Here is a 57,671-nt window from a genome sequence, read left to right as displayed (position 1 = left end):
TAGGTCAAAATATGAAATTATCAACAATTTATACGATTCAGAGAGGTACGAATTAAAAGCTCCCCCTGTCAAGGTGGGCTCTCCCTGTGAGCTACGGGATAAGTGTTGATTTAAAGCCATTTTAATCAGTGTATGAAAATCAAAAATTTCTTAGGATCACATAGTTTTTTGTAAGTCATATGACCATTAGTGACTACAAAATTATGTTTTAAATGGCCTATATAATGCTGAAATGATAATTTATTTTGCGTAAAAGAGTATGGAAGAAACGATTTAGGTGTTACATTTTTTGCTTTAGGGTATATTTTTAGATTGGTTATGCACAATTCAATGAGTTACATCATATATTTAAAAATAACGAGTGATTTGTAAGTATATTTCGTTAATTATTTTGGGTTTTCCTAAATTTTAAGTTAATGGAGAATTAGCATGCATCATATCTTTCAAAAAATGCTTAAATAAGGTATGATAAAGGTAGAGGAAGACTATAAGTTTTTCCTACTTAATAAGGGGGTGTATTATAATGGCTAGAGCTTTGGATGTAGCTAGGTATATGATTCACCTTAATAATCTTGGAAATGCACCTGAAACAAGTTTGACTAATTTAAAAATTCAAAAATTGTTGTATTATACATTCGGTATGCACAGGGTTATGCATGGTGAAAACCTATTTAATGAAAATATGTCTGCATGGAAATATGGTCCAGTAGTTAAAGAGGTTTATGATGCTTTTAAAAAATATGGTTATTCTAACATTGAAGATGATTATTGGTATGAAGATTATAATTTAACAGAGAACGAAGAAAATACTATAGTAAATACTTGGGAACAACTTGGACAGTTACCAGCTAATATTTTAGTAGAAATGACACATAATGAAACGCCATGGTTAAATGCCTGGGGGAACGATTACAATAAAGTAATTGAACCCAGAGTAATAGAAGAGTACTTCCGACAAAATTATGTGGCAACAGCCTAAAAAGATGTTATTAGCTCTTAAAACTAAATGGAGTTTTATGAGGCAACAGTCTAAAAAGATGTTATTAGCCCTTAAAACTAAATGGAGTTTTATGAGGCAACAGTTTAAAAAAAAATTATTAGTCATTAAAACTAACTGTTATTTTCTATTGAGTACGGCTATGTTCCGTAAAGTATTTCTTTTTGTTATCTGTGGAGTTGTAGCCATTTTTTATATGATAGCGTATATGCTCCCAGAAAGTTCTGAGGATGTTTCGAAATTAATTGATTCATATGTATTTCGATATATTATCTTTTTAATTCCTGCGTCAGTTACTCTATATGTATTTACTTATAGAGAGAGAAAAGAAGCCTTTTATAATAGTACTAAAGCCAATTTTGTTACTGATTTATTTTATTGTCAATTAATTGTTGCGCTTTGTAATTTTGTTACAATTATAGTGTATGCTTTTTCTCCATGGGAATTTTTAAAGAGTAATAATCAAGGAATATTTATTATTATACTTTCGTTTATTACATTAGGTTTAGTTTTGTATTATGGAGTAAAGCTCTTTTCTTCTATTAATTTTACAGCATTTAGGACCGAACTTAATAAAAAGAGTAAAGGTAAAACCGAACTGTTGATAAATTCTTTAGAAATATCATATCCAAAGAGAAAATATGAATGTGATACGGATAGAGAAAAAGAAGAGATATTTATAGATGAGTATGTAGAAAAAGGTTATCACTATAAATCTTACATAAAGATAGATCCATCTGATTTTATTGGAGAATTATGTACTATTCTCGAATCTCAATATCAGCTGTTACATTCTAATCTTAAAAAATCAAGTCAAACTTCTATCTCTGATTCTTATGAATCAATTCACAAGAATGCAGAAGAGATTTTTCAAAATATAATTAATTTTAGTTCTAATGATAAGACTAATGAATTAATAGGTCTTATTATGAACTCAGAAAAAAAGTTTAAATCAATTGTTGATCTGTATCAAACATTGATTTTTCGAAACAAAGAATTAATTAATGAAAGTAATAAAGAATCGTTTACTAAATTAAATCAGCAATTTATTCAATCACTATTTAGTTTTACACCTACATATCTTAAATCGGATAGTAAGAAGTGTTTTAAGGAAAATGTAAATGAGACACTTGAAGATTATGAAGAAAAGCTAATGAATATATTTTTTGGTGCACTATTTGATTTATTTATCTCATCAATAAAAAATGATAACTTGGAATTTTCATATATTTTAGAAGAATATTATGATGTAGTGAAATCAAAAATAGATATTGAAGTTGCTGTAGGGGAAGACTCGATAGAGAAATTCACCCGCAAACTACATGATTTAGAAATATCTTTGGCAGCTTGGGCTACTACTCATAATGAACTTAAGGTATTAACAGAAACATTTATTGTAATTCTTCGACATACTAAGGATGAATCAAGTGAGCTAAAAGAGCCGATTGAGTCAAAAGAATTGAATAAATTCAAAAATAATAATGTAAATAAACCAACTACAAAAGAAGTAGATTTTACTAAGGCGTTTAAAAGATTGCCAGAAAAGAATGGATCTGAGGTAAATAAGCACAAAGAATCATATCTAAGAAATTTAATATACCTCATGATTAAGGGGCATGAATTGGGCTACTATGAAATTGTAGGGTATTTAGTAAAAGTTACATGTAGTAATTTTAGTAGTAAGGATATTTTGGATCAGTTGGATGAAATCTGTAAAGCCGAGATGCCGAAGGCAAAAGCGAATGCGGGAAAAATCACGAAAAATCATGGTTTTTATCATTATATATTACATGAATTTTCATTTGAGCATTGTTTTAAGAAAACATTTATTCTTCTCAAAGTCCATTTAGAAGATGAGGATACAAAAGGTGAGTTTGAATTGGATGTAAATCATTACTTCAAAGATAAAAAAGAACTAAAGTACTTTGAAGATAAGGTATTAGTGGCTGGAGAAGATTATGGAATGTTATCAGTTAACAGATTTGTTGAAATAAGAAAGGCTTCTAAAGAAGTTGTTAGTGTTTGATATACTAAGTAAAATCCCCCTTTATTGGGGGATTTTTTGTATATAATCAAGAAATGAATTGAATTATGTAATTAGTTTTAATGATGAGAATACAGAAAATTTATAGTGTTAGTGGGAGAACCTGGTATATTTCTTCTTAAGTTGATATTTTCAATTTCTTTAGAAATGAACTATTATAATGTGTTTTTTAAATACTATGAAACTCAAAAAGGAGAAGGATTAAGTGTTCTTTTCTAAAGGAATACAATCTATGTAAAGTAAATATATGGTTTCTTTATTAACTCAAGCGTGCACAAAGTGTTTATACCGATAATTTCCAAATTGACTTTGATTCATGAATTTATGGTTTATCATTACATAGTTTTAATAAGTAACTTAAGTGGGTATTATTTGTATACACGATGATTAGTTTTAAAAGGTTTGATATTAAAACTATATATGCATTTGAGCACATTTTTTGGACTGTTAACTGTACGTTAGAGAAGATATAGAAGGAAAACGAATAAATAGAGTGATATATTTGCTAGAGTGAAAACTAAAGAGAGGATGAATATCTTTGAGTGGTTCAGATGATATGTGTCTACTTTGCATATTTTTCATTAATTTTTCAAATTATTTTTGTGTGGGTGAGAAACATTATAATAATCCTCGGTTGCTATCAACCATTCTTTGTCTATAAAACACTATAGGTGTTTCAGAACAACTATTGTTACCAATAATTCTAAAAGGTAAGGTCAGATAATACCTTCCTAAAAAGATATAATAGATAATATCCTCAGGTGAACAAGAACTCCAATGTATTGCTGCTTCTTCAGCTGCACACAATTAGATATAACATTCATCTTAGCTCAATGTAGCTGTAAACGTGATTGTAACTTCATTTTAAAGTGTTCAAGAAATCAAATCTTGAACAACTTCAGCAATTGTTACCTCTTCTTATCTTCCTCTTACAAAGTTTAATTGCACTTTCTGTAGCACTTCTTCTCTATATACTGTTAATCTATGGTTTTATCTTAAATAAGCAAATTTTTCTCAATTGGAAATTCCTTTTATAAAGTTGATTTATTAATTTCGTTGATCGCTTTTAGCTTCTGAACGATAGTAGATACTTTCTATTGTACAATCTCCTTAACGTGCTTAGTGGTAATACCTATAGGAACAATGAGTTGAATACCTTCTATTCACTTAACAATAATTGATACGTCTTTTATATTGTTTACTACAGAATGAAATATTACATTTCTAACAATTGATTTGGAGAAATAATATATGTCTGACATCACTAAATACTATAGTCGAAATGGTATGTTAATAATGCACTGATAAATTATAGAAAATGGTAGTGTTTTGATTTCATTTAGATTATTTTAATTATTCTGGTTATTTTTCTTTAAAGTGTAGTTGTTTCTCTTTTTTTAATGCTATAATTTAGATATTGGATATATATACCTAACATATTTAAAAGATAATATTTAAGGTGGTAAATTTATGGGAAATGGTATAGAGATATTGGTATCAGATAAGGCTACAAATACTGAAAAGGGAAGAATACTAGAGGAACTAGGTAAGGAACTGTTATCTATTCTTCAGTATGATGTAGTTGATGAAATAAGAATTACAGCTATGGAGGTAGACTTATTAGCGAAACATCGTATCAATGGTGAAATCATTTTTGTAGAATGTAAAGCCCATCAAAATAATTTATCGGCAGATGTATTTACAAAGCTATTAGGGAATGTAGTTTTTAAGGGTGTTTCAGCTGGATGGCTATTTACAACAGGTCCTTTAGGGAAGGATGCCAAGGGTTTTCAGGAGGAATGGAATCAAAAGCTGCCTGAACAAAGAAGGACACTTAGTATTTATACATCGGATAAACTAGTAGAGTTATTAATAAATTCAGGGAAAATATGTAATCCTATACGATTAAATAGAAATGATAAATATACTTTTTCTGAGGAAAATACACTATTAATAACTGAATACGGCAGGTTTTGGGCTATTAAGGTTATGCACGTTTCTGCAGGAGTACCTTATGGGGTAGTTCTGTATGATGCTGAAACTTCTAGGAATATAAATGATAAAGATGTTATTAATTTAGTATCAAAATTATCATCTTCATTAAGTGACTTGGATTTTTTAACCAGTGACTCAGGTGAGATTTCGGCAACAGAAGAAATTACGGAAGAACTAAGTAATATTGCCACAGTAACTGGAGGAGACCAATGGGCAGATTATAGGCCTTCTAGACCAAAAGATTTTGTAGGTAGAGAGGATTTACAACGTGATATTTTTAGGTTTTGCAGTTCCGTTGTAGATAATGATTCAAATACTAGACTTTTAGCAATCAAAGCTCCCTCTGGCTGGGGGAAAAGTTCTGTATTATTAAAGCTTGTTTCAAAATCTAAGATAAAGAGATATAAAACTAAATACTTTATTCATGCAGTGGATGTACGTGCAGCAACATCTCGTAGGTATAGTGAGTTTTCTCTGCTTTCTTGTATAAATTCAGCAATTAGTGAAGGGTTTGTAACAAAGCCAGCAAAAGAGATCACTATTAATAGTATAAATAATCCTCTTTCGAGTGAAGGAATTGTTGAGCTTTTACAATCATTAAAAGAGGAAAATAAAGTACTGGTTTTATTTTTTGACCAGTTCGAAGAGATATTCTCAAAAAATGAGCTAGCCGATTTGTTTGATAGTATAAGAAAACTAGCGTTAGCAATAGATTCTGCTAGAGAAAATATAATTCTTGGGTTTGCTTGGAAAACAGATGGAACCACACCAACTGACCATCCAGCATATTATATGTGGCAAAGCTTATCAGATAGAAGACGAGAATTTCAGCTTTCTACATTTACTCCAAAAGAGATAAATAGGGCGCTGAGTTTATTCTCAAAGGAATTAGGAGAGGCACTGAATCCCAACTTGAAAAAGTATCTTATTGACCATTGTCAAGGTTACCCATGGTTATTGAAAAAGTTATGTATCCATGTGTACTCATTAATCAATAATGGTACTGAACAAGGTGAGATTATGGGAAAAGGACTCGATATAGAATCATTATTTGAAAGAGACCTAAATGAATTATCTTCACCAGAGATAGCTTGTTTAAAAAGAATTGCAAGCGAATCTCCAGCAGATTTTTTTAAAGTGGACCAAGATTTTGGAAGTGAAACATTGCATACGTTATTGAATAAGCGTTTAATAATACGTAAAGGTCATAAACTGATACTATACTGGGATATTTTTAGAGATTATGTTTTAACAGGTTCTGTTCCTCAGATAACAATTACTTATATACCTCAAGTGAATTTAAATAAGTATAATGATTTATTACAGTTACTATTAAATGAAAAAGAAATGACATTAATTGATATAGCAAACAATTTGAAAATTGGTATTAAAGCTTCAGATAATCTTGTTCGTGATATGGTTATGTTTGGAAACGTAACGAGGCAAGGCGAAAAAATAACTATAATCCAGGAATCGGAATTTGAAGCGGTAAATAAATTATATGAATTTTTCAATAGTCATATATTGTTAAAGACTTTAATTGAGCAGCATGGAGAAGGATTTAATGTAACTACTCAAGAATTTGAAAAAACATTTATAAATTTGTATAAAGAATCTCAGTATTCAAAAAAAACTCTGAATACTTATATAAAAAAGGTTATGAGTTGGCTTCTTGGACTAGGCATAATAAGGTGGGAAAATGGATATATTGTTCATTTTGCAGAACTTTCTACAAAAAGTATTACAACCAAACAACTTCTGAGTTCAAGAGATAGAATAACTGTTAATGCAAGAATGCATCCTTTTTTAGGAGCAGCCCCTGCAGAAAGAGTTCTAGATTTAATAAAGAATATTAGAGATGGAATTGATAATGAAACTGATTTAAAGGCATTGGGACTTAGAAATGCAATTACTGTATTAAATTCACTGGGATTGGGAATTAAACAGGCTGATAAAATCAAACTTATAAATGTCTCAGATGATTGTAAGTTAATTGTAGCTAACAAGGTTATGGAAACTGAGACAATAAAATTAATTAATAGTTATAGAGAAGAATATGGACGTTTACCAGAATCAAAGGAAGTTGGAACATTAGTCTCGGATTTTTTAAATAAGGAATGGAAAGAAACTTCTAAGACTCGTACAGGATTAGCTCTATTAAAATGGCATAAGTGGGCTACTGAAATAAGTAATGAGGCAGCTAAGGTAAAGGTCTAGGAATGTCACTATATAATTGTGGGTTGAAGTAATCACTAATTTGGCCAGAGGTTCTTAGTGATTTATTGTATTTTTACAATGAAGATAGAAAATATTGTACTAAGAATGAGAAATTATGTAGTTGAGAATGTGAGAGCTGAACTAGATAAGTTATTAAAACAAATATTAATAAGATGGATTTACTAAGACCACAATTTTAAGCTTAATAAGCCATTAGGGTGGACCAGAGACATTGTATGGCGCCCTTAGTGAAGCAGAAAATCATTCCATATCATATGAAGAGCTGAGGAGTATTATAATAGAAATAAGAAACTTTTCTAAAAAGCTCAACGAAGGAAAAGAGGGGAAACAATCGATTATGTAAGAATTAAGGCGCATCAGTCAATGAATTTATAAGAAAGTAAATTTGTAATGGGATATTAAGTTAAAAATGATAAAAATTAAAATCAAGCCATCTTCTTTTATTTTGTAGTTTAATAATAATTAACTCGAAGTTTAAAGTTTAGCGGATATTGTTACATTCACACCTTTAGCTAAAGGTGTGAATGTAACATTGATTTCCGAGCGGTTAGGGCATAGTAACACCAAAATTACTTTGGACACTTACTCACATGTATTACTAACTATGGGGGAAGGTTCAGTTAATAAAATAAGAGAGATTTTGTAGAGAATGTGAACACTGACTTTTTAGGGAGCTTGTGTAAACAAATAAAAACCCCATCAAACGTTAATTTGACATGGTTTCTATCAGTATGACCCCGGAGAGGCTCGAACTCAAGACCTCCACCCTGTCAAGGTGGAGGTTTATTTGATTACTTTTCTTCTTGCATTAAAAATTTCCAAAAACGTTTTAATTCTTCACGCTTTTGGGAAGGTGCAAATTTTATATCTTTTAGCCATTGATCTAGTTCTATTTTGTTCTCGTCCTCTGTAACATTAAAATCTCGCCCTAGAAGAAAATCAGTAGATACATTAAAGTAATCTGCTATACGTATCAAGGTATTGTAATCAGGTTGACGTTCATTACGTTCGTACATACCAATTGTACTTTCACTTAACTGAAGCGAGTGAGCAAGTTCTTTTTGCGTAATTCCTCTTTGTTTTCTTAAATCACGAATTATATTTCCAAACGTTTTCATTCTATCACCTGATAATATATTAACACAATATGTGTTAAATAATTAAAATTTTTAAAAGTTGATAATTAGAATCTATTGACAACACAAAGTGTGCAGTTTATATTTTAAGTAACAACACGAAATGTGGTTTTAGGGGGAGAAGAAATGAATTATGAAAGAGTGGCCAAAAATCTAATTAATTTAAGAAATGAAAAATCTAGAGAAGAAGTGGCAAGGGCTGTGGGAATCAGTGTTAGTACATTGCAAATGTATGAAAATGGTCAGAGAATTCCACGGGATAATATAAAAATAAAATTAGCGAATTTTTATGGTGTTACAGTCCAAACAATTTTTTTGATTCGGAACAACACGAAGTGTGTTGAATAATATTAGATTTTTAAGATTATGTAGTTATTTTTTAGAAATGTAAGTTTGGAAAGTGTTTTAGGAAATTTTACATAAAAAAATAATATTTTTATCATTATATATAAATAATAGGAGTGTATTTGCATGAACATGAAAACATTTGAAATGCGTGAAAAGCGATTAGCAGAACTATTAGGTGCAAAAGTACTATGGGAATTTATAAGTGCTGTCACAGAGGAAATTGAAAAGCAGGAATTAGAGTCGACACCAGGATTATTAGAAGATCTATTCCTACATGTGAAAGAAACCATTCAAATTCAAAATATGAATCAACGTATAACAAAAGCCCCTGTAAAAACAGAGGCTGATTGTATAAATAAAGATACAATATTTATGGAAGCATATGTAGAATTAATCAATCATAAGTTTGTTATTTCTGAATTAGCTGTAGAGCTTTCATCTGTTCTAAAAGAATTAAATTGTTTTGTTCAATCATCTTTGCCACAGCTTCAAAATAAGCTTGACTCTCAAGAACCTCAACCTGCTTCTCTTTAAGGAATTTTATTTCTTTATGCACAAATATGTTATTTCCGGATTGTCGAATTAATTTATTATCTATGCACAACGTATTGTAGAATATGTTTTATTTTAAATTATATATGTGTGATATAATTTATAAATCATTTTTGGGGAGGAATTACTTATGAAGTGCAATAAATATAATTGGGTACATTTAAAGAGGGAAAGCGTATCAATGACCCTATAAACTACGTCTACCCTTATTATTGGAGGGTAAAGTGTGAATTCATCTCATTCACATTCAATATTACGCCATAATCAAATTTTATTATGGCTCTGTGTTCTTTCTTTTTTCAGTGTTTTAAACGAAATGGTTTTGAATGTTACATTACCCGATATCGCTAGTGAATTTAATAAGGAGCCAGCAAGTATAAACTGGATAAACACAGCGTTCATATTAACTTTTTCTATAGGAACAGCTGTATATGGAAAACTATCAGATCAGTTAGGCATCAAAAAGCTACTCTTATTTGGAATTATAGTGAATTGCTTCGGATCAGTTATCGGGTTTGTTGGACATTCGTTCTTTTCTGTACTTATTATGGCTCGGTTTATTCAGGGAGCTGGCGCAGCTGCATTTCCAGCACTTGTAATGGTTGTTGTTGCGCGCTATATTCCAAAAAAAAATAGCGGTAAAGCATTTGGGCTTATTGGGTCCATTGTAGCAATGGGAGAAGGTGTCGGACCATCTGTTGGTGGAGTAATTGCCGAATATGCTCATTGGTCTTATATACTACTTTTGCCTGTTGTAACGATTATCACGGTTCCCTTCCTTGCAAAATTATTGAAACAGGAAGATGTAATAAAAGGAAGTATTGATGTTAAAGGAATAATATTTATGTCCGTCGGTATTGTATTTTTTATAATGTTTACGACATCTTATAGAATTTCCTTTCTAGTCGTTAGCATTATATGTTTCTTGATATTTGTTAAACATATTAGGAAAGTGTCTAATCCTTTTGTTAATCCTTTGCTAGGAAAAAATATATCATTTATGATTGGAATCATTTGTGGAGGACTTATATTGGGAACCGTAGCAGGATTTATTTCTATGGTTCCTTATATGATGAGAGATGTCTACCAATTAAGTACTGCCACAATTGGAAGTGGGATTATTTTTCCTGGAGCAATGAGTGTTATTGTTTTCGGTTATATTGGTGGAGTGCTTGTTGATAAGAAAGGTTCTCTATTTGTATTAACAACTGGAGTTGCATTTCTTTCTATAAGCTTTTTAGTAGCTGCCCTTTTTATAAAAACAACGCCTTGGGTCATAACAATTATAGTAATTTTTGTTTTTGGCGGGCTTTCTTTTACGAAAACAGTTATCTCTACCATTGTTTCAAGTAGTTTGGAACAAAAGGAAACAGGTGCTGGGATGAGTTTGCTTAATTTTACAAGCTTTCTATCAGAAGGAATGGGTATTGCGATTGTAGGTGGATTATTATCGATACATTTGCTAAATCGAAAATTATTACCTATAAATGCTGATCTGTCCACTCATTTGTATAGTAATTTGCTATTAATTTTTGCAGGAATCACAATTATGAGCTGGTTAGTTACAATGAAAATGTATAAACGCTCAAGAAGAAATATATAAAAGAGCCAAAGAAGTCATTTTTAAACGAATTTATTGTTATATTTTTTGGTAGTGAATATCTTACATCAAAAATTAAACGATTTTAAGTATAACCTCGTCCTAATTATAGAACGGGGTTATACTTGTTTTAACTTTTAAACATAAATAACTTCATTGTCGCTTTATTACGTATATTTACATGGGAAATGCTTGGTATTCAATGTGTGGAAGTTCCACAGTATCCAACACATATGAATGAGCCTTTTGATGATTTTGAAATACTATTACTTCAGGAGCGGATGATAACGGACAATCCTTTACTTATTTTTTGTGCAAGCAATGCAAAAGTAATAACTAATATTAATAATTTAAAAACACCATCTAAGCGTAAATCACTGGAGCATATTGATGGTTTCGTGGCTATGTTAATTTGTCATAAAGAAACATTAAATATGATGGAGGATGCTATTCCAGAAGATGATTATGATGATTATTTAGATGAAACTTATAGGTAAAACACGAATGGTATTTTTTGACCAGTTCTATTTTAAAATTAAGCGATGTTAAAGAGTAGTGTTGATTTTTTTATTAAACTGTTATCTAAGTTAAGGATAAACATAGTGTATATTGAGCTTTCAGTTCTTAAACATAGCATTCAAAATATATTTGTAATATGAAGTTTTTACTAATATCTTTTTGAATGGAATGGCACATAAGGAGGAGCTTAAATGGCTAACTTGCATGGCACTTCTAATGATCCAAATGTTGCGGCGGTTTTTGGAGATAGTACTGGTGGACCGGCAGTTTGGGGCAACCACAAATTTAATCATCCAAATGCTTCTGGTGTGTACGGAACTAGTCAATACGGAGTTGGTGTCTGGGGAAAAGGTGGAAGATTAGCAGGTCTGTTTGAAGGTGATGTTGAGATTATCAAGGGTAGGGTCTGGGCAAACAATACAGTTAATCATCCAAATGCTTCTGCTGTGCTGGGAACTAGTCAATACGGAGTTGGTGTCTGGGGAAAAGGCGGAAGATTAGCAGGTTTGTTTGAAGGTAATGTTGACGTTACAGGTGGAGTGAAAACTCGGAGAATTCTAGTTGACAGTCAAGGCGGCCAAGGCATTCCATGTGTGGAAATCTGGCAGGATGGATTAGGAGATATTTTTGCAGCTCTTAACCAAAATCGTAAGGTATTTAGTATTTCAAATAATGGTTCATTTTCTACTACCTCTGGTGGCGATATAAGAGGTGACCTCTTTGTAGGGGGATACCTTACAGTGAAGGGTGACATCTATGGAAAGGGGGTTAAGCTTAACAGCGACAAGAACACTAAGGAAAATTTCTCTGATGTTAACGCTCTCCAGATTCTTGATAAATTGGCAAGCATGCCAATCCATTCTTGGAACTACAAAGATGACACGGCCAGTGAGCGTCACATTGGCCCGACTGCTCAGGATTTCCATGACACCTTCGGGCTCAGTGGAGCTGATAATAAACATATTTCAAGTATAGACATACAGGGGGTAGCTTTGGTAGCTATTCAAGGGTTAATCGAGAAAAATGAAAGACTCATAGCAGAAAATGTTCAGCTACATGCAAATTTAGCTAATCTCGAGGCACGCCTTTCAGTTCTTGAGTCTAAGGGCTAAGTCGAAGGGATTAATTATAAGGACCAAAAATGGTCCTTTTTTTGATGGAATGTCAACATTGTTATTTAACAGAGATTATTCGAAAAAAATCCTGAAATTTTCAACAAACTGTATATGTGAAAATGGAACTTCTAGAGTTGTAACAGAAAAAACTCTAATCGTTATAATAGCGTGTATTTTTAAGTCCTTCATAAGTGCTTGGCACCTAAATCAGGAGAAGAACGTTTTTATGTAAATTTATATATTCGTCAAAATAAGAAACCCAACTTAGATAAGATGGGTTTTTTTATAATGATACAATACCTACCTGATGCCAAAAGCTCTTTGGGGTTCTGGGAATATATGTTAGCACCATCCGCAGTAATAGCAACAATCTAAAGGACTACTTCCACCTTTTGCACATTCTTTCATACAAGGATCATTTGAAGGGGAAGGGGTACTATGCGAATCTACGTACATCGTTCCAGGATAGGAATAGGGAGAAAAAGATGGCTGTGGATTATAAGGTACAGTTTGGTTCATGCCATAAGGTGTATATGCCGTAGGTCTTGTACATTGTAGATACCAAGGTCTTGTTTTATACGGCCAACATATAGGCCGACATTCATATTCGAAACCTGGAGCTCCAGGTGTGCAATCCGCCATACATTGGGCATAGGTATAAGGGACTTTATAACAATACTGACGGTACAAAGACAATCACTCCTTATCTTAATCTTGTTTTCCACAATATTATATTTAGCTATATACTTTTTGGGAAATTGTCCATGCATAATTGTCTAACATGCATAGCAAAGGTTAAATTTAAAATATGAACAAAGCTACTTTAACGGATCCGGAAACGTTCGTTAATTGAAAGGCGATGAGAAATTGGGTTTAAGGGACAGATTTTCAAATTTTTTATTTAAACAAGCTGAAAAGCGAGGTTTGTTCGAAGATATTTTTAATAATACTGTTCGATATGGTGGTAGATATGCAGGCGATGATAATATCTTGGAATCTAGTGTTGTTTATGAATTACTACAAGATATAAGTAATCAAATGATGTTGGCTGAGATTGTTGTGGAAGATAAAGACGGTAAGGAAATTAAAAATGATTCAGTTCTCAAGGTATTAAAGAATCCAAACAATTATCTTACACAGCCTGAATTCATTAAGTTAATGACTAATACCTATTTACTTCAAGGTGAAGTCTTTCCAGGATTGTTGGCTAGATCTTGTCATATTTGAATTACGCGCGTTGCTAATAAACCTAAAACGGTTCCTAATCCTAGTAAAGTAGCCCAAATCCATCCTCATTTATTGTTTTCATTCGCTAAAATCTACAAAGATGTCAGAGTGTTGGGAAACCCCTAAAGGGTTTTCCGACGCTCTGAGAAAAGGACGCTTGTGAGAATGTCCTTTTTTATTCCTTTAGAAGGTAGGTTACCTTGTTTAAAATAGCTTCAATTTGCTGTGCATTTTTACTATACATTTCACTTGCCGTTTTTGATTTCGTTTCTAAAGAAAATAGTTCAAGATCAGCATAGCATTTTTTTAAAGATGCTAGTAATAAAGGTTTGTTTTGAGGAGAAGGTATTTGGAGTTTATCATTATAAATGTCGATAGTAAGTTGTCCGTATGAATCAACTTGACCGAGAAAGACATTTTCAATGACAACACCCATTTTTTCTAGTTCAGAATGTAACCAAGCGCGGTTATGCCCACTAGCTGAAAGAGGTTCATCTAGTACATTTCCATCCATAATAACAGTTTGTGGTTCCTTTTTATTTGGTACTTTCAAGCCAATATCTTTTGCTGTAAGTGGTTGAGATTCTTTCTTTAATAATACATTTAATTCTCCGCTTGGTTCTAAGACGGCAAATTCTACTTCGGATATACTAAAGGCTCCGTTTCCTCTGAGAAGTTCAAGTAATTCATCACTGGTATACTTTTCTTTCTTTAAATTATCCTCAAGTATTTTACCATCCTTTATTAAAACTGTAGACTTACCTTCAAAGAAATTCCTCGCGGCTTTGTTTTTTAAGGAAAGAATTCCTACGAAAAAAGGTACCGAAGCGAAAATAAGTATGGCCAAGACACCATGGAAAATTTTTTGGTCTAGCCCTGTAGATACTTGAGAGGCGATACCACCGATTGTCATTCCAGCTACGTACTCGAAAAAGGAAAGCTGAGAGATTTGCCTTTTTCCTAACCATTTTGTGATAGTAAATAAAACAATTAATATGAATACAGAGCGGAGAATGACAAGTGTCCATTCGGGTAGGTGAGACATGGTGATTTCCTCCAGTTTACTTAAAACTCTTTATATTAAGGTTATTCACGTTCTAATACGGAAACTCTATCCTTTAAATCAGCAGTGACGCTGTTCATTTCTAACATACATGACATACACGTTTTACTTCTTCATCTTTTGAATTTAATGAAAGGGAATTTAAGTTTGCTTGAGCGCTTCATAAACTAGTGAGGCATGTTTTTGCCTTTTTACTGGTGCCGTTGGAGGTCCATTGTTATCACTAATTTAAATAAGTCATTTATGTAGTAAATGCCACTATAATTTTGGTAGTTTTTTGCTGCTTTATTAAAGAGGATTGTAACCACCAATCAAAAATGTTTTTAATCCTTATTAACCTAATTAGCTAGAAGAAAATAGAAAATAAGATTACTCAAACATACAAGCACCACTTACAGTCCTTCACGAACGAGAAAGCCTATCGCCTTTAGGCATGGGATGAAAGTGAGGTTGGATACGGAGTGCTACTAAATAACCGCAAGGTTTGTGGCAATTTAGGTATCCAAAATGTGAGTATCCTTTAATTTTTCACTTTTCTCGTTGTAGTTTTGTAATCGAACTGATACATTGTAAGTATGATAAATGATTATAGAAAAACCAAAACAACCGTTTCCTTAATTAACTACCATTTTGTGTTTTGCCCACGATACAGAAGAAAGATTTTTCTTAACGCAAAAGTAGAAGAACGTTTCAAAGCGTTGGTTCAAGAGCTATGTAACGAACTAGATATTGTTATTATTGCAATGGAATGTGACAAAGACCATGTCCACTTGTTCTTAAATGCACTACCAACACTTAGTCCTGCGGACATTATGGCGAAAGTTAAAGGCTTGACGTCGAAGCGTTTAAGAGAAGAATTTTCTCATCTCGTGCATTTGCCAAGTCTGTGGACACGTTCCTATTTTATTTCTACGGCTGGGAATGTATCAAGTGAAACAATACAACATTATGTTGAAAGTCAAAAAACGAGAGGGTGAAACTTGTGACACAAACCATCACGGTCAAAGTTAAATTGCTTCCGACAAAAGAACAAATTCGGCTATTGGAACAAAGTAGTTCCGATTATATCAAGCTCATTAATACACTGGTATCTGAAATGGTTGAAGCGAAGAAAAGCACGAAGAAAAGTACAAAGGATATTAAAGCCAACCTTCCAAGCGCGGTTAAAAATCAAGCGATTAAAGATGCCAAAAGTGTATTTTCTACAAAAGTGAAAAAGAGTAAATATAAAATTGTTCCGATTCTAAAAAGACCTGTTTGCGTGTGGAATAATCAAAACTATTCATTTGACTTCACACACATTTCAATGCCCTTTATGGTAAATGGAAAGTCAACTCGGTTCAAGATTCGTGCTTTATTAACTGGCAAATACAATCGAAATTTTGAATTATTGAAACATAAGTTAGGTACACTTCGTATCACAAAGAAATCTGCTAAATGGATCGCTCAAATGTCTGTCACAATCCCTACAAATGAAAAAATGGGAACAAAGATTTTAGGAGTGGACTTAGGTCTCAAAGTTCCTGCAGTGGCCATCACAAACGATGATAAGGTTCGTTTCTTCGGAAACGGTAGACAAGATAAATATATGAAACGTAAGTTTCGTAGTATTCGCAAAAAGTTAGGAGAAGCCAAGAAATTGAATGCCCTTCGGCAACTTGATGATAAAGAACAAAGATGGATGCAAGACCAAGACCACAAAGTGAGTCGTGAAATCGTTGATTTCGCAACGAATAATAATATCTCTGTCATTCGATTAGAGCAACTAACGAACATTAGACAGACGGCACGAACAAGCCGTAAAAACGAAAGAAATCTACACACTTGGTCATTCTTTCGTCTAGCGAAATTCATCGAGTACAAAGCGAAATTAGTTGGTATAAAGACCGAATATGTGAACCCTTCTTATACAAGTCAAACATGTCCGAAGTGTTCTGAAAAGAACAAAGCACAAGATAGAAAATATAAGTGCCAATGTGGATTTGAGAAGCACCGTGATATCGTTGGGGCGATGAACATTCGCTACGCAACTGTGATTGATGGTAATAGTCAATCAGCCTAAGAACCTATATGGTCTGTCTTAGGAGGGGTGATGGCACACCCTCATCTTGAAGGCTGTTCAAAACAGAAATGAACTGCGAACGGTTAGTCATTCAAGAATCCCATCCGTTACACCGTAAGGTGTAGGACTTGCGGCTTTAGCCGTGGGAGTGTCAAAATGGTGTTTGTATGTTTGAGTAATTATTTATTGAGGTAACATGTAACCAATTAATGTTCTATTAAGTTGGATAAAGGAATTTCTTGTTCATTCTCTGGTTCATTAATAGGATAAATTCTAGCTGTTTCATTATTTTCAGTCACATTTTGAATATAAATTGGAACCCCATTATACGTTACGTTAGCCATGACTGGTGAAGCGGCAATCTCTTGTGCTCTTTGTTTGTTCATTATAATGACCTCCTTTTGATTTGTAACAGTTATAATATTTACTTCAAACTACTTAAGTATTCTTATTACTCAATAATAAGTAAGCAGGGAGCTAGTTTTAATTACGGTTACTTGACTAATGAAGACAACAGTTAGATTTTGATTTCCTAGTTGGTTGCGGGATTAGTTTATATAGAAAGTAAACTTTTTGTTTTAAAATCAGGATGCTTAGCATGAGTATTTTGAAAAGGCAAGTGGCCTGGTTACAGTGACAATTGTTAGGAAATAAGAAGTAAATGTATAAATTTCTGAAATGTACCCATAAACAGAAAACACCTCTTGTACCATATCTAATAAAATAAGGTATAAGAGGTATTTTTTCTTGTTTTATTCTATTTGATTACCTTATATTGTTCTACTTCAATTAGGTTCTCTTAAATGTAAGAATCCGCTCTAAGCCAATGATAATCTTTACATTAACCTGTTATTGATTATTCTTTTCTTGAATTTCTTCAGAAGGTTCTTCAGTTGGATCTGGCTCATTCTCATCAACGCCATTGCAACCGCACAAAAAACCTACAGATAAAATAGTAGACATGATAGCAAGTAAATATTTTCTTTTCTTCAAGTGATTATTGCTCCTTTCAGAGAAATATTTATGCTATTATCTTCTACTTAAAGAAAAAGAATATGCTAAGATTTTTTAACACTTTTTCCTTTATATCAAATCAGAATCAAATTGAATTATTAAGGGATTCCCTAGATATTTGTGATTTTACGGCAAAATGTATTTCAAAGAAGAGTAACTTTAGTAAAAAATGTGCAAAATTATGTGCTGTGATTTATCAAAAATATCATCAGGAATGATTCAAATCCACAAAAATTAATTTTCTATATACATTTATAATCCAGGTAACAAAAGAATTAAATAAATGTGTATTACCGCCAATAGCTATACTGGTTAAGATTCCTATGAAGGCACTTCCTATGATATCAAATGGATAATGATGCCCTAGCCAGATACGTGAAAAACCTGTCAAAATTGCTAAGAACCACATGATTGAGCCAAATAAACGTTCACGAAGTAAAACGGAGGTCGCTAAGGCAAATGCTAAGACTGTATGTTTACTAGGAAATGAGGAATTATTCTTTGATGGGATAAGTAAACGCACACGATGTATAACAAATGGACGAGGTTTAAAATAAAAGAGCTGGATAAAGCGGTTTATAAATAATGCGAACCCTACTGATACCCCTGCAAATAAAATAATTTTTTTGTAGGAATTGTTTCTAAACCACATTAAGGCTAATAAGAAAATGTACAGGAATCGAGTCTTTTGTGAAATAAGTATCATAAATGTATCCAATGTTGAGTTACGACCAGCTAGACGATTGATAGCCCTAAACATCTTATAATTCATGCAGATGCTCTCCTTTATTTTTGAATTGTTATATACATACCATTCCCTCACGAAAGAGAAATATGTAGTGTGCATGCCCTTTATTATTCTACTCCATTTAAATAGGTAAATAATATATAGTTACAAATTGAACATGTTTAACTTGATAATGCTCTTCCTACTGATTATGTGCATGTTTAGTTTAGTCACAAAAATTTATAGAAAGCACACTCCCTTATATTCTCTTGGCATTATCAACTTGACATTGATATAGAGCTACACCTTTTAGAGCAGTTGCCGAAGGCAGTGAATATGTCTATTTTCATTGTGAATATCTACTAGACAAAAACACTCTCCCCATTAAAAGAGCTGTTCTTAAGTGTAAATTAAGGCAAACAGTGCCAAGTACGTTGTATATGAAACTGTATTTTTTCAAATACTTTAAGCAGAAAGCCTTTCAATAGGAGTGAAAAAAGTGATAAGAGACAAAAGTAAAATGCTTCATCTATTTTTATTATTAATTGTTACTGCAGTTTTTATATGGTCTGTTATTAAGCCTGCAAGATACTCGTCATGGGCAGCGGAAGCTATTCCTGCCGTTCTCGGTCTAATCATTATAATTGCAATATACAATAAGTTTCGCTTTACTACACTCTCATATATCATTATTGCAATACTAGCCATCATAATGTTCATCGGCGGTCATTACACATACTCAAAGGTTCCTCTTTTTAATTGGATAAAAGATGTCTTTGATTTAAATCGAAATCACTATGATCGATTTGGACATTTGTTGAAAGGCTTGTTTACAATTGTGATAAGAGAAATATTATTACGGAAAACTCAACTCACCGAAGGTCCTTGGTTAGTTACGATTTGTATAAGTGTTTCGCTTGCTATTGCTGCACTATACGAAATCATCGAATGGTTAGCTTTTAAAATAGCAAAGGGAGGAACAACAGCAAAAGACTTTTTAGGTATGCAAGGCGATATATGGGATGCACAATGGGATATGTCACTTGCCTTAGTAGGATCGATTCTTGTGTTACTCACCCTTTCGGCATTACATAACCGACAATTGAAAAAGAATTGATAAATTTCCAATCTAATAATACATAACTTTTCAGTTCCTTTTTGATTTTTTTATAAAATTATTTTTTGTATTTCAGTAAAAACCACTTGAGTAATATTAGGAAGTTCTGTTTTAAAAATCAAGAACTATTAGTATAAGTTGGCATCATAAATCCCTATAAAATAGCGCATCATAAAATATGTGAAATTGAAACGAGTGTTTCTTTTTACGATTTTTTTCAGGGGGGACAAAAATGAATATCCTTAATTTTTTGATGTCATCATTCAATTCAAAAAAAATAACTCAACAAATGTTTGAGTTATTGGGAAATAAAAAGAAGAACAATAAAGGATGGATTTGGGTTTCTTTACTAGGGTTAGGAACCGTTTTAGGTGTATTAGCAACACGTAATTCAAGCATGATGAAACCTATAAAACATACGTTTCAAGGTTTTCAAAATAAAACAAGATCATTTATTCCATCCAAAGTAAATTTAGCAAATATGGAATTTGCTGATGAAATTACGCCTAACAACCAAGAGAGACATGGTAACCAAACAAATAATCACCACCATTACAAGACAAAAATCCCATCAAAACAACAGTAAATAGATAGCCGGTTCTTTATCTTACAGGGAACCGGTTAATTTATGTCTAAACGTACGCTCTTGTTTTTGGAAATGGTGATCCAAAATAAATCCTTAAAGTAATTACTGATTTATACAAAAAACTGCAAATTATCATTATATATTTTTATAAAGCTTTTTATGGCTATATATCACGCTATCTCGGCCATAAAATTGCTGGGTTAGTTATCCTAAACGTAGCATCTTTACGGCCTAATTCATCATTTGGATTTATGGAAGAGATATAAAGATGAAAATTTGCGTGACGAATGTACCAGTTAGAAAGATTGGGATTGGTACAACGAAATGATACAAATTCCCAACCATATGGATATGCAAGTCCTGGTTCTATAACAAACGTTGAGTCTGCTTGCATTAGTGGGTCTGCTGGATTCTCTGCATGAAGTTTAATACGGAAATCTTGATGTCGTAAGAAAGAATTCGGATAATTATAGGAACGGAATCTTACTAAATTTCTACTTTCATCTACCCATTCCAAATTAAACGTAGCATCCATTCTATCTAAATTGCTATTCTCCTGGATTGGAGTAAGTTCACCAAGAAAGTTTTGGTGACGAATAAATCTATCTTGAAAGTTAAAAGATTGAAAAGAACGCCAAGCCATAGTATCACTTCCTTATAGTTAAAAATAATCTCAATATCGTATGTAGATATATAACTTTAAGAAAATTGTCCATAAAGAATCAAAACATTAACCTTTCACACCTAGATTCTTAACAACGCAAACAAGGAAATGTTATACGTTATGATACTTAATTTTATAGAAATTGGCTTAGCTAACCTGTTCAAGTGTTTAGTGTGCTGTTAGATCATTCTCACGTTCGGAAATCTCTGTACACTAGCGTAAAAAAGACAATCAGAAACTAAACTTCTCATATTATATTTTTTAAAAATTATAATGGAGGTGCTGAATGTACGGAATGACTGTTATTTAGTTTTGAATGTGAAATATAAATGAGAGGAGCCCTATTGAATTTATTGAAGAGGTAATGGAAGAGCAAAATTTACCTAGCAGCAATTAGGAGCCAACAAAAATAACTTCGGCAAGGCAAGATGGAAAACGACGACATCAACTTTATATAGAAGGAATAAAGCACGTGTGGCCTATACACGTGCTTTTATTGCGTATATTTACATGGAAAATGAGTGGAAAGGACATCTTGTATGGCTTAGTTAGTATAAACGATAATTTTATTGGAAAGTGTACGCAGGTATGATAGCTCATGCGACTTAGTAAGTATGAGTAAAAAATTCATGATTTCTGCGCAAGCTGAGTGAGTCTTGTTTCATATAGGGTGTAGAGGTTAAAGGTCATAAAAAAATTGTGAAAAAGCGAGAGAGTGTCATTTTTGAGAGAGGTAGATAAACAAACCACAGGAAAAATCCAAGTCGAAACAAAATACGAAAAAATGATATGTCATCTAAAGGAAGTGATAGTTAAGTGTACAGTGGGGAGCAAGTAATTGAGGAATCTCTTTATTATTACACCGATCAAGTCCTATAAAAGAATGGTTACGAAGAAAGATGGAAATAACGAGAGATCGGAGTGCAAATCGCTAGTTTCCTTAAAATTATGACGGATGCTTTTCATGATTTGTAATCTGTTTGTGCACTACAGTTGTGGGACTCCACATAATTAAGAGTTGTTGTTAGCACAGTTCGCAATAATAACAACAACTTGCAGCACTTCCGCCACTTCTTATACATTGACGGTAACATTCCCAACGCGTGTCGGTTTGTTGTCCAAAGGCATAAGTCTGATATTGCTGTGAACTATAAGGTGTTACTATAGGTGCTGTATACGATGGTTGTACTGAGTAGGAATAAGTAGGAACCATGTAAATAGGTTCACACCATATACGGCAATAATCGTAATCATGCCCACTATCTAAACAAGCTTGCATACAAGTTGGACGACGAAACATACGTTTCACTCCTTGTTTTGATATTCGTTTCCATACAGTTTATTGAATTTAACAGAAATTAGATGATTGTCTATTCATAAATAGGTAGTTGTCTTAATCGGTGGTACTGATAGTTAAGAAAGGTTTAAAAACACGTGGTTACTAAAATGCTATCTTTCTGAAATTGTTCATCTTTAATGTATCTGATGCATCAGTCTCTTTATCTCATTTTTCCTACGATTCATCCCAGCTTCAGAAACTGTTTAACGGAAAACAAAGAAACATGAAGCTAATTTATATAGTAAAAGAACAATTTGAAAATATGTTGAGATTAAAAAATGGTGCTAAGAAAGGATTGCTCATTTTATGCTTCTACAGTTCATACAATAAATTGATGAATTTCTAAAAACGGAACCATATTCGGAAATTTAGGCTGATGGTGAGTTAAGTGAAGAAGCTTGGTGTTGTGAAAAATTAGGGAGTTTAAAAGGGGACTTTTTATGAAGAATGAACGAGTAGTAACTTGTAATAAAAAAGGAAGTATTGCAGTCGTTACAATTCAAAATCCACCAGTTAACACTTTAAGTTTAGAAGTAGTCCAACAATTAGTAGATGTATTAGAGGAAATAGAAATTAATAATGATATTTCAGTCGTAATTATAACTGGAAGTGGAGAAAAGGCCTTTGTAGCGGGAGGGAATATAAAAGAATTTCCAGATTGGATGGGCAAAGGTGAAAAATATGCCGAGATGAAATCATTAGAATTGCAACAGCCACTTAATCAACTAGAAAATCTGTCTAAACCGACTATAGCTGCTGTTAATGGGTTAGCACTAGGTGGTGGATGTGAATTAGCACTTGCTTGTGACTTAAGGATAATAGAAGAACAAGCTTTAATTGGATTACCAGAAATTACGTTAGGTTTATTTCCTGGGGCTGGAGGAACCCAACGATTACCTAGATTGATTGGAGAAGGGAAAGCAAAAGAGATGATGCTCACAGGGAAACCAATTACAGCAAAAGAAGCAAAAGAAACAGGCTTGGTTAACTACATTACACCTCGAGGAGAGGCGTTAAATAAAGCAAAAGAGATTGCAAGGGATATAAGTAAATTTTCTCTTCCAGCTCTCGCCTATATGAAGTTGGCAATTCGCGAAGGTGCAGCAGTACCTTTACAAAAAGGACTTGAGATTGAAGCTCGTTACTTTGGAAAAGTATTTCAAACAGAAGATGTGAAGGAGGGGGTAAAGGCATTTATTGAAAAAAGAATGCCGCATTTTACAAATAAATAGAATGGGACGAAAAAAGTAATCCAGGTTTATTCTACACTATGACAACATAGATGCTGTTTTTAAAGCTATTTATTTGTTTTTCGCAACACCTTTCAGATCTAGTTCGTCTAATAAATAGATTTGTAGTAGCATGTCTATTTCAAAAGTGAAAATAAATAAAAAGGCGGAGGAATAGAATGGAAAATGGTACAAATGAAAAGGAAATAAATCAAACGCCTTTAGTAAGTGTATTAATTCCTACGTATAATCGTCCACACTACTTTGAAAAAGCTTTATGTAGTGTTTTAGAACAAACGTATCCTAATATAGAAATTATAATAGGAGATGATAGTACAAACGACGAAACAGAGAAAGTGTTACAAAAGTACCTGTATGATCATTCAAATATTATTTATATAAAAAATAGGTCAACTCTTGGACAATTTGAGAATTCACGTATGTTATTTCATAAAGCGAAAGGTCAATATATAAACTTCTTAATGGATGATGATTTATTTCATGTAAATAAAATTGAAAAAATGATGAAATACTTTTTAAATGACCTAGATAATGAAATTAAGCTTGTAACATCCCATCGCCAAGTAATGGATGCAGAAGGAAACCTATTGCCAGATGTTTATGCAACGATGCGTTTATTTTATACAGATACGATTATAGATGGGCCACAATTAGGAAATATGGTGATTATGAATCAAAAGAATTATATAGGAGAACCGACAACGGTTTTATTTCGTAAAAGTGATTTAACAGAACCGTATGGTGTATTTGATAAAAGGCGGTATCTTTGCAACGTAGATGTAGCTTCATGGTTATCCTTACTGAGTAAAGGAAAAGCAGTATATATAGCGGAGACACTCAGTTACTTTCGATTACATTCAAATCAGCAGTTAAATGAATCTAATAAAATGATGGATGGGTTAGAAGATTTTTCTCATAGTATTATTATAGCTGGAGAAAAATATGGTTTCTTATCCTCCGAAGAGGAGTTAGACAGAGCTATTACAAATTTTCTAGACTATGCAAGAAGGATTGTTCCATCATCCATATTATATTCATTGGACTACTATCAACAAATCAAGCTAAAGAAAATAAATATTGAAAAGAAAAAACAGCGTATGAATATCAACTCGCACCTCCCAAAAGTCAGTATACTAATTCCTGCCTACAATAGACCTCATTACTTAGAATTAGCCCTCAAAAGTGCTTTGAATCAAACCTATGAAAATATTGAAATTATTATTTCTGACGATAGTACAAATGATGAAGTAAAAGCAATGATCCAACCATACCTAAAAGAATATGAATATATAACATATGTTAAAAATGAAAATCCATTGGTGGCTGAAAATTTTAATCAATGTATAGAGCTTGCTACTGGTGAATATATAAATTTTTTATTAGATGATGATTTATTTCATCATGAAAAGATTGAGAGAATGATGAAATACTTTTCTGAATTAGAAAACATTGCATTTGTGACGTCGTACCGTGAACTGATTGATGAGAATGGAGAGGTATTACCCCCCTCAACATTGAATATGAAAATTGCCATAGAAACTACAATTTTTGAAGGGGAAACACTAGGGAATTATATGTTGAAAAACTTGAAAAACGTAGTTGGAGAACCGACAACGGTTTTGTTTAATCGCAATTTTTTTGGAGGGAAATTTGGTTATTTTAAGGGGAAAGCGTATTCTTCTATTAATGACATTGCAACTTGGTTAGATATGATGAGGAAAGGAAAAGTAGTTTATATAGAGGAACCTCTTAGCTACTTTAGACAACATAGTGGACAAAATCAAAAACAAATGTACTTTATATTAATGACAATTGAAGAATGGATTGAATTAATTACAGATGCACATAATAGTGGGTTTTTAAATACTGAACAAGATTATAAAGAGAGCTTATCTTATTGTTTGGAGAATGCGGGATTTATACTTAAGGATGCAGTAAGAAGTGGAGAACTAGATCAAATTTATAATGAAAAGATAAAAAGCGGGTTAATTAAACTAGTTACTCATATATTTGAGAAAAATATTTGTTATTGCCAATATTGCAATCAAGAATTTAAAAGTTTTTCTCCTTGGCCAGCACATTATGATTTTCTAAAATATGAATTTGAGATGTGGAATAAAGATACAGGTATCTGTCCAGTTTGCTATTCGATGGATCGTGACAGGTTGTATCGTGCGTACATTGAAACAGAAACGGATTTGTTAAGTAGGAATTATACAATGCTTCATATTGCACCTGAAGTGAAGGTAAGAGGATGGCTTAACCAGTTTAAAAACATTACTTATATATGTGGGGATTTAGAACCAAAGGATTCTTTAATGGAGGAAATTGATATTACGAGAATTGCATACGAAGATAATATCTTTGATGTTATTTTATGTAGTCATGTATTAGAACACGTGCCTGACGATGAAAAAGCAATACGAGAATTATATAGGGTACTAAAGCCAAATGGATGGGGAATTATTCAAGTGCCAATCGCAATGAATGTAGATTTTATTATAGAGGATAAATCTATTGTAACGCCATTATTGAGAAAAATAGCCTTTGGTCAAGAAGATCATGTAAGGATTTTTAATCGATCAGGATTTATTCAACGATTAACTGATGCAGGCTTTAAGGTGGAATTGTATAACATAGCTGAGAAACAAGGAATAGAAATTGCTAGGAAATTTGGATTATCTGAAACGGATATGCTCTATATTGTCCGAAAATGATAGAAAGGAATAGATGCATATGGAGAATATTCCTTTTTTACGTGCGTCAATTGTACCTGCAAACGAGTACTTAGATGAATTAGAGCGAATTGATATATCCCACATATATACAAATTATGGACCTATAAATCAACGTTTTGAAGAAACAATTATGTCGGAATTTTTTCAGAACAGGGGAGCAGTTACAACAGTAGCAAACGCAACACTAGGGTTAATGGCGGCAATTCAATGTAAGAAAAGAAAAAAAGGAAAGTATGCTCTTATGCCTAGTTTTACATTCCCTGCTACTCCATTGGCAGCTATTTGGTGTGGCTTGGAGCCTTATTTTATTGATATTTCATTAGATGATTGGTGTATGGATAAAACGGTACTTTTGGATAAGATTGATGAATTAAAAGAAGAGGTTGCAGTTGTTGTTCCATATGCAACATTCGGATCATGGATGGACTTGAAAGACTATGAAGAATTAGAGAAAAAGGGTGTTCCGGTTGTTGTAGATGCGGCACCAGGGTTTGGATTAATGCATGAGGGTATACATTATGGTCAGAATTTTAGTGGTATGATTGTATATAGCTTTCATGCAACAAAGCCTTTCGGAATTGGTGAAGGTGGTATGATATATAGCCATAATGAGGAAGAGATAAATCAAATTAAAAGAATGGGGAATTTTGGATTTGATCATAATCGTGATTGTACGATGATGGGGTTTAACTGTAAAATGACTGAATATGCAGCAGCTATTGGGATTGCAACGATAAATACATGGAATCAAAAAATGCAAGAACGAAATCGTATCTCTGAATGGTATAAACAGTTATTACAAAGTACGGGATTAATGAAAAAGGGTTGGCAAGTTCAAAAGACAGAAGCAGTTATTCATCAATTTATGCCTATTCTCTGTCCAGAAAAAATTAACAATATGCAAGTAATAGAAGTGTTGAAAAAGCAAAAGATAGAAGCTAGATCATATTTTTCACCATCTTGTCATCAACAAGATTTCTTTAAAAACTACAAGTCTACAGATTTAACAAATACAAATAAGATAGCAAAACGAATAATTAGTCTACCTTTATGGGAAGGAATGACGAAAGAAATCGTGGAGCAAATTATAATGTGTTTAATGCAGAAGGTGGTGTCCACAGATGAATAGTTTTTATAGTCAAGAAGAGTTGAGCGAAATTGGCTTTCTATCTGTCGGGGAAAATGTATTAATAAGTAAAAAAACCAGTATATATAATCCAGGTACTATATCTGTTGGAAATAATGTAAGAATCGATGACTTTTGCATTTTAAGTGGCAAAATTACAATTGGAAGTTATTCGCATATAGCGGCATATACAGCGTTATATGGAGGAGAAATGGGGATTGAAATGCATGATTTTGCAAATATTTCATCAAAAACAATTGTATATGCAGCAATTGATGATTTTAGCGGAAATACATTAATGGGACCGACTGTTCCACATCAATATAAAAATGTGAAAGCTGGAAAAGTTATCTTAAAAAAGCATGCTATTGTTGGTGCGCATTCTATTATCTTTCCAAATGTAGTAATAGGAGAAGGAGCGGCAGTTGGCGCGATGAGTATGGTAAAAGAAAGTTTAGATGATTGGTATGTGTATGTCGGGGTGCCCGTAAGAAAAATAAAAGCTCGTAAAAGAAAGATAGTGGAATTAGAAAATGAATTTTTAAAAAACATTAATTCCTGAGTCTTTAAAAGATTTCGCTGCAAATTATCTCAAAAAAATAAACAAAGACATGTGTGTGTAAGGGGATATTATACGATTACTAGTAGGTTGCAAAAAGTTATAGAATTGAGCGGATAAAATTGTGATTTAAACCATAAATTTGCCGTTTCGGTAAGGTTATGGTTCTTTTTGTTTGTGGAAGAAAACTTATTATTGAGAGCACTACATGTCCATCCCCACTAAGATAGCCTTAAAGTAGACATAATTTCTTAAAAATGATACTACATAATAGTTAAAAAATACCTTTGAATCGCTCCTGCTTTATATAAAAATAGCAACATGCAATTGTTTATAATCTCCATTGCAAAGGAATAGGATAAGCTATAGAATTTAAAAGTATTTAAATGCCGGATATTGTTTAAATCATTTTAACTAATATTTAAGAGGAGAATACAATGAATAAAATAAAAAAGCTACTTAAACATAAAACGACTTGGATAATTTTTATTCTTTTCGTACTTGTTTATGTAAATAACAGTTCTTTTTTTGCGAAGAGGGACGAGGGAAATCCTCTTCTTCTTGCTCATCGAGGACTTTCGCAAACATTTAGCATGGAGGGAATTGAGGGGGATACGTGTACAGCAGAACGTATACATGAACCTGAACATTCTTATTTAGAAAATACAATTCCATCTATGGAAGCGGCATTTAAAGCTGGAGCTGACCTAGTAGAGTTTGATGTTCAACCAACTAAAGATAATAATTTTGTCATTTTTCATGATTGGACTCTTGATTGCCGTACTAATGGTAAAGGTGTTACAAGAGATTTTACAACAAAAGAATTACAAGCACTTGATATTGGTTACGGGTATACAGCTGACGGGGGAAAAACATTCCCGTTTCGTGGAAAAGGGATTAATCTTATGCCAACACTTGATGAAGTACTTAACCATTTTCCAGATCGTTCTTTTCTTATTCATATTAAAAGTGATGATGAAAATGAAGGAATCCAATTGGCTACTTACCTCAAGAAACTACCAGCGAAACGCCTTGCTCAACTAACAGTATATGGTGGTGATAAGCCGATTGCTGCGATAAGAGAGCACATCCCTAGTTTACGAACGATGTCAAAAGCAACCATGAAAAAGGATCTTCTTACTTATATGGCGTTAGGGTGGACTGGTTACATACCTTCAAGCATGAAGCATGGAGAGTTACATATACCAGATAAAGTAGCTCCTTTGCTTTGGGGATGGCCTAATCGTTTTCTTAATCGAATGGATAAAGCAGATACGCGAATTATCATTGTAGGAGGAAATGGACTTGGATTTTCAAGTGGATTTGACTCATCTGAAGATATAAAACGTCTTCCAGATGATTATACAGGTGGAATTTGGACAAATCGAATTGATAAAATAGCACCTCTATTTAGTAAATAAGGGAAGACATTAAAAGCGGAGTTTTTTCATGTATTTGGCCATTTGTATTTAAAAAAAGGACCTATTGAAAATATTGAAGGTTGATCTACCGAAAAAACGCTCTGATTTCATATACATTATGGAAATCAGAGTTTTTTTAATGAATGTGACTTATTTAATTTATATTCAAGTAAAAGTCCGACATAGATTAAAAAATAAACTACTAGATGTACAAAATGAGCTTTATCTACATAAGTAACTAAATGTCGATAAAGTTTGGAGGTACTTTCAAAACATTCAGTTGATAGGCAGTGGTGGTGCTTCTATCTAATTCTAAAAATTTGAGATAGACTATTAGTATTTTTGTACTTGAGGCAAAGCTAGGTTTCCTTTTCGTTTAAATAATCAACGAAATCTTCTTAATAACATGTGATTTCCAGCAAGGTTAGGCTTTAATTTCTGGCAAGTTTATATGTAGTCTTAGAGAGCTATAATGTATTTGCTATCTTCTTAACCATTTCCATTATTACAAAGTAAAAAACGTATTTTTTCTATATAGGCTAAATAGAAAAGGAGGGTGCTTTTTTATAAATTTCTCGATTGTATCATCTTATAACATTTGAGTAACAAAAAATTGTTTGTTACTCGAATTTATTTTGATATGTAAAGAGTTGAAATTTACCTTTGTACAGACGTTCTTTCTAGCGAGATGATATAAATTTCTGTAATATAAGCTTCTATTTTTTAGTTGCAGATAATATCTTATAACGGTGTCTCAAATAACAACAGCCATAAGAAGTAAATTCAATACATACAAATATGTGTATCTAGAAAAAAATCTAATGTAATTTATGTTAAAAGAAGGGTGGTAACTTTAAAAATGGAAAATGAAACAAATTTACTGGAGGATGAGTTGAAAAAACTTTTGATTGCAAATATAAATGATCCTGAGACACTATTAAAGTTAGGTGAGATTTACTACGCTAGTGGTCGACTATATTTAGCAGCAAATTATTTATCCTTTGTCATGAAAATGACTAACAATATTGATTTATCCAACAAAGCAAATCAATTATTGTTTTTAGCAGAACGTGCAATCCAGATTAACAATAACGATAATATGCAGTCTACTTCTGGATTTTTAGATACACTTATAATGGAACTTCTTAATTGCTTAAAGAACCATTATTACTATAATATCGATATAGAGTTATTTGAACTTATGCATGTTCGTCCCACCATTGATTCAATTGTTGTAAATATCCATAATGAAAAAGAAGAAATTATGAAGCACCTTCAAGGACTTGAAGAACTATACTTCAATTTGAGCGACCCCTTTTCCAAAGAGTTATTAATCAAACTCTTGGCATTTCGGTTATTAGGAAATCATAAAGTCAAGTTGCCTTTAAATACTCTTGATTATTGGAATCAGAGAAAATCTATTCAAAACCTCATCCATTCTACAGAAACACTTCAAACTAATTATCATAACTGGACGCTACAATTGTTTGAGTTAACTCCCTTAAAGTATAAGTTGCAATTATTTTATGTTCCGATGGGAATTAGTGCGACTTTTTTAGATAAGCAGTATGAATATAATAAAATTTCACCCGCAATAAAAGTAAAAGAAGGAGACATCGTTATTGACGCAGGTGGATGTTTTGGGGATACTGCGCTTTATTTCGCTCATGAAGTAGGAGAAACGGGCCATGTTTATACAATTGAATTTATCCCAAGCAATTTAGAAATTATGTCTAAAAACCTCAATTTAAATGAAACACTTCAAAAGCAAATTACAATCGTTAAACACCCTCTTTGGAATGATTCAAATACTTCGCTATATTATAAAGATCAAGGTGCTGCGAGTTTTGTTTCAATTTCTGAAGAATCAGGTGTTACAGATAAAGTTAGTACCATCACCATAGATAATTTAGTAATAGAACAAAAACTTCATAAATTGGATTTTATTAAAATGGATATTGAAGGTGCTGAAATGAATGCATTAAAAGGCGCTATCCATTCTATAACTACATTTCGCCCTACGCTTGCTATTGCGATTTATCATCAAATCAGTGATTTTGTTAATGTAATGAAATTTATTAACGATTTAAATTTGGGATATCAATTTTATTTAGGCCACTATACTATCAATGCTCAAGAAACAATTTTATTTGCGGTTGCAAGAGAGAAGATGGAAGTGAGTGGTTAAAAATGAAGAATAAATCTCAAAGACGTCTTGCGGTAATTGATACCAAATTCCCTTGGAAGTTAAGTGGATTTCGTTATTGGGAGAATTACCAAATCTATAAAGAACGACCCGATACTCTTTACTTTGCTACTGAGGTATATACAGATGATTTTCCAACCAAAGTACATGATTTTCAATTATTCAATAAGATAGCGAAAGAAGAAGGAATTACCGATATATATTGTGTTTTTTTAAATTTCGTGTTGAGTTTATTAGGCACTTGTTATCTTCCTGACGGGACACAAATGCCAGGAGCAAATCCCAAACTTGATTTAGCTAATTTTTTAAAGGAAAATCATATTGACCTTCACACTACAGTATATCCAGGAGGGGGATTAGATCCTTATACTTCTGTTGAATTTTTAAATATAGTATCTAAACATTGTAAAACAGTATTCTCTAATGCAAATGAAGTATTAAATACTATCCCAAAAAGTATTTATGTTCCAGGAGTGATTAATACAGATTTTTATCATTATAATCAAAAGGTTATTTCTAAGCCAATACAGATCATATTTGTGGCTCACAATGCAGAAAGAAAAGGATTTCCTTTATTAGCGCAAGCGTTAAATAAACTTGATGATCAATTTCATTTACATATTGTAGGAAACTGGGAAGGTAGTTTACATCTATTAACAAACAAGAATTATACTTTTTGGGGTATATTAGATTTCGAAAAACTAAAACACTTATATGAACAATCTCATATATTTATCAGTTGTAGTACAAAAGATAACTTTGCTATTGATGGATTTCCAACTACTGCTGCAGCTGATGCAACGGCGACAGGGTGTATCTTAGTTTCAACGAATCACCGAAACGATGATCGTATACTTAAACATGGTGAAGACTATCTGAAGATAGAAGAAGATAGCAATTCCATATTAAACAACTTATTATGGATTAAGATGAATTTTGAAAAAGCATTAGAGATTGGAAAAAGTGGTTCATTAAAAATGGATAAATATTTTAACTATAAAACAAATGTAAATTTCAAGCTATCTCACATGTTTTATGTTTAATGACAATAAAGTCATTTAAAAAATAATAAAGTTGTTTAAAAATGAAAAACATTGCCTATGTCACTAACGAGGTAGGTTCGGTTAAGAAGGAATTTTTATAAATTAAGAGAATAAATATTTATAACTATATATTTCTAGGGTGAGGAAATTATTGCTGATTACATAGATAAAATATAGATAATTAAAAAATATTAATTTTGTTTTGTTCTACAATTATTAAATAATACTCTGGGGATGATAGCTTTATGGAAATAATTCAATTACTAAAGAAGGATCACTTATTTAATAAGGCTATAGATGTTTTTTGGAAAGAATGGGGTGAAGAAGGAGGGCGTGCTTTTTATGAAAATTGTATGATTAATGCTTTAAATAATCCAAATGACATACCCAGTTTTTACGTTGCAAAAGTAGATGATAAGATTATCGGGATTTATGCATTAATTCGTAATGATCTAAATAGTCGTCAGGATTTGAGCCCCTGGCTAGCATGTTTGTTTGTAGATGAAAAATTTAGGGGCAACTCTCTAGGAGAAAAAATGTTGAATCATGGACTTCTAGAAGCGGCAAAAAGAGGATACAAATTTCTTTATCTTACTTCAGATCTTAAAGAATATTATGAAAAATATGGATGGGAAAAGATTGGTGTTGCTTATGGACCTAGTGGAGGTTACATACCTTTGTTTAAAAAGTCAACGGCTCTATAATTAAAGCGCCCCTTGTTTAACAAACAGGTGCTTTAGTAAACAACTATATTATTGAACTTTGAGTTTAAATGTATTTAAATGAATAGAAATTAAACAACTTTAAAGAGCCTTACTACAATAAAATGTAGCAAGGCTTTTATATTTTTTATAATGAAATTAAATAATTTTATTATTACTTTACATTTTAATCTGTTATCAATTATTTTTCCCTTTTTGTTTATTTATAGGAATTAGAGAAATAACTGAGATGGATAAGCAATCTTTACAATGCTCCTTCGTATTTATAAATAAAAAAGAGTCGTATACATGCAAATAAAAGTAGTTTTTATCAATTATACTTTGAAAAAAATCAGATTTTATGGAAGAGATAGTTTTGCGAAACGGTGTAAGGCGTTCTTTTCTAGTAGATATTACGCACTAAATGCTCATGTGTATTAATACTCACTAGTTAACACTCTCATGTCTAAAGACAGACTAAACTCCAGTATTATGAAATCTATGATTTACGTTGAATGTATGAAATAGGAGGCTTCCATTTCATAAAGTTTGGCGGCGTAACGCAAATATTTCAGCTAAATCAATGAATAAATTATCGGACAAAAATAAGCGCTCTAACTTTGAATAGAACGCCATTTTACCGTAATATATGGGCCCGGAAAGGGTTCGAACTCAAGACTTCCACACTGTAAAGGTGGGGGGTAATTTATTACTTTTCTTCCTGCATTATAAAATTCCAAAAACGTTTTAATTCTTCACGCTTTTGGGATGGAGCAAGTTTTATATCATTTAACCATTGATCTAGTTCTGAATCATTTCTATTCCTTTCAACATCAAAATCTCTCCCTAGAAGAAAATCAGTAGATACTTTAAAGTAATCTGCTATACGTATCAAGGTATTGTAATCAGGTTGACGTTCATTACGTTCATACATACCAATTGTACTTTCACTAAGTTGAAGGGATTGAGCCAGTTCTTTTTGCGTAATTCCTTTTTGTTTTCTTAAATCACGAATTATATTTCCAAACGTTTTCATTCTATCACCTGATAATATATTAACACAATATGTGTTAATATATTAAAACTTTTAAAAATTGATAATTGAAATCTATTGACAACACAATTTGTGCGGTTTATATTTTAATTAACAACACGAAATGTGGTTTTAGGGGTGAGAATGTATGAATTATGAAAGAGTAGCTGAAAATCTAATTAATTTAAGAAATGGGAGATCTAGAGAAGAGGTGGCAAAAGCAGTCGGAATCAGTATTAGTACATTGCAGATGTATGAAAATGGACAGAGAATCCCACGAGATAATATAAAAATAAAATTAGCGAATTTTTATGGTGTTACAGTTCAAACAATTTTTTTTGATTCAGAACAACACGAAGTGTGTTGAATAATAATATATCTTTAAGATGATGTAGTGATTTTTTAGAAATGTAAGTTTAGAAAGTGTTTTAGGCAATTTTACATAAATATAATGTTTTTATCATTATATATAAATTATAGGAGTGTGTTTGCATGAACATGAAAACATTTGAAATGCGTGAAAAGCGCTTAGCAGAACTACTAGGTGCAAAGGTACTATGGGAATTTATAAGTGCTGTCACAGAGGAAATTGAAAAGCAGGAATTAGAATCGACACCAGGTTTATTAGAAGATCTATTCATACATGTAAAAGAAACTATTCAAATCCAGCATATGAATCAACGTATAATAAAAGCCCCTGTAAAAACAGAGGCTGATGGTATAAATAAAGATACATTATTTATGGAAGCGTATGTAGAATTAATTAATCATAAGTTTGTTATTTCTGAATTAGCTGTAGAGCTTTCATCTGTTCTAAAAGAATTAAATTGTTTTGTTCAATCATCTTTGCCACTGCTTCAAAATGAGCTTGATTCTCCAGAACCTCAATCTGCTTCTCTTTAGGGAGGGATTGAAGTATTTCTTTTATTTCTTTACACTCGTATATATTATTCTCCGAGTCTTCGATTAATTTATTGCGACGATTGGTGTATTCAAGTGCACCTAAAGTCGCTAATGCGCGAGGATCTAATCCTATAATTTCCATGTATTCCTCTCCTTTCCTCTACAATAATTCGATAGGGGAAAGGAGATTCCTTTAATGATTTGCTAGAGTTTTTATATAGTTATATAACATGTTATTTATTAGTGGGAATATTATTTAGCTGGAATACAATAGAATTAGACTTAAAAGAGCTTCAAAAAAGGATGAGAAGAAAAGGGAATCCAGTAAGTCTGACTCCTTTCCCTTAAATAATCTACTTATGGAACGGGTGTTTACTTGTAAAATGAATTTTAAATTGGATTCCTTGAGGGAGATTTGATCGACGGAGGGAATGGATAGATAAACAAAATTACAGAGAATTGTAATGGAAATAACTATAGGAAATATTAAGGAGTTATTAAATAATATGTTTTTTAGTATTTAAGAAGGGCCCGTGTATAAATTATTACATATCAAAATAAACGATTAGTCATTAAATAAAGAGAAGGATACTAGTTATTTGTATAAATGGAATATCGGAGAGTAGGAAATTAATATAAGTAGAGGGGGCAATCCTCCGTATTTCTTGAATGTTAATAAGCATTAAACTTTATATTGCAACACTTACAGGTGATGCTCCAACTGTTACTATTGTATTTACGGTATAGTCAACGGAGTTAAGAATAGTAACTGTGTTTTGTTCTGGCTGTGCAATATAGATGAATTTTCCATCAGGGGTAAACGCAGCGCTTTTTGGGCCATTTATGGAAATAGTGCCTGTGGATTGATGTTGTGCTGTATCAATAATATTGATTTCATCTGTAGTTTCTTCTCCTAGCAATGCTACAGGTTGATTAGGTGAAAGAGCAAGGAACGAGTAGTAATATGCTCCAGTAAGAATATCCCCAATCTCTTGGAAAGTGGACAAGTCAATAACTGTAAGGGTAGTCCCAGACGCCACCAACTCTTCTGTAACATAAGCGAATCCGTCAAGCAAGCTGATTTCTATGAGAGTTGGATAATCGTTTGAAGTAGGACGTTCTGCTACAATTTCTCCTGTGTTTAGATCAACCTTTACAATACTCCAAGTCGTATAATTTACGATGTAGGCGTATTGTCCATTCGGATCAATTGCTATACTTGAAAATCCATATCCTCCAAGCGAGATAGTATTAGAGATGGTTTGAGTTAAGAGGTTAATAACAGTAATGCCCATTGAACCAGTTAAAAAATTTAGTATATACGCAAACTGGTTATCCGGAGAAAATCCAATATCAATTGGATCGTTTATCGAGAAAGTAGAGATAATGGTAAGTGTTTCATTATTAATTGTAGAAACACTATTATCATTTGAGTGCAAAACTAAAGTGTATGTTTTGTTTGGACTAACAGCAACTTTAATTGGCTGATATGGAAGATTGATTACATGCTGGACAGTCTTTGTTGCTATATTAATTACTGAAAGAGTATTATCATCTCTATTTGCTGTAAAAGCATAAATAGGAGGATTTGGTGGCACTGGTAAAACAGAGAGGGTGCCATTTAAGATAAATGTATTTTTATCTTGTGGCATAACTGTTAAACTCTTAAGTTTAAAGCTACTAAAATCAAAGCAGCAATTCGAATCAATTGTATAATAAACAATCTGATTGATAGAGAATTTATGCCATTTAGAAAAAGCTGCATCTCCTTGTCCATATTGATTTTGAACAGGGGAAATACTAACAAGCATTGTAAGTACTCCATATATGCGAACACTGTGTACTGGATAGGAACCATCAGGTAGATCAGTTTGAAGAAGGCAAGGATTCGGTGCTTGCAGCGTACATGGTTCAAATGCACATTTTAATCGGTTTGTATTCCAGGTGACAGCACCGGTATAATTCGAATCATTAATTATATATCCTTCAGGAGCTGTAATTAAAACCTCAAAATCTACATATTGATTGCACGTACCTTGGCAAGGTAACATGTACTTCACTTCCTTTATCAAAAATTATGTGTTATTTCATGTGGTATATAAAGTTGATTACATACCGTATTAAGAAAAATAATTTTAGAACTCATGCCTTTTTATGAAATAATCATGTTTGAAAGGCATTTACTTGTTGATATGACATGCCAATAGGTGGCAATGCTCTATATTATGCTTCCTATTTTCTAATGCTTGTACATATCGTGGTTATTTTAATCGGGATAATATTTGATCCAATAATAGTAAAACACGTTGAGGTAAATATAAAATTGATCTCGATAGGTTAATGCTGATAAAGCGCTATTGAATTCAAAGAAGTCAAAGCATGAAAAGTGACACAGCGCTATGGCAGAAACGGAAATTGCATATGTACCACTAATAAGGATTGTGACGCTTAAGAGTGAGAGGGGAGTAAGTCTAGAAAGCGATTAGAGTTTCCTGGTTTATTTTTCACATTAGAAGATTTTCTAGTTAGCAAGTCATATTGTGATTGAAGTTACTTATGGAATAGATTTTTACGGAAAATAATAAAAATTCATGGACAAACAAGATATCGCCTTTATCTTTTAGTGTATACAAAAAGAAAATCATAATTACCGGAACAGTTCGTTCTTTTTGTTTATATAATAATATAACTGAACTTTATTTATTGATAAGGAGTGGGATAATAGCTGCCTAAAATTATAGTTATTATGACTAGTTATTACAAGCCATTGTTTGTAGAGAAATCGATACGGAGCGTATTAAATTAGAATTGTCAATGTTCCGCAGTTTTAATTAACGAAGCATCTCAGCCAATTAAAGGTGTAAAAAGACCTGCACAAAAGATTACAAACAATGATCCATATATAATGGATCATTGTTCGACATGTATTGGGCTTCTATTTTGCCAATCGTTCAAAAATAGGTTTCTTACTGGGATAAGAAACCGAATTTTATTGCATGAGGTATGCTATTTTTTTGAGATTGAATCATTTTTGGGTTTTTATCCGATAGATAAGATTTTAGATAAAAAATATATTAATTTAAATTCAATATATTTTTAGTTATTCGCGGAAGAAAAAAATGAATTTATACAATTATTAAACCATAAAGAACATGTAAGGAATTAAGAGAAGACTTAAGAAGAAAAAGAGGGTGAGACCTTGAGTGAAGTCTATTTGAAAAATTATTGGTTATTAAATTTAGAGTATATAAAGGTGTTTTCTGAATTAGTACATCACAACATTTCTTTACCTTTATTAAGTAATTTTTATCAATATTTAGAAGAAGATGTTAAAAGTAAGATGAAAAGTAAGGATTTTTATAAATATTTGTCTGTTGCACCAATAGAAGAAAAACAATTGCAGTCAGAATTTGAAAAATGGTTGCCTCTGCTTGAGCAAACGACAAAGAAAAGAGGATCAGATGGAGTCGTATTGCTTAATACTGATTATCTTCGTTTTTCAGCAGGTAATTTTTCGCATTTTAACCCTAAGTATACAAAAATATTAACAAGAGCAAAAAAAAGCGAGCTTTATGGTCTCCCTACGATTTGCACACTGGATTATACAAATAAAGTTCCTAATAGTTCTCATATTTTCATTGAAAAAGCTCAAAAAATTTTTTCAACATGTAAAGAACATCCGTTATTTTCTAATAAATTTTTTCAAACAAAACTACTCAATGATCTTCCTATCATGATTGAAAAAATTAATATGGCATATTTTATTTTTGAAGAACATGATATCTCGAGTGTGATTGTTGGTACAACAGAAGATATAACGAACCGAATACTTACTCTTATCTCTAAAAGTAAGGGGATTCCAAGTTATTGTCTTCAGCATGGGGCCATAATGGGAGAAGAAGCGTTTTTTCCAATTTTCGCTACGAAACAGATTGTATATGGAGAGTATGAACGAGAGTGGTATTTTCGAAGAGGTGGAGCGGATTCTCAAATCGAGATATTGGGACACCCAAGATATGATGATATCTTTGAAAAGAAGCATTTAGAAAAAAAAGTACTTTGTAAGAAACTAAATATAGATACCTCTAAGAAAATAATCTTTATAGCAACGCAACCATTTAAAACCCAAGTTTATGTTGAACTAACAAAACAATTGATGAAAGACAAAAATATTACAGTTATTATAAAGCCTCACCCTTGGGAAAAAGGTCGTAATTTAGTGAGCGAATATATTCATTTAAGTAAGGTATACCCTAATGTCAAGTATATTACAACAGAAGTAAGTATTTATGATGTCATTTCTAATTCAGATCTTGTAGTTATCTCTAATTCAACAGTAGGATTAGAGGCTATGTTATTGGATAAACCAGTAGTCGTTTATAAATCTAAGTCAGAGGAGAGAGATTATAAATATTACGATGAATTAAGCTGGCTTGTAACTCATTCTATTGAAAATATGATACAGACAATTGAAAAGGTTTTATATGATTCTTCCTATTCTACAACTGCTAAACAATTAAGAGATTATTTCATACAGAAAAATTACCCTCAAACTACAGTTACTCAAAAATTACAAGATTTATCTCGAGGTATGTAAAAGTAAAAAAACTTTATAAAACGCAATGAATTCTACAGCTAAACATCTAAATAATCGTATGGAATAAGATCATAGACACGTAAAACGTCGTTTTGCTAGATACTCAAGATTTCAAAATTCTCTTCAAGCCTCAAGTACAATAAAAGGAATTGAAGCCATTCATTCCTTATATAAAAAAACGGAGTCTTCAACCAAACTCCGTTTTTTCGATATACAATGAATTATAGAAATTATTGCTGCCTGTATAAAATTTATTTTCTTCAACCACAGATCTTTTACATTTTAGTTAATTTTGCAACAGAACTAATATTTCCAATCTAGAACTTCGTCTGGATTGAAATTTCACTACAATATGAAATTTCTTGTGGGCCAAGATGTGTGGGAGAAGTTTGTTATTTTGAAATCAGTGCGTTTCCTAATTTTTTTCTGATGGGAATGGCAATACAGTTCGCTCTTCTTTTGGTCTTGAAGTTAAAAGTGCATTAATATTTGTTAAGTAAGTAGTTTTTTGGCTTTGATACAATTAGATAATTATATCAAAATGATTAAATGATTAAGTATTCTTATGAAAAAACAGCAATTTTTTATCGTTATTTTTCTTTTTAGATGGGTTTAACACCTGATTGAATGGTTCCAGTTGAATTTTATAAAAAACTTGCTTTACCAATAGAAGAGATCACAATATAAAAAACCTCGATCTCAGCATTTAGTACTTTGGGATAATAGTAAAATATCTACTTATCTAGAATATCCCATGAGAAATTCCACCATCAATTGGAATAAAAGTACCTGTAATAGCACTTGCAGCATCACTAGCTAAAAAAGCTACAACATTACCAAATTCTATTGGGTCATTATATCTCTTCATTGGTAAATTTTTTGTGATTTCTAATTCGATATCTTCAACATTTCGCTTTTGTGTTTTAGACATTTCATTTAATAATTCTAATGCGCGAGCAGTTTTGAAAGAACCAGGTCCAACAGTATTAACTGTAACTCCATAACTAGCGTATTGATGAGAAAGAGTTTTAGAAAGAGAAGCTAGTCCAGCCCTATATATGTTTGATAAGGTAAGCATTTTTGAAGGCTCTTTTGCAGTAAGAGAAGAATTTATAATAATTCTTCCCCACTTACGAGAAGACATATTAGGAATTAATTGTTTAGTTAAATAAATGACGGGCAATAACAGATCATTGTGTGCTTTACAGAAATCTTCAATAGTTAAATCCTCTATCGTTCCAGCTTTAGGACCAGCCACATTTGTAAATAAAATATCAATATTCCCCAGTTGCTTTTTTCCTTGCATAATAAGTTTATTTAAATCCTCGATGCTAGTTACGTCGGATGGGATTGCTAGAACTTCTCCTTTACTACCAATATCACAAATTTCTTTTTTAGCTTTTTCTAATTTTTCACTTCTACTTGTAATAATTACATTATGTCCATCAAAGTATAATCTTTTAGCAACTGCTAAGCCAAGTCCATCAGAACTAGCTAACACTAATGCGGTACGTCTTTCAATTTTATTCATTAAATCTCCTCCAACATATCTTCATATAATTGATCATCTTTACTTACATCATATTTTAAAGTTCTACCTATAAAATTCTTAGCTTCTGAAGGTTGGGTACCTGTTCCAGGGCGCTTATATGTTAAATCACTCCATTGGATTTTTGTACCTTTAGTCATATCACTACAAGCTACCAAGGACCTACGAGTTAATATAAAATTTGCATCATCCGTATGCCGGCGCTTTATCGGCACACCCATTGCTTTTTTAATATTACGTATATCAGTTACAAATTGATTTAGTTCATGAGGATTAATAGAAACTTCATAGTCAGGTCTTTTTATTGTAGCGTCTAAACTGAAGTGCTTTTCTATAACGTGAGCACCTAACGTCACTGCTGCTAAGGAGATAGCTGTTCCTGCAGTGTGATCACAGAAGCCTACTGGATAATTAAATTTTTTTAGTGTCTCCATTACTCTAAGATCAACTTCATTAGGTGGAGTCGGATATTTAGTATTAGTTTGATATACAACGACATTTTTTCCACCTGATTTTTCAATCACTTCTAAAGCAGCTTCTATTTCAGATAACAATGCACTTCCAGTAGAAAGAAATATAGGTAAACCAGTTTTTGCACATTCAGCCAAAAAGGGATGGCATGTAATATCCCCGCTAACTATTTTAAGAAAGTCAGCACCTGACTTGACAATAAATTCAAGAGACTTAAAATCTACTACACAAGCCGTCGTAGATAATCCCAATCTATGTGCAGTATCAAACAATTCGATAATCTGTTCGTCTGATAATCTCCATTTATCCCAATCTAATTTGGTCTTAGAAGATTTTCTACAATCAATGTCATTATAGGCTATATGCTGAAAAGTAACTGCATCAGCCATACTTGAGTTGGCAACATCGACCATTTTTTTCGCCTCAATAAATGAACCTGCATGATTAATTCCGGCCTCGGCAATTACAAAAACTGATGAATCATCACCAATTAGCTTCCTATTAATATTAAATTTCTGCATCAGCAATCTGTCCTTTCTCAAGGTAACTACAAAATTGCAGCAGTTGTATAGAATGTAATTTCTTAAGTGTATTTGTAAGGAATTGTTAGCAAGATTTTTTATTTAGAAATGTTTAAACAGAAGTGAAGTGTAAATAATCACATGCTATAGCAGCTGCAGTGTTTATTTAGGAGAAGATATACCTACCTCTCTTAAACATCATCTGGACCATTTGGATCATATTTTAAATCTTTCGCTTTTTTATTTTTCAACAACTTTAATAACGTATGAACCAAGAAACGAATTTAGAACGTGAAATAATTATTTTTTAAAATTATTATTGGGAAAATGGGAAATATTTGTTTTGATTTCCATCAGAGAAATATCAAGTAGTAGTTTTCCATTAATGTATTAGAGTGTGCAATCGCATCACCGTAGCATTCTTTAAGTGAGCTTTTAATTATTCGAGATCCAAAATTATTTGTACCAAATAGCAGTCACTTTCATATGCTGGGCAGGATACTATTTACCTGCTTTATCCCGCTATTTGCGGTCAGTAAGGTCTGCCGTGTTGTACGAAGGAGCCTATAGGAACGAATTTGATTTTCGATTTCATAAGGATATAAAAGATAAATCCATTTTTTCTTTGTCGTATCGTACGTATAGAAAATGCCACAGATTCTATATACATTCGGCCCAAAAATTTCAGGCTTTATTCTCTTTACATCAACATTTTTATACGCAATCTTGATAACTAAAAATAAATAAGAAATCTTTATCATGTGAAGGAGAAGAGCTCCTCCTTTAAACGGAGTGAAGGTAGGGGCAGTTCAATGTAAATATATATTGTCATTCCGTTTAAAATATCTAACTAGACTAAGTGGTTATTATGGAGGTGCTCTATGAAATTAGCATTAGGTACTGTTCAGCTGGGTCTTCATTATGGAATAGGAAATATAATGGGTAAACCTGATAGGGAAGAGGCTTTAAATATCATCAAATATGCTATAAATAATGGTATAGATGTGTTAGATACAGCGTCTTCTTATGGAAATAGTGAAGTTATTATAGGTGAATATGTCTCAAGCAAAACAACAGAAAAAAATTTTCAGGTTGTAACTAAAATACCTATGATTGATTCTGAAAATATTGGTATTGAGCATTTAGATAGCTTAATTGATAAATATATTAAACAATCTATGATGAATTTGAAAACAAATATTATAGACTGTTGCCTGTTACATGATTCTAAAAATATGGTTTCACATAATGGATATATCATTCAAAAATTAAATACATTGAAATTAGGGGGAGTAATCAAAAAGATTGGTGTATCCGTTTATACACCTGATGAAGTTAAGCGGTTTTTGGAATTTGATTGTTTTGATATGATTCAAGTTCCTTTAAATATATTTGATCAACGTCTAATTTGTTCAGGCCTACTACAAAAGCTGAAAACAAAAGGAATAGAAATACATGCTAGAAGCCCATATCTTCAAGGGTTGCTATTAATGGATACGGAAAAAATTCCCGATTATTTACAAATCGCTAAAAAACCAATAAAAGAATTTGAGTTTTTAGCTCGGGAATTCAATTTAAGTAGAGCGCAATTGGCTTTATTATTTGTTCGAGAATTGAAAGAAGTTGATAAGATTATTATTGGATGTGAAACAGTAGATCAATTAAAAGAAAATATTCAAATCTGTAATTCACCTTTATTAGAAGAGAAAGTTCTTAATACTGCAAAGAAATTATTTAAGGATATACCTGAGATAATTATTAATCCGAACTTATGGAGGGTGAATAATGAATCAACATGAATTATTTAGTTTAAAAGGCCAGAATGCAATTGTTACTGGTGGATCTGGTTATCTTGGTTCTGCAATTTCTGAAGGGCTGGCTAAGTATGGTGCAAACGTTATGATAGTTAGTAGAAGTAAAGAAAAATGTATGAATTTAGCTGATCAGTTAAATCAAAAATATAATGTGAAATGTCAGGGATATGCTCTAGATGTTTCAGATAGTAAATCAATAAACCATACATTTGAGGAGATTTATAATTCATATAATAAGATAGACATTCTTATTAATAATGCTTACTTTGGAGCAGGAAAGACTATTGAAGAAATGACAGAATCGGAGTGGGAAACAGGAATTGATGGTTCTATAAATAATGTGTTTCGGGTTACTAAAAAGGCATTACAATATATGCTACCGAAGAATAAAGGAAATATTATTAATATCTCTTCAATGTATGGTGTTGTTTCCCCAGACCCTTCTATTTATGGCGATTCAGGCTTTAATAATCCTCCGAATTATGGAGCAGGAAAAGCTGCTATCATACAGTTTACTCGGTATCTTGCGTGTCACTATGGTTTAAAAGGAATTAGAGCTAATTCTATCTCTCCAGGTCCATTTCCTAATACAGAAGTTCAGAAAAATAAAGAATTTATTCGAAATTTAAAGAAAAAAACAGCGCTAGGTCGTATTGGAAATCCCCAGGAATTACAAGGGTTGATTGTTTTTCTTGCATCTAATGCTTCAAGCTATGTAACGGGGCAAAATATTTGCATTGATGGTGGTTGGACATCGTGGTAAAACATCGCTAGAAAGTCAAGGATGTAACAAGAAACCTTTCCACTGAAAAAATCTTCTCATTTTATATAAGATGAGAAGATTTTTTAGTTATAGTGAGAATTTGACAATCTAGAAGTGAAAAGAGCCTTCGTTAATAATGTTATATTATATTGATAAATTTATCGTTACAAATACTTTGTTATTCTGTAAAATTCCCTAATTTTAAGGAAGTATTTGATATAGATAGAAGTCATTTCTCTTTATTGAGACTGACTTTTATTTTTGAGTTAGTGCAACTCATTGAAAACCTTTGTTAATATGATTTAGGTATTTTAAGAAGGTTATTTCCAAAATAGTACCAAAATTTTAATGGAAAATGAAAAAATACAATTTGTATCATGTTTATTTTTTGAAGCAATATCTCTTATTGGTACTATCCTCTTATATCATTCTTCTTGGTATTCTTTAGCTAAGTGAGAGGGGTATGATGAAATAGGAGGACCAATCTTAAAGAAGGATAAACTAGTTTTTGAAATCGGTATACAGTTCTTTAATAAATATAGTTTTTGCAATATGTCTCTATCTATTGGATGAAGCATGTAATCTGTCATTATGAAATAATTGTGATGATAGATAAATACTTTTCCTTCGGGTAGAATCGTGTAATGAGATAAATTCGGATAAATAGGTGGTCCATCTGAAAATTTATCTAAACTACTTTGTGAAACTTTAATAATTTCTTGATTTGAAAATTTTAATTTGCGAAATGCTATGGTGTTAATGAATGGACGTTTTTGATTATTTTCTATATAAAATAATTCTTCTTTTTCGTTTTGCACAACCCGTAGATTTGGGATTGATTCAGTAAGGGTTATGGGAGGACCTTCAGTATATTTGTAGATAAAGGGATCAGGGATTGGGACAATTTCATTTTGATTATATTTGAAGTAGGAAAGCATTTCTTTCGATATAAGCCTACGTTTATAATTATCAATTAAAAATACTTCACCTTGTGAATTGCTAAACAAAATACCATTTAAATCTTTGGAAGGGAGGTTAGCATATAAATTTTGGAAGGAAAATGGTGTTTTAAAAGTAATATCGAGCACTTTGTTAATGGGATAAAAAGGCTGGAATGTATTTAGGCGTTTCCAAAACATCGCATCTCCAACAAACCAATATAAAGGATTTGTATCCCAATATTCACAGTATTTTTCATAAACCTTTAATAATATTCTTCTAGTATGCATAACTGAACAGTGATCCACAACATTTGCAGCTGTATATAAAATTTTTGAAGCTTCTCTTACATATTCATGAATAGGTTGTAGATTATAATCAACATATTTTACGTATTGAGAAGAGTACACTATATCTATTTCAGGTTGTTTTTCTAAGAAAGATAACATTTCAGCTAATCTGTTTGGAACGTACATAGTATCGTCCGTTAAATAGCAAATATACTCCCCACGTGTTAATGGAAGTGCCTTATTGATGAGAGTTGCATATCTTGTGGTTTTATATCTCTCATTATCTTGTATAAAACTATTTTCATAATAAATTCGAGGGTCATCTAAATAATTTTTTATAATATTTATAGTTTCTGGACAAGAGTTATCATCCATAATAAAAAGTTCCCATTCTTTATAAGTTTGCATTAGGACACTTTCAATAACTTGATTAATTAATGATGGCTTATTATAGCTAGTAAGGATAATTGAAATTAGGGGTTGCAAAATCGTCACCTCTTCTGAGAATATTGAATGTTTTTTTCTAGCGAAGTCTAATAGATAATAATAAACCTTTATTGATACATTCTTTTTTGTACTTGGATAGTTTATTACCTTTTCATAGATATGGTATGGACTATAGTGGAGTAAAAAGAGATATATAGATAAATATAAACGCTGCTATAGATTTTAATATATATATAAATTTTTTTGGAAATTATCGGAACGGATTGTCCTTTCTTTTTATATAATAACGTAACTGTTTTTGTATTTGGTTATAAGGAGGAGAGGAATATTTGCCTAAAATTTCAGTTATAATGACAAGTTACAATAAGCCTACGTTTGTTGAAAAATCGATATTAAGTGTATTAAACCAAACTTTTCAAGATTTTGAGCTTTTTATCATGGATGATAATTCTAATGAAATGACCCAGGAGGTAATTCAACCATTTATAAATAAGGAAAATGTACATTTTTATAAAAGTAATGTGGCCCATATTTCTGAACGGACAAAAAAAGTCAGATATGCTGCTTTAATTAATGAGGCTCTTAAGCATGCGAAGGGGGAGTATATTACTTATATTACTGATGATAATCAATATGAAAAAGAACGACTCAAAAAGATGTCTAGTTATCTTGATGAGAATAAAGGTGTTCAAATTATATATTCTGCATCAAAAACGATTCATCTAGATGAATCAGATTTGCCTATTAAAACTGTTGAAAGAGCTGCCAAAAAAATTACTAATAATGCTCCATGTACAATTGATCATTGTTCTATTATGCATAGAGCCTCTGTTTTACCGATTCTTGAAAAAAGGTGGAATTCATACTGGGATGAAGATCCTCAATTTTATCGTATAGGAGATGCACGCTTTTTTTGGAGATTAAATCATTATTGGGATTTTTATCCTTTAGATGAAATTTTAGATATCAATTATATTACTTCACATTCAATACATTCGCAGTTATTTGCAGAAGAAAAAAATGAATTTGTACAATTATTACCGCCACAAAGAACATGTAAAGAATTAAGAGAAGACTTAAAAAGAAAAAGAGGATGAAATGTTGAGTGATATCTATTTAGGAATTACTGAGCGCTAAATCCAGAATATAAAATGTTTTTTCTGAGCTAAACCATTATAATATCCGTTTGCCATTACTGAGTAATTTTTATCAATATTTAGACGATGATGTAAAAAATAATATGAAAATAAATAATTTTTATAAACAACTATCCATTGAGCCAATAGAAGAAACGCAGTTGTAGTTAGAGTTTGAAAAAAATATCTTCATTTCAACCAAAGATAACGCCTTAAACAACCTCATATTTTCAGTTTTCAATGCGCAACCTGTACCAAAAATATAGAACAGCATCGTATGTTTTGCTATTCAAAAAGCTAATTTATCTCCCACCTATTTGTTGGTGCAATAGCATTACATACAAATTGAGAAGGGAGTTTTCTTGACTAAAAATTATTTCAATAAGAGGAGGTATGCATTTATATGTTTTTTAAAGATAAAAACATTTTAATTATTGGTGGAACAGGAACAATTGGAAAGAGCATTCTTTCTAATATTCTAGAAGAAAAGCCCAAAGTTGTAAGGATTTTTAGTAGAAGTGAATATAATCAATTTTTATTACAAGAAGAACTCAGAGGGAGAAATCAAAATATTCGCTATTTAATCGGGGATATTCGAAATTACGATCGATTATATAGTGCAATGGAAAATATTGATTATGTGTTCCATGTGGCAGCGATGAAGCATGTTTCGTTTTGTGAATATAATCCGTTTGAAGCAGTTTTGACCAATATTTTTGGAACCCAAAATGTAATAAAAGCGGCAATTGCTCAGAAAGTAAAAAAGGTAGTTTTTACAAGTTCTGATAAAGCAATTTCACCAACAAATAATTACGGTGCAACAAAATTGACTGCTGAAAGACTGATTACGTCAGCGGAATATTCAAAAGGTTCAAGTGAAACGATATTTGCAAGTGTTCGCTTCGGAAATGTTATGGGGTCAAGAGGCTCTGTCATTCCTTTATTTGAAAATCAAATTAAAGAAAACCAAAAAATAACTGTAACGGATCTTAGTATGAGTAGATTTATGATGACACTGACCCAAGCAACTATGTTAACAATTGAAGCAATGAAAATAGCAAAGGGTGGTGAAACTTTTATATTAAAAATGCCAGTTATTTCATTAAACGATTTAAGTGAAGTGATGATAGAAGAAGTTACAAAGTTATATGGATTGCCCAAGGAGAATATTAAAATTGAAGAAATTGGGTTAAAACCTGGTGAAAAAATGTATGAAGAACTTATGACACATGATGAATCTTTACAGGCTTTTGAATTACCAGATATGTTTATCATTCCTAGCCCATTAAAAAAGGGTGCTCAATATGAAAATGCAAAAAGAGCGAAGGCAGGGTTTTACCGTTCTGATAATCAAAATGCTATTTCAAAAGAAGAGCTTAGAAATTTAATATTAAACCAGCAACTATTAACAGGAGGGGAGAAACTATGAAAATATTAGTAACTGGTGGTGCAGGTTTTATTGGTAGGTGGGTTGTAAAGAGATTATTGCAGGATAAGCATGAAGTATGGATATTAGATAACTTAGCAAATTCAACTACTGCAAATATTACCGATTTTGCACACGATCTAAATTTAAAACAATGCATTCAAGGAGATATTAAAGATAAAAAATTAGTTGCTCAATTATTTGAAAATAATTCATTTGACCTTTGTTATCATTTAGCAGCGAGTATTAATGTTCAAGATAGTATAGACGATGCTAGAACAACTTTTGAAAATGATACAGTAGGTACTTTTAATTTGTTAGAACAATGTCATAAGCATAATGTCAAAATGGTCTTTATGAGTACGTGTATGGTATACGATAAAGCTACTAATATACAAGGAATATCAGAATTAGACCCGATTAAACCAGCTTCTCCATATGCTGGATCAAAAATTGCTGCTGAAAACATGGTTTTATCTTACTATTATGCTTACAAGCTGCCAGTTGTGGTTATTCGTCCATTTAATACGTATGGCCCATTCCAGAAAACTGGTGGTGAAGGTGGGGTTGTTGCTATTTTTATAAATAATAAATTAGATAATGTACCACTAAATATTTATGGAGATGGGAAACAAACGAGAGATCTTTTATATGTTGAAGATTGTGCGGATTTTGTTGTGGCGGCAGGATACTCTTCAAAAGCAAATGGTCATATTATTAACGCAGGAACAGGACAAGATATATCCATTAATAAATTAGCAGAATTGATTTCAGGAAATAAAGTAAGTATTCAACATGTAACTCATATCCATCCACAAAGTGAAATTCAAAAATTATTATGTAACTATGAAAAAGCAAAAACAATATTGAGTTGGGAACCAAAAGTTTCTTTAGAAGATGGAGTTATTAAAACAGAAGAGTGGATTAAATCTTTAAAAAGTAACCCTAAGGAGAAAGAATAATGGTAAGGGAAATTCTCGGTATAAATGGAGGAAAGCCTGTTAGAGAAACAAATTTGCCATATGGTCAACAACAAATTGATGAATATGACATTCAGGCGGTTGTAGATGTATTAAAAGGTGATTTTTTAACGACAGGGCCAACGATTCAACAGTTTGAGGAGGCTATAGCGAAGTATGTGGGAGCAAAATACGCTGTTTCTTTTTCAAATGGTACAGCTGCTCTGCATGCTGCTTGCTATGCAGCTGGCATAACTGAGGGAGATGAGGTAATTACAACTCCAATGACATTTGTAGCAAGTGCAAATTGTATTTTATACCAGGGTGGAAAGCCAGTATTCGCAGATATTGACAATGAAACATATAACATTAGTCCTAAATCTATAGAGGAAAAGATTACAAACAAAACAAAAGCCATCATTCCCGTACATTTTACTGGGCAGCCTGTAGAGTTAGAGGCAATAAAGAAAATCGCAAAAGAAAATAATTTGATTATCATTGAAGATGCAGCCCACGCATTAGGAGCCACATATAAAAATAAAAAGATTGGTTCTATTGGTGATATGACAATGTTTAGTTTCCATCCGGTGAAACATATTACTACCGGAGAGGGCGGAGTAATTACTACAAATAATCCACTGTTTTATGAAAAACTTGTTCAATTCCGTACGCATGGAATTGAAAGGAATCCTCAAAAACTTCTTGAAAATCATGGGCCTTGGTATTATGAAATGCAATTCTTAGGTTACAACTACAGATTAACGGATATACAAGCTGCTCTGGGCTTATCACAGTTAAATAAATTAGAATCTTTTATTAAGATTAGAAAGAAATATGTAGACATCTATAATAAAGAATTTAGTTGTCTATCTGAGATCATCATACCAAAGCAATTGCCCCAAACAGACTCAAGTTGGCATCTTTACATTATTCGTTTAAATACTAAATTATTAAAGGGCAATCGAAAAGAAATTTACGAGGCATTACAAAGAGAAAATATCGGTGTGAATGTGCACTATATACCCGTATATTTACAACCGTTTTATCAAAAATTAGGTTATGAAAAAGGTATTTGTCCACAAGCAGAAAATGTATATGAGGAAATTATTACACTGCCTCTATTTCCGAAAATGACAGAAGCTGATGTATGGGATGTAATAAAAGCGGTGAGAAAAGTTCTTTCGTTTTATAGAGTTGCTAAACATTAAATGAAAGGGGTGTTATTAAGATTGCAAAATCAAAAATTGTTAAGAGCTGTTACAAAAATCGATATTAAAAAAGGAGAGATTATTACAGCTAATAAAATAGCTATGGAACTAGATGTTGTTGAAAATGCACTGAATCAGCTTGAAGCAGAGGAATTATTACCTCAGATAGCTTTATATAATTTGTCTGCAGGTACCCCATTATCAAAAGAGGTTATTGAACCTCCAAAAGTAGTAATAATTGTACTTTGCCGGTTAAAATCTACTAGGTTACCTTTAAAGGCATTATTACCAATACACGGAATCCCTTCCATTGAAAGGTGTCTTATAAATACATTAGCTATTCCAGGAAAACATCAGGTCATACTTGCTACTTCAGATATAGCACAAGATGATCCTTTGGAAAAATTTGATTTAGACGGGAAGGTTAAAATTTTTAGAGGTGATCCAGAAAATACTGCTGATCGCATATTCCAAGCTGCCAAACAAGAAAATGCAAATATTGTAATGCGGATTACAGGAGATTGCCCAGTTGTGTCACCAGAAATCAATACTTTTTTACTAGATGAACATTTGAAAAGCGGTGCAGATTATACACAGGCAGAGTTAAGTACGTTACCTGTTGGAACAGCAGGCGATATTTTTACATTAGAGGCAATCGAACGATTGCTACAAACCCAAAAAACTTTAACCTATGCAGAATACCTTCCGTTGTATTTTGTGAATAATCCTCATTTATTCCAAGTCAATATAGTAAAACTCCCTCCTCCATTTCGTTACCCTACTTGGAGGCTAACATTAGATGAACAACCAGATTTAGATATGTTCAATGAACTTTATAAAAGTCTGAATGTAAAATCTAAACCTTTATTTTTTCATCAAATAAAAGATTACATCCTAGGAAATCCTGAACTTGTTCAAATCAATAGTCATGTGAAACTGAAATATATAAATCAAAAATCGTTAGTAGATGAGTTAAATAGAGAAACAAAATTATAAATTAATAAATTGTAGCGCTTTTAGTGAGGAGGGAGTAACTTGCTTGAGAAAAAAATTGCCTTTCGCGCCGACGCATCTATTGAAATAGGGACCGGCCATATTATGCGTTGTTTAACACTTGCCCATGAGTTACGGAATAAAGGTGCTCAGATTTATTTCATTTGCCGTAAGCTGCAAGGTGATCTGCAGCAATATATTTTAAATAAGGGATTTCATGTGTTTTTATTAGATGCAGATGGTGAAAATACGAATTTTTCAAGTACAGTACACGGGAGTTATTTGAATTGGCTAAAATATCATTGGTTTGTTGATGCACAACAGACCAATGATATTTTGTCGCAACTTCCCAAGTTTGATTGGTTAATTGTTGATCATTATGGATTAGATAATAAGTGGGAGACTGCTTTAAGAAAAACTGTAAGAAAGATTATGGTAATTGATGATCTTGCAAATCGAATGCATGACTGTGATTTATTACTAGACCAAAATTTATATGATAACCTTAATGGTCGCTATAAAGATTTATTACCAGAGCAATCATTAGTGAAATTAGGACCTAAATATGCCATATTACGACCAGAGTTTCATGCTGCTAAAAAATTTTCAAGAAAAAGAACAGGTGAGATTGAACGCATCTTTATATTTTTTGGGGGGCATGATGCAACGAATGAAACATTAAAAACATTAAGAGCTATACAAAATATAAGTAGCGATACTTTAAAAGTAGATGTAGTAGTAGGAAGTCAAAATCCCCATAAAGAAGAGGTTGAATCTTATTGCATGAGTATTTCTAATGCCTCGTTCTATTGTCAAATAGAGAATATGGAAGAGTTTATCGTACGAGCGGATTTAGGGATAGGAGCTGGTGGCACAACCACATGGGAACGCTGCTTTCTTGGATTACCTTCTATAACAATTACAACTGCTCCAAATCAAATTGAAGTAACCCAGGCTGTGTCGAAAGCTGGAGCTACATGGAATATTGGTACGGCTGAAAGTGTTTCGGATGAAACGATTACGAAATGTCTAAGGAAGCTTTTATCAAATTCTAAAATAGTGAAAGAAATGTCTAATAAGGCTCTTTCTATACAGTGTGCCAGTAATTCAGATGAAATAGCAAAAATTATTTTAGGAGGATAGCATGTTAGATATAGGGGATTTTCAATTGAAAAGTTTAGAAAAGAAAGATTTAGAACTTATTTTAAAGTGGAGGAATACAAAAGAAATACGTACGGCTATGTATGAAGATCATGAAATTACAATAGACGAACATTTAAAATGGTATAAAAAACTAGAAATGGATGATACAAAGATTGCAAGATTATTAATATATAAAGAAAAACCAATTGGATTTGTTAATTTTACAAAAATAGACAAAATGAATCGGACTTGTTATTGGGGATTTTATATAGGTGACAAACAAAGCGTAAGGCGTGCTGGAACTGTATTAGGTTTATTAGCATTAGATTTTATTTTTGAAACAAAAGGCATACAAAAAGTGTGTGCAGAAATATTAGAATTAAATCGTATTAGTTTAAACTTTCATCAGAAACTTGGGTTCATAGAAAATGGAAGATATGTGAACCATATTTGCAAGGGTAATGAATATATCGATGTCATTAAAATGACACTGTTTTATGAGCAATGGATGGAAAGGAAAAAAGCTATAAAAAAAGAACTTGAAGGTGAAAAACATGAGTAATGTATATATCGGCGGTAGAGAGATTGGCAATAACTCGCCACCATTTATTATTGCAGAAATGTCAGGGAATCATAATCAATCATTAGGTAGAGCATTGCAAATTGTAGAAGCAGCTGCAGAGGCTGGAGCACAGGGATTTAAAATTCAAACATATACACCTGATACAATGACTTTAAATATAGAAAACGGTGATTTTTTAATTCAGGATACGAACAGCTTATGGAAAGGTAAATCACTTTATCATTTATATAAAGAAGCATATACACCATGGGAGTGGCATAAACCAATTTTTGATCGCTGTACAGAATTAGGAATGATACCATTTAGTACGCCATTTGATGAAACTGCTGTAGATTTTCTAGAGTCATTAAATGTTTCTTGTTATAAAATCGCATCTTTTGAAAATACTGATATTCCCCTCATACGTAAAGTAGCCGCAACAGGAAAACCAATAATTATTTCGACAGGTATGGCTTCAGTTGCTGAATTAGATGAAACAGTAAGGGCTGCAAGAGAAGAGGGATGTAAAGAATTAATTCTATTAAAATGTACAAGTACGTATCCTGCATCACCAAAATCTACAAACATAACTACCATACCTCATATGAAGGAGTTATTTAAATGTGAAATAGGTTTATCTGATCATACACTTGGAGTAGGGGTATCTGTAGCAAGTGTTGCTTTGGGGGCCACAGTAATTGAGAAACATTTAACACTATCGAGGTCTGACGGAGGTGTAGACGCTGAATTTTCAATGGAACCTGCCGAATTTAAATTATTAGTAAGTGAAACTGAAAAAGCATGGGAATCTTTAGGGAGTGTATATTATGGACCAACTAATTTAGAAAAAGACTCTTTAAAGTTTAGAAGGTCATTATATGTTGTAGAAGACATAAAAGCGGGAGAAGTATTCACGAATGAAAATATTAAAGCTATTAGACCAGGTAATGGCTTATTGCCAAAACACTTATCCAAAATTCTCGGTAAGAAAGTGAGTAAGGATATCAAAAAAGGAACACCTATTTCATGGGATTTAATTTGATAGAGTATACTGAAATACTAATAGGAATTCATTTCAAGTATATAGTAGCAAACATGTTAGTTTGTGCTAACCGACATGTACCTCCTATCTATTTGTTGGTGTTAGTACACCTTCAGGAAAATTGAGGAGGGAGTTTTCTGGCGAAAAAAGATAAATTAAAATGCCTTTTCAGAAAATTGAAAAGGCATTTTAATTTATTTAGAATGATTATAAAAATTTTTTTTAATTTAATAAATCAATAAAGTTGTGATTGTAATATAGTCGTTATAAAATTGATTCTCTCATGAAAAGTATGTTGTGTAATAACTTTTGTGTGAATTTTTTCGATCATTAATCTTTTTGAAATCGTATCATTCAAATGAAGGGATATCTTATTTAAACAATCATTAAAGCTGTTATAGGATATAATTTCATCTTTATTGAAGAAAGATGAAAGATCAGATTTTTCTTCAATAATTTGAAAGCCTTGGCAAGCGGCGATATCAAATGTACGATTATTAATGGTATTACTTTTTACTCTATTTTTATTTTTATTCTGTGGAAACATATAACTACGATGAGGATTTAATATAAGACTAGCGTTATTATAATAGAACGCAACTTCTTGAGGTGGAATCCATTCTTCTATAATCTTAATTCTTCGGTGATTTTTCCATTTTTTAATTAACTTATTTCTCCAGTGTTGACCAATAACAGTATAGTGATAAGGAGTTTTTTCCAAAAGAAACTGTATCAATTTCACTCGGGTTGGATAAGGGTATCCAATAAACAATACTTCACTTTTATATTTTGAATTTTTTAGACCAGGTTTAAATACATCTATATTAGTTGCTAATGGTAAGTGATATACATTGGTATATCCTAAACTTGTGTAATATTTAAGTGCTTCACTATCGATAGTAAATATAAAATCAAAGTTATTTAATAGGAGAAGAGAAGTGTCTATATAAAATGGGTCCTCAGTTAACCAGACAGCTAATTTAATGTTCCTTTTTTTAAAATATTGAATGGCTATTTGCGGTAGATGATTACCTAATAAGGTGAAAACAATATCAGGATGAAACGTTGTTGTAATGAAATCTAATTGCTCTATTAATTCACTCGGCTGTACTGCTAACCATTCGAGATTTTGATTGATAAGTGTTCTCTGTATGCTTTGATCTAGATATTGATAGATTTTTGAGTAACCAGAAGTAATGTATAAGAGTTTCATATTTCAATCCCTGCTTTAGGTATAAAATATATTATGAGCTAAACGTAACACTTTCTATTTCTTTACAACTGATCTTAGTAATACTTATAGTAGGAGGAGTAATTGAATTTTCCTCTTCTAATGTGACGATACAAGTATTAGGGTTAAAATTTGTAAAAATAGCAGGTCCAATAATATTTCCAGATTTACCAGTCACAGTAACGACTTCGCCTGGTTGTAAATTTTTAAAAATACTACATACTCCACCTGAACAACGAAATAAATTGCATAAGAACAAATTTGTCCCTCCTTTAAACAATATACTGTATCATATGAAAGTATGTAGAAGGATGTGTAGACAAGTAACCCTTAGAAGGGAAAAAATTAAAGAAAATTATTGAAGTGATAGATAAAATAGAATAATACATTTGTGATTATTCTGATTAGATTTTTTCATAAAAAAGACATTCATTAGAATGTCTTTTTTATAGATTGAACTAGAACCATTTAAATCATCTTAAGGTGTGGTTAAAGTAACGCTTTCTATATCTTCACAACTTATGAATATAGTATTGGTTGAAGAGGGGGTCAGCACATCTTCTTCTACCAATACCACCGCACAAAGATTTGGAAAGAACAGTGAAAAAGTAGCAGGTCCAATAATTTGACCTGATCTAGTAGTAACTGTAACAACTGTACCTGTTGGCCATGAAGAGAATAAAAAACAAGCTAAACCTTTACAATTTGCCATATTAAATCCTCCTAACTCTAATTTCAAATAATGTAGTAAATTCCAAACATCTTATAGTGTATGTGGTAGCAGTATAAAGTGCTTGGATATTCCTTCATGATCAACAGGATCACTGTGAAATACTACTATACAAACGTTTAAAAGATAACAATGGTAAGGAGGTTTATGAAGGAGATATTTTATGATTTAGTAATCAGTTATTCAAAGTTCCAAATGATATGCATCGGAATTATGGGGTGGGAGATAACGAGTATATCGAGCTATGCTATATGGTATTTGATTAGGATGAGATAGAAGGCTTAAGTTTTCGGTAGCATTTATGGGAATACAGAGTAACTAGAAAACTAAATAAAATTCTTATTTGCACGACACGTTTCCTTATAAGTGTGCAAACACGAAATAGGAGGGTTATTAATTTGATGACAACAACTGTTTGACTGAAGATAGGAATGGAAACCGCCAGGTTGAGCTTAAACTACTTATTTAATACTCCTACATGCAAGGCATGATAATAGTCACAAATTGTATGAAGCTAGGTGAAGTTA

At 32.0% G+C, this 57,671-nt stretch carries 50 protein-coding genes and 6 pseudogenes; 39 read left to right on the top strand and 17 right to left on the bottom strand.

What is annotated here, in order from left to right; all coding sequences use genetic code 11:
• The first annotated feature begins 523 nt into the window (after window positions 1–523).
• The 4 genes and pseudogenes from ACUN13_RS22670 to ACUN13_RS22655 form a co-directional block, all read left to right on the top strand.
• Window positions 524–979, top strand: coding sequence for a Panacea domain-containing protein (locus ACUN13_RS22670; RefSeq protein ID WP_098615675.1), 456 nt, complete (start codon window positions 524–526; stop codon window positions 977–979).
• 37 nt (window positions 980–1,016) lie between these two features.
• The gene (locus tag ACUN13_RS22665) at window positions 1,017–3,023 is read left to right on the top strand and encodes a hypothetical protein (RefSeq protein ID WP_445423969.1); all 2,007 of its coding nucleotides are present in this window, start codon (window positions 1,017–1,019) and stop codon (window positions 3,021–3,023) included.
• A 1,488-nt stretch (window positions 3,024–4,511) separates the two neighbouring features.
• Entirely contained in the window at window positions 4,512–7,253 is a 2,742-nt protein-coding gene (locus ACUN13_RS22660) for an nSTAND1 domain-containing NTPase (protein WP_445423968.1), read from the top strand.
• A gap of 529 nt (window positions 7,254–7,782) precedes the next feature.
• A pseudogene (locus ACUN13_RS22655) lies at window positions 7,783–7,920 on the top strand (site-specific integrase); the annotation flags it as partial.
• 145 nt (window positions 7,921–8,065) lie between these two features.
• Here the strand turns inward: ACUN13_RS22655 and ACUN13_RS22650 are convergent.
• A complete protein-coding gene (locus ACUN13_RS22650) occupies window positions 8,066–8,392 on the bottom strand; it encodes a helix-turn-helix domain-containing protein (RefSeq protein WP_149212642.1) in 327 nt (108 codons plus the stop codon).
• Between the two features lie 144 nt (window positions 8,393–8,536).
• On the opposite strand from ACUN13_RS22650, the gene ACUN13_RS22645 reads away from it, so the two are divergent.
• The 6 genes from ACUN13_RS22645 (at window position 8,537) to ACUN13_RS22620 (ending at window position 12,541) form a co-directional block, all read left to right on the top strand.
• Window positions 8,537–8,758 (top strand): helix-turn-helix domain-containing protein, encoded by a 222-nt coding sequence (locus ACUN13_RS22645; RefSeq protein WP_445423967.1) that lies wholly within the window; start codon window positions 8,537–8,539, stop codon window positions 8,756–8,758.
• Between the two features lie 123 nt (window positions 8,759–8,881).
• Window positions 8,882–9,292 carry a hypothetical protein gene (locus tag ACUN13_RS22640; protein WP_445423966.1) on the top strand — a complete coding sequence of 137 codons (411 nt, stop codon included), beginning with the start codon at window positions 8,882–8,884 and terminating at the stop codon, window positions 9,290–9,292.
• A 148-nt stretch (window positions 9,293–9,440) separates the two neighbouring features.
• A complete protein-coding gene (locus tag ACUN13_RS22635; protein WP_106081929.1) occupies window positions 9,441–9,503 on the top strand; it encodes a tetracycline resistance efflux system leader peptide in 63 nt (20 codons plus the stop codon).
• A 33-nt stretch (window positions 9,504–9,536) separates the two neighbouring features.
• Complete coding sequence (gene tet, locus ACUN13_RS22630) at window positions 9,537–10,913, top strand: Tet(L)/Tet(K)/Tet(45) family tetracycline efflux MFS transporter (RefSeq protein ID WP_445423965.1); 1,377 nt, start codon at window positions 9,537–9,539, stop codon at window positions 10,911–10,913.
• 185 nt (window positions 10,914–11,098) lie between these two features.
• Window positions 11,099–11,407 (top strand): terminase TerL endonuclease subunit, encoded by a 309-nt coding sequence (locus ACUN13_RS22625; protein WP_445423964.1) that lies wholly within the window; start codon window positions 11,099–11,101, stop codon window positions 11,405–11,407.
• Between the two features lie 213 nt (window positions 11,408–11,620).
• Window positions 11,621–12,541 carry a tail fiber domain-containing protein gene (locus ACUN13_RS22620; RefSeq protein WP_445423963.1) on the top strand — a complete coding sequence of 307 codons (921 nt, stop codon included), beginning with the start codon at window positions 11,621–11,623 and terminating at the stop codon, window positions 12,539–12,541.
• Window positions 12,542–12,886: 345 nt separating this feature from the next.
• Here ACUN13_RS22620 and ACUN13_RS22615 read toward each other — a convergent pair whose 3' ends face one another.
• Window positions 12,887–13,234 (bottom strand): hypothetical protein, encoded by a 348-nt coding sequence (locus ACUN13_RS22615; protein WP_445423962.1) that lies wholly within the window; start codon window positions 13,232–13,234, stop codon window positions 12,887–12,889.
• 177 nt (window positions 13,235–13,411) lie between these two features.
• Between ACUN13_RS22615 and ACUN13_RS22610 the strand changes: the two are divergent.
• Window positions 13,412–13,768: pseudogene (locus tag ACUN13_RS22610) on the top strand (phage portal protein); the annotation flags it as partial.
• Between the two features lie 178 nt (window positions 13,769–13,946).
• Here the strand turns inward: ACUN13_RS22610 and ACUN13_RS22605 are convergent.
• Together ACUN13_RS22605 and ACUN13_RS22600 are read right to left on the bottom strand one after the other, a co-directional pair.
• Complete coding sequence (locus ACUN13_RS22605; RefSeq protein ID WP_272513012.1) at window positions 13,947–14,816, bottom strand: DUF421 domain-containing protein; 870 nt, start codon at window positions 14,814–14,816, stop codon at window positions 13,947–13,949.
• Between the two features lie 41 nt (window positions 14,817–14,857).
• Window positions 14,858–15,018: pseudogene (locus ACUN13_RS22600) on the bottom strand (DUF1657 domain-containing protein); the annotation flags it as partial.
• Window positions 15,019–15,409: 391 nt separating this feature from the next.
• Here ACUN13_RS22600 and tnpA point away from each other — a divergent pair.
• Window positions 15,410–15,811: an IS200/IS605 family transposase gene (tnpA, locus tag ACUN13_RS22595; protein WP_157410382.1), complete on the top strand. Its 402-nt coding sequence runs from the start codon at window positions 15,410–15,412 to the stop codon at window positions 15,809–15,811.
• A gap of 5 nt (window positions 15,812–15,816) precedes the next feature.
• On the top strand, window positions 15,817–16,896 hold the full coding sequence (locus ACUN13_RS22590) for an RNA-guided endonuclease InsQ/TnpB family protein (RefSeq protein ID WP_445423961.1): 1,080 nt from the start codon (window positions 15,817–15,819) through the stop codon (window positions 16,894–16,896).
• Between the two features lie 206 nt (window positions 16,897–17,102).
• On the opposite strand, the gene ACUN13_RS22585 is transcribed toward ACUN13_RS22590, so the two are convergent.
• From ACUN13_RS22585 to ACUN13_RS22575, 3 genes are all read right to left on the bottom strand, one after another.
• A complete protein-coding gene (locus tag ACUN13_RS22585) occupies window positions 17,103–17,282 on the bottom strand; it encodes a small acid-soluble spore protein H (protein ID WP_157410406.1) in 180 nt (59 codons plus the stop codon).
• Window positions 17,283–17,745: 463 nt separating this feature from the next.
• Window positions 17,746–17,889: a hypothetical protein gene (locus ACUN13_RS22580; RefSeq protein WP_000746491.1), complete on the bottom strand. Its 144-nt coding sequence runs from the start codon at window positions 17,887–17,889 to the stop codon at window positions 17,746–17,748.
• Window positions 17,890–18,118: 229 nt separating this feature from the next.
• On the bottom strand, window positions 18,119–18,682 hold the full coding sequence (locus ACUN13_RS22575; RefSeq protein WP_409532343.1) for an undecaprenyl-diphosphatase: 564 nt from the start codon (window positions 18,680–18,682) through the stop codon (window positions 18,119–18,121).
• 454 nt (window positions 18,683–19,136) lie between these two features.
• On the opposite strand from ACUN13_RS22575, the gene ACUN13_RS22570 reads away from it, so the two are divergent.
• Both ACUN13_RS22570 and ACUN13_RS22565 read left to right on the top strand, forming a co-directional pair.
• Complete coding sequence (locus ACUN13_RS22570) at window positions 19,137–19,754, top strand: DUF2238 domain-containing protein (RefSeq protein ID WP_131250382.1); 618 nt, start codon at window positions 19,137–19,139, stop codon at window positions 19,752–19,754.
• A 232-nt stretch (window positions 19,755–19,986) separates the two neighbouring features.
• Complete coding sequence (locus tag ACUN13_RS22565) at window positions 19,987–20,340, top strand: hypothetical protein (RefSeq protein WP_409532342.1); 354 nt, start codon at window positions 19,987–19,989, stop codon at window positions 20,338–20,340.
• A gap of 175 nt (window positions 20,341–20,515) precedes the next feature.
• On the opposite strand, the gene ACUN13_RS22560 is transcribed toward ACUN13_RS22565, so the two are convergent.
• Window positions 20,516–20,983 (bottom strand): AbfB domain-containing protein, encoded by a 468-nt coding sequence (locus ACUN13_RS22560; protein WP_000312558.1) that lies wholly within the window; start codon window positions 20,981–20,983, stop codon window positions 20,516–20,518.
• 1,045 nt (window positions 20,984–22,028) lie between these two features.
• The gene (locus ACUN13_RS22555; protein WP_002182114.1) at window positions 22,029–22,304 is read right to left on the bottom strand and encodes a hypothetical protein; all 276 of its coding nucleotides are present in this window, start codon (window positions 22,302–22,304) and stop codon (window positions 22,029–22,031) included.
• A 479-nt stretch (window positions 22,305–22,783) separates the two neighbouring features.
• Between ACUN13_RS22555 and ACUN13_RS22550 the strand changes: the two genes are divergently transcribed.
• The 8 genes from ACUN13_RS22550 (at window position 22,784) to ACUN13_RS22515 (ending at window position 33,390) form a co-directional block, all read left to right on the top strand.
• Window positions 22,784–23,575: an enoyl-CoA hydratase gene (locus tag ACUN13_RS22550; protein ID WP_409532341.1), complete on the top strand. Its 792-nt coding sequence runs from the start codon at window positions 22,784–22,786 to the stop codon at window positions 23,573–23,575.
• Window positions 23,576–23,751: 176 nt separating this feature from the next.
• The gene (locus ACUN13_RS22545; protein ID WP_445423960.1) at window positions 23,752–26,310 is read left to right on the top strand and encodes a glycosyltransferase; all 2,559 of its coding nucleotides are present in this window, start codon (window positions 23,752–23,754) and stop codon (window positions 26,308–26,310) included.
• 19 nt (window positions 26,311–26,329) lie between these two features.
• On the top strand, window positions 26,330–27,460 hold the full coding sequence (locus ACUN13_RS22540) for an aminotransferase class I/II-fold pyridoxal phosphate-dependent enzyme (RefSeq protein ID WP_409532339.1): 1,131 nt from the start codon (window positions 26,330–26,332) through the stop codon (window positions 27,458–27,460).
• Window positions 27,453–28,019 carry an acyltransferase gene (locus ACUN13_RS22535; RefSeq protein WP_409532338.1) on the top strand — a complete coding sequence of 189 codons (567 nt, stop codon included), beginning with the start codon at window positions 27,453–27,455 and terminating at the stop codon, window positions 28,017–28,019. The genes ACUN13_RS22540 and ACUN13_RS22535 overlap by 8 nt, the downstream gene beginning before the upstream one ends.
• Before the next feature lie 434 nt (window positions 28,020–28,453).
• Window positions 28,454–29,437, top strand: a complete 984-nt coding sequence (locus tag ACUN13_RS22530; protein WP_409532337.1) for a glycerophosphodiester phosphodiesterase family protein — start codon at window positions 28,454–28,456, stop codon at window positions 29,435–29,437.
• A gap of 859 nt (window positions 29,438–30,296) precedes the next feature.
• Entirely contained in the window at window positions 30,297–31,625 is a 1,329-nt protein-coding gene (locus ACUN13_RS22525; RefSeq protein ID WP_409532336.1) for an FkbM family methyltransferase, read from the top strand.
• A 242-nt stretch (window positions 31,626–31,867) separates the two neighbouring features.
• On the top strand, window positions 31,868–32,686 hold the full coding sequence (locus tag ACUN13_RS22520; RefSeq protein WP_409532370.1) for a glycosyltransferase: 819 nt from the start codon (window positions 31,868–31,870) through the stop codon (window positions 32,684–32,686).
• Window positions 32,687–32,931: 245 nt separating this feature from the next.
• Window positions 32,932–33,390, top strand: coding sequence for a GNAT family N-acetyltransferase (locus tag ACUN13_RS22515; RefSeq protein WP_409532335.1), 459 nt, complete (start codon window positions 32,932–32,934; stop codon window positions 33,388–33,390).
• A 706-nt stretch (window positions 33,391–34,096) separates the two neighbouring features.
• On the opposite strand, the gene ACUN13_RS22510 is transcribed toward ACUN13_RS22515, so the two are convergent.
• A complete protein-coding gene (locus ACUN13_RS22510; RefSeq protein WP_103621902.1) occupies window positions 34,097–34,423 on the bottom strand; it encodes a helix-turn-helix domain-containing protein in 327 nt (108 codons plus the stop codon).
• A gap of 145 nt (window positions 34,424–34,568) precedes the next feature.
• On the opposite strand from ACUN13_RS22510, the gene ACUN13_RS22505 reads away from it, so the two are divergent.
• Together ACUN13_RS22505 and ACUN13_RS22500 are read left to right on the top strand one after the other, a co-directional pair.
• A complete protein-coding gene (locus tag ACUN13_RS22505) occupies window positions 34,569–34,787 on the top strand; it encodes a helix-turn-helix transcriptional regulator (protein WP_001105580.1) in 219 nt (72 codons plus the stop codon).
• A 125-nt stretch (window positions 34,788–34,912) separates the two neighbouring features.
• Window positions 34,913–35,323, top strand: a complete 411-nt coding sequence (locus ACUN13_RS22500; protein ID WP_153582148.1) for a hypothetical protein — start codon at window positions 34,913–34,915, stop codon at window positions 35,321–35,323.
• Window positions 35,324–36,012: 689 nt separating this feature from the next.
• Here ACUN13_RS22500 and ACUN13_RS22495 read toward each other — a convergent pair.
• A complete protein-coding gene (locus tag ACUN13_RS22495; protein ID WP_409532334.1) occupies window positions 36,013–37,374 on the bottom strand; it encodes a YncE family protein in 1,362 nt (453 codons plus the stop codon).
• A 779-nt stretch (window positions 37,375–38,153) separates the two neighbouring features.
• On the opposite strand from ACUN13_RS22495, the pseudogene ACUN13_RS22490 reads away from it, so the two are divergent.
• The 3 genes and pseudogenes from ACUN13_RS22490 to ACUN13_RS22480 all read left to right on the top strand — a co-directional run.
• A pseudogene (locus ACUN13_RS22490) lies at window positions 38,154–38,518 on the top strand (glycosyltransferase family 2 protein); the annotation flags it as partial.
• Window positions 38,519–38,522: 4 nt separating this feature from the next.
• The gene (locus tag ACUN13_RS22485; protein WP_409532333.1) at window positions 38,523–39,920 is read left to right on the top strand and encodes a CDP-glycerol glycerophosphotransferase family protein; all 1,398 of its coding nucleotides are present in this window, start codon (window positions 38,523–38,525) and stop codon (window positions 39,918–39,920) included.
• A 34-nt stretch (window positions 39,921–39,954) separates the two neighbouring features.
• Window positions 39,955–40,147 (top strand): annotated as a pseudogene (locus ACUN13_RS22480) (DDE-type integrase/transposase/recombinase); the annotation flags it as partial.
• 515 nt (window positions 40,148–40,662) lie between these two features.
• Here the strand turns inward: ACUN13_RS22480 and ACUN13_RS22475 are convergent.
• Together ACUN13_RS22475 and ACUN13_RS22470 are read right to left on the bottom strand one after the other, a co-directional pair.
• Window positions 40,663–41,451, bottom strand: coding sequence for an SDR family oxidoreductase (locus ACUN13_RS22475; RefSeq protein WP_409532332.1), 789 nt, complete (start codon window positions 41,449–41,451; stop codon window positions 40,663–40,665).
• On the bottom strand, window positions 41,451–42,461 hold the full coding sequence (locus tag ACUN13_RS22470) for an N-acetylneuraminate synthase family protein (protein WP_001168998.1): 1,011 nt from the start codon (window positions 42,459–42,461) through the stop codon (window positions 41,451–41,453). Before ACUN13_RS22470 ends, ACUN13_RS22475 begins: the two co-directional genes overlap by 1 nt.
• Before the next feature lie 881 nt (window positions 42,462–43,342).
• Here ACUN13_RS22470 and ACUN13_RS22465 point away from each other — a divergent pair.
• Window positions 43,343–44,260 carry an aldo/keto reductase gene (locus tag ACUN13_RS22465; protein ID WP_161520280.1) on the top strand — a complete coding sequence of 306 codons (918 nt, stop codon included), beginning with the start codon at window positions 43,343–43,345 and terminating at the stop codon, window positions 44,258–44,260.
• A complete protein-coding gene (locus ACUN13_RS22460; RefSeq protein WP_409532331.1) occupies window positions 44,247–45,038 on the top strand; it encodes an SDR family oxidoreductase in 792 nt (263 codons plus the stop codon). The genes ACUN13_RS22465 and ACUN13_RS22460 overlap by 14 nt, the downstream gene beginning before the upstream one ends.
• Window positions 45,039–45,463: 425 nt before the next feature.
• Here the strand turns inward: ACUN13_RS22460 and ACUN13_RS22455 are convergent, their stop codons facing one another.
• Entirely contained in the window at window positions 45,464–46,753 is a 1,290-nt protein-coding gene (locus tag ACUN13_RS22455; RefSeq protein ID WP_161520281.1) for a glycosyltransferase family 2 protein, read from the bottom strand.
• 290 nt (window positions 46,754–47,043) lie between these two features.
• On the opposite strand from ACUN13_RS22455, the gene ACUN13_RS22450 reads away from it, so the two are divergent.
• The 9 genes and pseudogenes from ACUN13_RS22450 to pseI all read left to right on the top strand — a co-directional run bounded on the left by ACUN13_RS22450 (window position 47,044) and on the right by pseI (window position 55,183).
• A complete protein-coding gene (locus ACUN13_RS22450; RefSeq protein ID WP_409532330.1) occupies window positions 47,044–47,811 on the top strand; it encodes a glycosyltransferase family 2 protein in 768 nt (255 codons plus the stop codon).
• A 1-nt stretch (window position 47,812) separates the two neighbouring features.
• Window positions 47,813–48,014: pseudogene (locus tag ACUN13_RS22445) on the top strand (CDP-glycerol glycerophosphotransferase family protein); the annotation flags it as partial.
• A 239-nt stretch (window positions 48,015–48,253) separates the two neighbouring features.
• Window positions 48,254–49,279, top strand: coding sequence for an SDR family NAD(P)-dependent oxidoreductase (locus ACUN13_RS22440; RefSeq protein WP_000465151.1), 1,026 nt, complete (start codon window positions 48,254–48,256; stop codon window positions 49,277–49,279).
• Window positions 49,276–50,238: a dTDP-glucose 4,6-dehydratase gene (locus tag ACUN13_RS22435; protein WP_409532329.1), complete on the top strand. Its 963-nt coding sequence runs from the start codon at window positions 49,276–49,278 to the stop codon at window positions 50,236–50,238. The genes ACUN13_RS22440 and ACUN13_RS22435 overlap by 4 nt, the downstream gene beginning before the upstream one ends.
• Window positions 50,238–51,443, top strand: coding sequence for a UDP-4-amino-4,6-dideoxy-N-acetyl-beta-L-altrosamine transaminase (gene pseC / locus ACUN13_RS22430; protein WP_409532328.1), 1,206 nt, complete (start codon window positions 50,238–50,240; stop codon window positions 51,441–51,443). Before ACUN13_RS22435 ends, pseC begins: the two co-directional genes overlap by 1 nt.
• Window positions 51,444–52,439: a cytidylyltransferase domain-containing protein gene (locus ACUN13_RS22425; protein WP_137026390.1), complete on the top strand. Its 996-nt coding sequence runs from the start codon at window positions 51,444–51,446 to the stop codon at window positions 52,437–52,439.
• A 39-nt stretch (window positions 52,440–52,478) separates the two neighbouring features.
• A complete protein-coding gene (gene pseG / locus ACUN13_RS22420; protein WP_409532327.1) occupies window positions 52,479–53,579 on the top strand; it encodes a UDP-2,4-diacetamido-2,4,6-trideoxy-beta-L-altropyranose hydrolase in 1,101 nt (366 codons plus the stop codon).
• 1 nt (window position 53,580) lies between these two features.
• Complete coding sequence (pseH, locus tag ACUN13_RS22415; protein WP_161520287.1) at window positions 53,581–54,141, top strand: UDP-4-amino-4,6-dideoxy-N-acetyl-beta-L-altrosamine N-acetyltransferase; 561 nt, start codon at window positions 53,581–53,583, stop codon at window positions 54,139–54,141.
• Window positions 54,134–55,183, top strand: a complete 1,050-nt coding sequence (gene pseI / locus ACUN13_RS22410; RefSeq protein ID WP_409532326.1) for a pseudaminic acid synthase — start codon at window positions 54,134–54,136, stop codon at window positions 55,181–55,183. Before pseH ends, pseI begins: the two co-directional genes overlap by 8 nt.
• 235 nt (window positions 55,184–55,418) lie before the next feature.
• Here the strand turns inward: pseI and ACUN13_RS22405 are convergent, their stop codons facing one another.
• The 3 genes from ACUN13_RS22405 to ACUN13_RS22395 form a co-directional block, all read right to left on the bottom strand.
• Window positions 55,419–56,396 carry a CgeB family protein gene (locus tag ACUN13_RS22405; RefSeq protein ID WP_409532325.1) on the bottom strand — a complete coding sequence of 326 codons (978 nt, stop codon included), beginning with the start codon at window positions 56,394–56,396 and terminating at the stop codon, window positions 55,419–55,421.
• A 31-nt stretch (window positions 56,397–56,427) separates the two neighbouring features.
• Window positions 56,428–56,673, bottom strand: a complete 246-nt coding sequence (locus ACUN13_RS22400; protein ID WP_161520290.1) for a CGEA protein — start codon at window positions 56,671–56,673, stop codon at window positions 56,428–56,430.
• Between the two features lie 219 nt (window positions 56,674–56,892).
• On the bottom strand, window positions 56,893–57,126 hold the full coding sequence (locus tag ACUN13_RS22395) for a hypothetical protein (protein WP_001262458.1): 234 nt from the start codon (window positions 57,124–57,126) through the stop codon (window positions 56,893–56,895).
• Between the last annotated feature and the right edge of the window lie 545 nt (window positions 57,127–57,671).

The sequence above is a fragment of the Bacillus cereus group sp. Bce041 genome (genome assembly GCF_052646455.1).
The sequence above is the reverse complement of the archived record's forward strand: the minus strand, read 5'-3'. Positions and strand labels throughout refer to the sequence as shown.

What these genes read in the sequence shown, in the direction of transcription:
- ACUN13_RS22670 (WP_098615675.1), top strand. Translation starts at nt 524, where the DNA reads ATGGCTAGAGCTTTGGATGTAGCTAGGTATATGATTCACCTTAATAAT.
- ACUN13_RS22665 (WP_445423969.1), top strand. Translation starts at nt 1,017, where the DNA reads ATGAGGCAACAGTCTAAAAAGATGTTATTAGCCCTTAAAACTAAATGG.
- ACUN13_RS22660 (WP_445423968.1), top strand. Translation starts at nt 4,512, where the DNA reads ATGGGAAATGGTATAGAGATATTGGTATCAGATAAGGCTACAAATACT.
- ACUN13_RS22650 (WP_149212642.1), bottom strand. Translation starts at nt 8,392, where the DNA reads ATGAAAACGTTTGGAAATATAATTCGTGATTTAAGAAAACAAAGAGGA.
- ACUN13_RS22645 (WP_445423967.1), top strand. Translation starts at nt 8,537, where the DNA reads ATGAATTATGAAAGAGTGGCCAAAAATCTAATTAATTTAAGAAATGAA.
- ACUN13_RS22640 (WP_445423966.1), top strand. Translation starts at nt 8,882, where the DNA reads ATGAACATGAAAACATTTGAAATGCGTGAAAAGCGATTAGCAGAACTA.
- ACUN13_RS22625 (WP_445423964.1), top strand. Translation starts at nt 11,099, where the DNA reads ATGCTTGGTATTCAATGTGTGGAAGTTCCACAGTATCCAACACATATG.
- ACUN13_RS22620 (WP_445423963.1), top strand. Translation starts at nt 11,621, where the DNA reads ATGGCTAACTTGCATGGCACTTCTAATGATCCAAATGTTGCGGCGGTT.
- ACUN13_RS22605 (WP_272513012.1), bottom strand. Translation starts at nt 14,816, where the DNA reads ATGTCTCACCTACCCGAATGGACACTTGTCATTCTCCGCTCTGTATTC.
- tnpA (WP_157410382.1), top strand. Translation starts at nt 15,410, where the DNA reads ATGATAAATGATTATAGAAAAACCAAAACAACCGTTTCCTTAATTAAC.
- ACUN13_RS22585 (WP_157410406.1), bottom strand. Translation starts at nt 17,282, where the DNA reads ATGAACAAACAAAGAGCACAAGAGATTGCCGCTTCACCAGTCATGGCT.
- ACUN13_RS22575 (WP_409532343.1), bottom strand. Translation starts at nt 18,682, where the DNA reads ATGAATTATAAGATGTTTAGGGCTATCAATCGTCTAGCTGGTCGTAAC.
- ACUN13_RS22565 (WP_409532342.1), top strand. Translation starts at nt 19,987, where the DNA reads ATGAATATCCTTAATTTTTTGATGTCATCATTCAATTCAAAAAAAATA.
- ACUN13_RS22560 (WP_000312558.1), bottom strand. Translation starts at nt 20,983, where the DNA reads ATGGCTTGGCGTTCTTTTCAATCTTTTAACTTTCAAGATAGATTTATT.
- ACUN13_RS22555 (WP_002182114.1), bottom strand. Translation starts at nt 22,304, where the DNA reads ATGTTTCGTCGTCCAACTTGTATGCAAGCTTGTTTAGATAGTGGGCAT.
- ACUN13_RS22550 (WP_409532341.1), top strand. Translation starts at nt 22,784, where the DNA reads ATGAAGAATGAACGAGTAGTAACTTGTAATAAAAAAGGAAGTATTGCA.
- ACUN13_RS22545 (WP_445423960.1), top strand. Translation starts at nt 23,752, where the DNA reads ATGGAAAATGGTACAAATGAAAAGGAAATAAATCAAACGCCTTTAGTA.
- ACUN13_RS22540 (WP_409532339.1), top strand. Translation starts at nt 26,330, where the DNA reads ATGGAGAATATTCCTTTTTTACGTGCGTCAATTGTACCTGCAAACGAG.
- ACUN13_RS22535 (WP_409532338.1), top strand. Translation starts at nt 27,453, where the DNA reads ATGAATAGTTTTTATAGTCAAGAAGAGTTGAGCGAAATTGGCTTTCTA.
- ACUN13_RS22530 (WP_409532337.1), top strand. Translation starts at nt 28,454, where the DNA reads ATGAATAAAATAAAAAAGCTACTTAAACATAAAACGACTTGGATAATT.
- ACUN13_RS22525 (WP_409532336.1), top strand. Translation starts at nt 30,297, where the DNA reads ATGGAAAATGAAACAAATTTACTGGAGGATGAGTTGAAAAAACTTTTG.
- ACUN13_RS22515 (WP_409532335.1), top strand. Translation starts at nt 32,932, where the DNA reads ATGGAAATAATTCAATTACTAAAGAAGGATCACTTATTTAATAAGGCT.
- ACUN13_RS22510 (WP_103621902.1), bottom strand. Translation starts at nt 34,423, where the DNA reads ATGAAAACGTTTGGAAATATAATTCGTGATTTAAGAAAACAAAAAGGA.
- ACUN13_RS22505 (WP_001105580.1), top strand. Translation starts at nt 34,569, where the DNA reads ATGAATTATGAAAGAGTAGCTGAAAATCTAATTAATTTAAGAAATGGG.
- ACUN13_RS22500 (WP_153582148.1), top strand. Translation starts at nt 34,913, where the DNA reads ATGAACATGAAAACATTTGAAATGCGTGAAAAGCGCTTAGCAGAACTA.
- ACUN13_RS22495 (WP_409532334.1), bottom strand. Translation starts at nt 37,374, where the DNA reads ATGTTACCTTGCCAAGGTACGTGCAATCAATATGTAGATTTTGAGGTT.
- ACUN13_RS22475 (WP_409532332.1), bottom strand. Translation starts at nt 41,451, where the DNA reads ATGAATAAAATTGAAAGACGTACCGCATTAGTGTTAGCTAGTTCTGAT.
- ACUN13_RS22470 (WP_001168998.1), bottom strand. Translation starts at nt 42,461, where the DNA reads ATGCAGAAATTTAATATTAATAGGAAGCTAATTGGTGATGATTCATCA.
- ACUN13_RS22465 (WP_161520280.1), top strand. Translation starts at nt 43,343, where the DNA reads ATGAAATTAGCATTAGGTACTGTTCAGCTGGGTCTTCATTATGGAATA.
- ACUN13_RS22460 (WP_409532331.1), top strand. Translation starts at nt 44,247, where the DNA reads ATGAATCAACATGAATTATTTAGTTTAAAAGGCCAGAATGCAATTGTT.
- ACUN13_RS22440 (WP_000465151.1), top strand. Translation starts at nt 48,254, where the DNA reads ATGTTTTTTAAAGATAAAAACATTTTAATTATTGGTGGAACAGGAACA.
- ACUN13_RS22435 (WP_409532329.1), top strand. Translation starts at nt 49,276, where the DNA reads ATGAAAATATTAGTAACTGGTGGTGCAGGTTTTATTGGTAGGTGGGTT.
- pseC (WP_409532328.1), top strand. Translation starts at nt 50,238, where the DNA reads ATGGTAAGGGAAATTCTCGGTATAAATGGAGGAAAGCCTGTTAGAGAA.
- ACUN13_RS22425 (WP_137026390.1), top strand. Translation starts at nt 51,444, where the DNA reads ATGAAAGGGGTGTTATTAAGATTGCAAAATCAAAAATTGTTAAGAGCT.
- pseH (WP_161520287.1), top strand. Translation starts at nt 53,581, where the DNA reads ATGTTAGATATAGGGGATTTTCAATTGAAAAGTTTAGAAAAGAAAGAT.
- pseI (WP_409532326.1), top strand. Translation starts at nt 54,134, where the DNA reads ATGAGTAATGTATATATCGGCGGTAGAGAGATTGGCAATAACTCGCCA.
- ACUN13_RS22405 (WP_409532325.1), bottom strand. Translation starts at nt 56,396, where the DNA reads ATGAAACTCTTATACATTACTTCTGGTTACTCAAAAATCTATCAATAT.
- ACUN13_RS22395 (WP_001262458.1), bottom strand. Translation starts at nt 57,126, where the DNA reads ATGGCAAATTGTAAAGGTTTAGCTTGTTTTTTATTCTCTTCATGGCCA.